Origin of the sequence: Pseudomonas sp. RW3S2 (assembly GCF_014268955.1) — a bacterium.
Lineage (GTDB): Bacteria > Pseudomonadota > Gammaproteobacteria > Pseudomonadales > Pseudomonadaceae > Aquipseudomonas > Aquipseudomonas wayambapalatensis.
Genome location: NZ_JABWRM010000002.1, coordinates 398,413 through 454,562 on the forward strand (window position 1 = coordinate 398,413; position 56,150 = coordinate 454,562).

At 64.0% G+C, this 56,150-nt stretch carries 52 protein-coding genes and 1 pseudogene (2 of these 53 only partly in view); 27 read left to right on the forward strand and 26 right to left on the reverse strand.

The genetic code is table 11. The features are described from left to right. On the forward strand, positions 1-680 hold the 3' portion of the coding sequence (locus HU748_RS04580) for a bile acid:sodium symporter family protein (RefSeq protein WP_186664604.1). It extends 214 nt beyond the left edge of the window; only the last 680 of its 894 coding nucleotides appear in the window; the start codon falls outside the window, past its left edge; it ends in the stop codon at positions 678-680. A 12-nt stretch (positions 681-692) separates the two neighbouring features. On the opposite strand, the gene HU748_RS04585 is transcribed toward HU748_RS04580, so the two are convergent. Continuing rightward, positions 693-1,157, reverse strand: a complete 465-nt coding sequence (locus HU748_RS04585; protein WP_186664603.1) for a sterol desaturase family protein — start codon at positions 1,155-1,157, stop codon at positions 693-695. Between the two features lie 426 nt (positions 1,158-1,583). Between HU748_RS04585 and HU748_RS04590 the strand changes: the two genes are divergently transcribed. Further along, positions 1,584-2,297, forward strand: coding sequence for an MgtC/SapB family protein (locus tag HU748_RS04590; protein WP_186664602.1), 714 nt, complete (start codon positions 1,584-1,586; stop codon positions 2,295-2,297). On the opposite strand, the gene dksA is transcribed toward HU748_RS04590, so the two are convergent. From dksA to HU748_RS04605, 3 genes are read right to left on the reverse strand one after another with little or no spacing between them, the layout of a single operon-like run. Then, complete coding sequence (dksA, locus tag HU748_RS04595) at positions 2,294-2,701, reverse strand: RNA polymerase-binding protein DksA (RefSeq protein ID WP_186664601.1); 408 nt, start codon at positions 2,699-2,701, stop codon at positions 2,294-2,296. The genes HU748_RS04590 and dksA overlap by 4 nt on opposite strands. 26 nt (positions 2,702-2,727) lie before the next feature. Then, a complete protein-coding gene (locus tag HU748_RS04600; RefSeq protein WP_186709151.1) occupies positions 2,728-4,065 on the reverse strand; it encodes a dihydroorotase in 1,338 nt (445 codons plus the stop codon). A gap of 2 nt (positions 4,066-4,067) precedes the next feature. Then, the gene (locus HU748_RS04605; protein WP_186664598.1) at positions 4,068-4,628 is read right to left on the reverse strand and encodes a carbonate dehydratase; all 561 of its coding nucleotides are present in this window, start codon (positions 4,626-4,628) and stop codon (positions 4,068-4,070) included. Positions 4,629-4,812: 184 nt separating this feature from the next. Here HU748_RS04605 and HU748_RS04610 point away from each other — a divergent pair, with 184 nt between their 5' ends. Both HU748_RS04610 and HU748_RS04615 read left to right on the forward strand, forming a co-directional pair. Continuing rightward, positions 4,813-5,313 carry a DUF4142 domain-containing protein gene (locus HU748_RS04610; RefSeq protein WP_186719413.1) on the forward strand — a complete coding sequence of 167 codons (501 nt, stop codon included), beginning with the start codon at positions 4,813-4,815 and terminating at the stop codon, positions 5,311-5,313. A 26-nt stretch (positions 5,314-5,339) separates the two neighbouring features. Beyond that, entirely contained in the window at positions 5,340-5,591 is a 252-nt protein-coding gene (locus tag HU748_RS04615; protein ID WP_186664596.1) for a hypothetical protein, read from the forward strand. A 64-nt stretch (positions 5,592-5,655) separates the two neighbouring features. Here HU748_RS04615 and HU748_RS04620 read toward each other — a convergent pair whose 3' ends face one another. The 6 genes from HU748_RS04620 to HU748_RS04645 all read right to left on the reverse strand — a co-directional run bounded on the left by HU748_RS04620 (position 5,656) and on the right by HU748_RS04645 (position 11,139). Beyond that, positions 5,656-5,826 (reverse strand): DUF6021 family protein, encoded by a 171-nt coding sequence (locus tag HU748_RS04620; RefSeq protein WP_186719414.1) that lies wholly within the window; start codon positions 5,824-5,826, stop codon positions 5,656-5,658. 61 nt (positions 5,827-5,887) lie between these two features. Beyond that, complete coding sequence (locus HU748_RS04625) at positions 5,888-6,763, reverse strand: DNA-binding protein (protein WP_186719416.1); 876 nt, start codon at positions 6,761-6,763, stop codon at positions 5,888-5,890. Between the two features lie 144 nt (positions 6,764-6,907). Beyond that, positions 6,908-7,786, reverse strand: a complete 879-nt coding sequence (locus HU748_RS04630; RefSeq protein ID WP_186709147.1) for a LuxR C-terminal-related transcriptional regulator — start codon at positions 7,784-7,786, stop codon at positions 6,908-6,910. Further along, the gene (locus HU748_RS04635) at positions 7,783-9,195 is read right to left on the reverse strand and encodes an aminotransferase (RefSeq protein WP_186719417.1); all 1,413 of its coding nucleotides are present in this window, start codon (positions 9,193-9,195) and stop codon (positions 7,783-7,785) included. Before HU748_RS04635 ends, HU748_RS04630 begins: the two co-directional genes overlap by 4 nt. Positions 9,196-9,229: 34 nt before the next feature. After that, a complete protein-coding gene (locus HU748_RS04640) occupies positions 9,230-10,336 on the reverse strand; it encodes a polyamine ABC transporter substrate-binding protein (RefSeq protein ID WP_125929863.1) in 1,107 nt (368 codons plus the stop codon). A gap of 119 nt (positions 10,337-10,455) precedes the next feature. Then, positions 10,456-11,139 (reverse strand): metallophosphoesterase, encoded by a 684-nt coding sequence (locus tag HU748_RS04645; RefSeq protein WP_186664590.1) that lies wholly within the window; start codon positions 11,137-11,139, stop codon positions 10,456-10,458. Between the two features lie 75 nt (positions 11,140-11,214). Here HU748_RS04645 and HU748_RS04650 point away from each other — a divergent pair, with 75 nt between their 5' ends. Together HU748_RS04650 and HU748_RS04655 are read left to right on the forward strand one after the other, a co-directional pair. Next, positions 11,215-11,727 (forward strand): DUF3016 domain-containing protein, encoded by a 513-nt coding sequence (locus HU748_RS04650; RefSeq protein ID WP_186719418.1) that lies wholly within the window; start codon positions 11,215-11,217, stop codon positions 11,725-11,727. A gap of 68 nt (positions 11,728-11,795) precedes the next feature. Then, on the forward strand, positions 11,796-12,038 hold the full coding sequence (locus HU748_RS04655; RefSeq protein ID WP_063544858.1) for a hypothetical protein: 243 nt from the start codon (positions 11,796-11,798) through the stop codon (positions 12,036-12,038). Between the two features lie 4 nt (positions 12,039-12,042). On the opposite strand, the gene HU748_RS04660 is transcribed toward HU748_RS04655, so the two are convergent. After that, the gene (locus HU748_RS04660) at positions 12,043-12,540 is read right to left on the reverse strand and encodes a methylated-DNA--[protein]-cysteine S-methyltransferase (protein ID WP_186719420.1); all 498 of its coding nucleotides are present in this window, start codon (positions 12,538-12,540) and stop codon (positions 12,043-12,045) included. A gap of 83 nt (positions 12,541-12,623) precedes the next feature. Next, positions 12,624-13,430: a lipopolysaccharide biosynthesis protein gene (locus tag HU748_RS04665; protein ID WP_186719422.1), complete on the reverse strand. Its 807-nt coding sequence runs from the start codon at positions 13,428-13,430 to the stop codon at positions 12,624-12,626. 315 nt (positions 13,431-13,745) lie between these two features. On the opposite strand from HU748_RS04665, the gene HU748_RS04670 reads away from it, so the two are divergent. From HU748_RS04670 to HU748_RS04685, 4 genes are read left to right on the forward strand one after another with little or no spacing between them, the layout of a single operon-like run. Continuing rightward, positions 13,746-14,969 carry an SfnB family sulfur acquisition oxidoreductase gene (locus HU748_RS04670; RefSeq protein ID WP_186719424.1) on the forward strand — a complete coding sequence of 408 codons (1,224 nt, stop codon included), beginning with the start codon at positions 13,746-13,748 and terminating at the stop codon, positions 14,967-14,969. A 9-nt stretch (positions 14,970-14,978) separates the two neighbouring features. Further along, positions 14,979-16,352, forward strand: coding sequence for an LLM class flavin-dependent oxidoreductase (locus tag HU748_RS04675; protein ID WP_186709125.1), 1,374 nt, complete (start codon positions 14,979-14,981; stop codon positions 16,350-16,352). Next, a complete protein-coding gene (locus HU748_RS04680; RefSeq protein ID WP_186719426.1) occupies positions 16,349-17,014 on the forward strand; it encodes a methionine ABC transporter permease in 666 nt (221 codons plus the stop codon). Before HU748_RS04675 ends, HU748_RS04680 begins: the two co-directional genes overlap by 4 nt. A gap of 26 nt (positions 17,015-17,040) precedes the next feature. Then, the gene (locus HU748_RS04685; protein ID WP_186709119.1) at positions 17,041-17,811 is read left to right on the forward strand and encodes a MetQ/NlpA family ABC transporter substrate-binding protein; all 771 of its coding nucleotides are present in this window, start codon (positions 17,041-17,043) and stop codon (positions 17,809-17,811) included. A gap of 56 nt (positions 17,812-17,867) precedes the next feature. On the opposite strand, the gene HU748_RS04690 is transcribed toward HU748_RS04685, so the two are convergent. Then, the gene (locus HU748_RS04690) at positions 17,868-18,365 is read right to left on the reverse strand and encodes a hypothetical protein (RefSeq protein ID WP_346655289.1); all 498 of its coding nucleotides are present in this window, start codon (positions 18,363-18,365) and stop codon (positions 17,868-17,870) included. 371 nt (positions 18,366-18,736) lie between these two features. On the opposite strand from HU748_RS04690, the gene HU748_RS04695 reads away from it, so the two are divergent. From HU748_RS04695 to HU748_RS04725, 7 genes and pseudogenes are all read left to right on the forward strand, one after another. Then, on the forward strand, positions 18,737-19,570 hold the full coding sequence (locus tag HU748_RS04695) for an oxidoreductase (protein ID WP_186664578.1): 834 nt from the start codon (positions 18,737-18,739) through the stop codon (positions 19,568-19,570). A 52-nt stretch (positions 19,571-19,622) separates the two neighbouring features. Then, positions 19,623-20,531, forward strand: a complete 909-nt coding sequence (locus HU748_RS04700) for an AraC family transcriptional regulator (RefSeq protein ID WP_186719557.1) — start codon at positions 19,623-19,625, stop codon at positions 20,529-20,531. 49 nt (positions 20,532-20,580) lie between these two features. Continuing rightward, positions 20,581-20,919, forward strand: coding sequence for a VOC family protein (locus HU748_RS04705; RefSeq protein WP_186664576.1), 339 nt, complete (start codon positions 20,581-20,583; stop codon positions 20,917-20,919). Positions 20,920-21,155: 236 nt separating this feature from the next. After that, on the forward strand, positions 21,156-21,404 hold the full coding sequence (locus HU748_RS04710) for an ankyrin repeat domain-containing protein (RefSeq protein WP_186719428.1): 249 nt from the start codon (positions 21,156-21,158) through the stop codon (positions 21,402-21,404). Positions 21,405-21,435: 31 nt separating this feature from the next. Further along, positions 21,436-22,428, forward strand: coding sequence for a hypothetical protein (locus HU748_RS04715; RefSeq protein ID WP_186711333.1), 993 nt, complete (start codon positions 21,436-21,438; stop codon positions 22,426-22,428). A gap of 378 nt (positions 22,429-22,806) precedes the next feature. Beyond that, positions 22,807-24,393: an ABC-F family ATPase gene (locus tag HU748_RS04720; protein WP_186664569.1), complete on the forward strand. Its 1,587-nt coding sequence runs from the start codon at positions 22,807-22,809 to the stop codon at positions 24,391-24,393. Positions 24,394-24,656: 263 nt separating this feature from the next. Further along, positions 24,657-25,483 (forward strand): annotated as a pseudogene (locus tag HU748_RS04725) (UDP-N-acetyl glucosamine 2-epimerase); the annotation flags it as partial. Here HU748_RS04725 and HU748_RS04730 read toward each other — a convergent pair. Both HU748_RS04730 and HU748_RS04735 read right to left on the reverse strand, forming a co-directional pair. Beyond that, a complete protein-coding gene (locus HU748_RS04730; protein ID WP_186664567.1) occupies positions 25,481-26,779 on the reverse strand; it encodes an ATP-binding protein in 1,299 nt (432 codons plus the stop codon). The pseudogene HU748_RS04725 and the gene HU748_RS04730 sit on opposite strands and share 3 nt — an antisense overlap. Before the next feature lie 6 nt (positions 26,780-26,785). Continuing rightward, complete coding sequence (locus tag HU748_RS04735; RefSeq protein WP_186719429.1) at positions 26,786-27,487, reverse strand: response regulator transcription factor; 702 nt, start codon at positions 27,485-27,487, stop codon at positions 26,786-26,788. A gap of 260 nt (positions 27,488-27,747) precedes the next feature. Here HU748_RS04735 and HU748_RS04740 point away from each other — a divergent pair, with 260 nt between their 5' ends. The 3 genes from HU748_RS04740 to mobA all read left to right on the forward strand — a co-directional run bounded on the left by HU748_RS04740 (position 27,748) and on the right by mobA (position 32,685). Continuing rightward, a complete protein-coding gene (locus HU748_RS04740; RefSeq protein ID WP_186719430.1) occupies positions 27,748-28,917 on the forward strand; it encodes an efflux RND transporter periplasmic adaptor subunit in 1,170 nt (389 codons plus the stop codon). 11 nt (positions 28,918-28,928) lie between these two features. Beyond that, a complete protein-coding gene (locus tag HU748_RS04745; RefSeq protein WP_186719431.1) occupies positions 28,929-32,051 on the forward strand; it encodes an efflux RND transporter permease subunit in 3,123 nt (1,040 codons plus the stop codon). Between the two features lie 61 nt (positions 32,052-32,112). Next, on the forward strand, positions 32,113-32,685 hold the full coding sequence (gene mobA / locus HU748_RS04750) for a molybdenum cofactor guanylyltransferase MobA (protein WP_186719432.1): 573 nt from the start codon (positions 32,113-32,115) through the stop codon (positions 32,683-32,685). Positions 32,686-32,772: 87 nt separating this feature from the next. Here the strand turns inward: mobA and HU748_RS04755 are convergent, their stop codons facing one another. The 5 genes from HU748_RS04755 to peaA form a co-directional block, all read right to left on the reverse strand. After that, positions 32,773-34,455 carry an AMP-binding protein gene (locus HU748_RS04755; RefSeq protein WP_186719433.1) on the reverse strand — a complete coding sequence of 561 codons (1,683 nt, stop codon included), beginning with the start codon at positions 34,453-34,455 and terminating at the stop codon, positions 32,773-32,775. A gap of 120 nt (positions 34,456-34,575) precedes the next feature. Further along, a complete protein-coding gene (peaD, locus tag HU748_RS04760) occupies positions 34,576-35,703 on the reverse strand; it encodes a quinohemoprotein amine dehydrogenase subunit beta (protein ID WP_186719434.1) in 1,128 nt (375 codons plus the stop codon). Between the two features lie 32 nt (positions 35,704-35,735). Continuing rightward, positions 35,736-36,059 (reverse strand): quinohemoprotein amine dehydrogenase subunit gamma, encoded by a 324-nt coding sequence (gene qhpC, locus HU748_RS04765; RefSeq protein WP_186719436.1) that lies wholly within the window; start codon positions 36,057-36,059, stop codon positions 35,736-35,738. A 1-nt stretch (position 36,060) separates the two neighbouring features. Next, positions 36,061-37,491, reverse strand: coding sequence for a quinohemoprotein amine dehydrogenase maturation protein (peaB, locus tag HU748_RS04770; protein ID WP_186719442.1), 1,431 nt, complete (start codon positions 37,489-37,491; stop codon positions 36,061-36,063). Positions 37,492-37,539: 48 nt separating this feature from the next. After that, positions 37,540-39,105, reverse strand: coding sequence for a quinohemoprotein amine dehydrogenase subunit alpha (gene peaA, locus HU748_RS04775; protein ID WP_186719443.1), 1,566 nt, complete (start codon positions 39,103-39,105; stop codon positions 37,540-37,542). A gap of 482 nt (positions 39,106-39,587) precedes the next feature. Between peaA and HU748_RS04780 the strand changes: the two genes are divergently transcribed. Both HU748_RS04780 and HU748_RS04785 read left to right on the forward strand, forming a co-directional pair. Further along, positions 39,588-41,081 (forward strand): aldehyde dehydrogenase family protein, encoded by a 1,494-nt coding sequence (locus HU748_RS04780; protein ID WP_186719445.1) that lies wholly within the window; start codon positions 39,588-39,590, stop codon positions 41,079-41,081. A gap of 83 nt (positions 41,082-41,164) precedes the next feature. Then, complete coding sequence (locus tag HU748_RS04785; protein ID WP_186710485.1) at positions 41,165-42,478, forward strand: hypothetical protein; 1,314 nt, start codon at positions 41,165-41,167, stop codon at positions 42,476-42,478. A gap of 56 nt (positions 42,479-42,534) precedes the next feature. Here the strand turns inward: HU748_RS04785 and HU748_RS04790 are convergent, their stop codons facing one another. From HU748_RS04790 to HU748_RS04805, 4 genes are read right to left on the reverse strand one after another with little or no spacing between them, the layout of a single operon-like run. Continuing rightward, positions 42,535-43,875, reverse strand: a complete 1,341-nt coding sequence (locus tag HU748_RS04790; protein ID WP_238343279.1) for a tryptophan 7-halogenase — start codon at positions 43,873-43,875, stop codon at positions 42,535-42,537. Beyond that, positions 43,829-44,506: a S8 family serine peptidase gene (locus HU748_RS04795; RefSeq protein ID WP_186664546.1), complete on the reverse strand. Its 678-nt coding sequence runs from the start codon at positions 44,504-44,506 to the stop codon at positions 43,829-43,831. The genes HU748_RS04790 and HU748_RS04795 overlap by 47 nt, the downstream gene beginning before the upstream one ends. After that, complete coding sequence (locus HU748_RS04800; RefSeq protein WP_186719446.1) at positions 44,496-46,229, reverse strand: ABC transporter ATP-binding protein; 1,734 nt, start codon at positions 46,227-46,229, stop codon at positions 44,496-44,498. The genes HU748_RS04795 and HU748_RS04800 overlap by 11 nt, the downstream gene beginning before the upstream one ends. A gap of 3 nt (positions 46,230-46,232) precedes the next feature. Next, a complete protein-coding gene (locus tag HU748_RS04805; protein ID WP_186719447.1) occupies positions 46,233-48,143 on the reverse strand; it encodes a sigma-54-dependent Fis family transcriptional regulator in 1,911 nt (636 codons plus the stop codon). A 297-nt stretch (positions 48,144-48,440) separates the two neighbouring features. Between HU748_RS04805 and HU748_RS04810 the strand changes: the two genes are divergently transcribed. From HU748_RS04810 to alkB, 5 genes are all read left to right on the forward strand, one after another. Beyond that, positions 48,441-49,787 (forward strand): hypothetical protein, encoded by a 1,347-nt coding sequence (locus HU748_RS04810; RefSeq protein ID WP_186719448.1) that lies wholly within the window; start codon positions 48,441-48,443, stop codon positions 49,785-49,787. Between the two features lie 32 nt (positions 49,788-49,819). After that, a complete protein-coding gene (locus HU748_RS04815) occupies positions 49,820-52,054 on the forward strand; it encodes an Ig-like domain-containing protein (RefSeq protein WP_186719449.1) in 2,235 nt (744 codons plus the stop codon). 16 nt (positions 52,055-52,070) lie between these two features. Continuing rightward, on the forward strand, positions 52,071-52,541 hold the full coding sequence (locus HU748_RS04820) for a curlin (RefSeq protein ID WP_186719453.1): 471 nt from the start codon (positions 52,071-52,073) through the stop codon (positions 52,539-52,541). A gap of 16 nt (positions 52,542-52,557) precedes the next feature. Next, the gene (locus HU748_RS04825) at positions 52,558-54,003 is read left to right on the forward strand and encodes a curlin (protein WP_186719454.1); all 1,446 of its coding nucleotides are present in this window, start codon (positions 52,558-52,560) and stop codon (positions 54,001-54,003) included. Between the two features lie 147 nt (positions 54,004-54,150). Continuing rightward, positions 54,151-54,795: a DNA oxidative demethylase AlkB gene (alkB, locus tag HU748_RS04830; RefSeq protein ID WP_186664532.1), complete on the forward strand. Its 645-nt coding sequence runs from the start codon at positions 54,151-54,153 to the stop codon at positions 54,793-54,795. A 44-nt stretch (positions 54,796-54,839) separates the two neighbouring features. On the opposite strand, the gene HU748_RS04835 is transcribed toward alkB, so the two are convergent. Together HU748_RS04835 and HU748_RS04840 are read right to left on the reverse strand one after the other, a co-directional pair. After that, positions 54,840-55,775 (reverse strand): peptidylprolyl isomerase, encoded by a 936-nt coding sequence (locus HU748_RS04835; protein ID WP_186719455.1) that lies wholly within the window; start codon positions 55,773-55,775, stop codon positions 54,840-54,842. Continuing rightward, positions 55,772-56,150, reverse strand: partial view of a YbjN domain-containing protein gene (locus HU748_RS04840; protein WP_186719456.1) — the 3' portion only. The gene runs 92 nt beyond the window's last position; only the last 379 of its 471 coding nucleotides appear in the window; its start codon lies beyond the right edge, outside the window; it ends in the stop codon at positions 55,772-55,774. The genes HU748_RS04835 and HU748_RS04840 overlap by 4 nt, the downstream gene beginning before the upstream one ends.

Below are 56,150 nucleotides of genomic sequence, written 5' to 3' on the forward strand. Positions count from 1 at the left end.
GCCTGATGCTCTTGGCCGCATCGCCGGGCGGGACTACCGCGAACCTGTTCAGCCACCTGGCACATGGCGACGTGGCACTGAACATCACGCTGACGGCGGTCAACTCGCTGATCGCCATCCTCACCATGCCACTGCTGGTCAACCTGTCGCTGATCTACTTCATGGAGTCGGACCAGGCCATCCCGCTGCAATTTGCCAAGGTCATGCAGGTGTTTGCCATCGTCCTGCTGCCCGTGGGCCTGGGCATGCTGATCCGCCGCTACGCACCGGGCTTTGCCGCGCGGATGGAGAAACCGATGAAGCTGGTAGCCGCGTTGTTTCTGGCCTTCACCATCGTTTTGGCACTGGCCAAGGACTGGCAGACAGTGGTGGAGTACGCGCCGGTGGTGGGTGTCGCCGCGCTGTTGTTCAACGTGATCAGCCTGGGGCTGGGGTATTGGGTGCCACGCCTGTTGCGCATCCCGAAACGCCAGGCGATCGCCATCGGCATGGAGATCGGCATTCACAACGGCACCTTGGCCATCGCGCTGGCGTTGAGTCCCAGCCTGCTGAACAACCCCACCATGGCCGTGCCGGCAGCGATCTACAGCCTGATCATGTTCTTCACAGCTGCAGCCTTTGGCTGGTGGGTGAGTCGAGGGCACAAAGAGGCCATTGCCGTGCAGGAAACCACGAATTGAAACCTGCGCGACTCAGTCGCCCCGCCGCGCGCGCAACTGGCGCTTGAGCTCGCGCAGCGGCGGCGCGTAGAAGAAGCCGAACGACACGCTACCTTCGCGCCCTTTCACCGCGTGATGAAGCCGATGCGCCCGGTACAGGCGTTTGAGGTAGCGCTGCATGGGTTTGGGTTTACGCGGCCAGTGCCGATGGAAGAAACCGTCGTGGGCCACCACGTACAGCACGCCATAGCCCGCGACACCTCCACCGACCCACTGCAGGGGCGCGTAGCCGGCCTTGCCCAGGGCCATCAGGCCAGCGGCGATCAGGGCCAGTGCCACCAGGTAGAGGTCATTGGTCTCGAGCACACCCAGGTGCGGCTCATGGTGCGAGCGGTGCAGCCACCAGCCCCAGCCGTGCATGACGTACTTGTGGGCCAGTGTGCCGACACCCTCCATGGCCACCAGGGTGGCGAGCAGCACGGCGATGTTGAACAGCATGGGACAGTCCGGCGTGTATGGTGAAAGGCGCCAAGGTTACCACCGCTGATGAACGCACCGGAAACGGTAGGAGGTTTCGGCAATGAAGCAATTGTCATGAATTCGCCCTTGATTCTGCGCAACTGTAGGCGTAAGGTCCGCGACGCACTTATGCATCCCCTACAGGAGTCCTGCATTGGACAGTAGCCCCAGTCGATTGCGACAGGTCCACACGGCAAGCTAGTCCGGCAGCATTCCTGCCGCTGTCTTGCCGAATACGGTAGGCGGCGGTCCATCTCGCCTGCGAAGGCAGATTTCCCCTCTTCTTTCCCCGCTCAGCCAGCGCTTGCCGGCGAGTGTAGTGGTCCTGCGCGCTCATTCATTTTATTGGCGTCACATTTGCCAGTGGCGCATGTGCGGGCCGTTGCCCGTGGAAAGAGGTTTGCTATGGATTGGAAAGTATTTCTGCTGCGCGTCAGCGTGGCCCTCGTACTCGGCGCCCTGATCGGTGCCGAACGTCAACTGCGCCAGCGCCTGACCGGCCTTCGCACCAATGCGCTGGTCAGCACCGGTGCCTGCCTGTTCGTGCTGATGACCCAGGCGGTACCCGGCATGGAACCCAGCGACGCCTCGCGCATCGCCGCGTATGTCGTGTCCGGCATCGGCTTTCTCGGTGGTGGCGTGATCATGCGCGATGGTTTCAACGTGCGCGGCCTGAACACCGCTGCCACGCTCTGGTGCACCGCGGCCATCGGTGTGCTGTGCAGCCTGGGGCTGTTGCTGGAGGCAACCCTGGGCAGCCTGGTGGTGCTGTGTGCCAACATCCTGCTGCGCGACATCGCCCAGCGCCTGGACCGCCAGGACGTCGTGCCCGCCAGTGAAGTCGAGCAACGCTTCGAGGTGCGCATCGTCTGCCGGGCAGAAGACGAGATCCAGGTGCGCAGCCTGATGCTGCACAGCCTCAGTGACCCGGGCCTGCGCCTGCAGTCGCTGCACAGCGAAGACCTGCACGACCCGCTGCGCCTGGAGGTGCGCGCCGAACTGCTGGGCACGCCACAGGCGCCTGCACAACTGGAGCGCCTGGTGAGCCGGGTGAGCCTGGAGAAAGGCGTCAGTTCAGTGCGCTGGCAGCTTTACGCCCAGCCCGTGGTGGTCGACTAGGCATCATCGCGCAAATGCCGTTCCCTGAGTTCCTGCCGCTCCTTGGCTTCTATGCACAGGGTCGCGGTCGGACGCAGCAGCAGGCGGCGCAGGCCGATCGGCTCGCCGGTTTCCTCACACCAGCCGTAATCCCCCTTGGCCAGGCGCTCCAACGCCTGGTCGATCTTGTCCAGCAGGCGCTTCTCTCGCTCAAGGGTGCGCAACTGCCAGTGCCGCTCCTCCTCGGCACTGCCAAGATCGGCCGGGTCGCTGTGCACTTCCTGCACGCGCAACGCCTGGAAGTCCTGCTCTATGCGCTCCTGCAACTCCACCCGCTGCCCCAGCAACAAGTTACGAAAGTACTGGCGCTGGGGCTCGTTCATGTAGGCCTCGGCCGGCTGGCGGAGCAAGTCTTCTTCAGTCATGAGGGCACACTCGTGCAATAAAGGAGTCATCGATCGAACATCAGCGGCAGGCCCTGGCAGCGTGGCTGCACCTGGCCTTGGTGCCAGGCCAGCTGGCCGGATACCACGGTGGTACGCACCACATGCTGCAGGTGTCGATGCTGAAAAGGTGTCCAGCCGCAGTGGGCCAGGATCGGGTCATCGGCGACCGGGCGCGGTTGCGCCAGGCGCTCGACCAGCGCCAGGTCCGCCCAGTAACCTTCGCGCAGAAAACCGCGCTCGCGTATGGCGAACAGGCGGGCCACTGCGTGGCTGGTCTTGTCGACCAACTGGGTCAGGCTCAGCACACCCTCGCTGACCAGCTCCAGCGCTGCCGGCAAGGCATGCTGCACCAACGGCAGTCCCGAGGGCGCGCGGCCATAGACTCGCCGCTTTTCCTCGAGCGTATGCGGGGCATGATCGGTTCCGATCACGTCGATCACATCGCCGGCCAGCGCCTGGCGCAGTGCGTCACGGTCGGCACGGGTCTTGATGGCCGGATTGCATTTGATCAGATGGCCGAGCTGCGCGTAGTCACTGTCGTCGAACAGCAGGTGGTGCAGGCAGACCTCGGCGGTGATGTGCTTGTCGCGTACCGGGCCAGCGGCGAACAGCGCCAGTTCGCGCGCGGTGGTCAGGTGCAGTACGTGCAGGCGTGTACCGAAACGCCTGGCCATGTCCACGGCCATCGACGAGGAGCGATAGCAGGCTTCGGCATCGCGAATCAGCGGGTGAGCGGCCGCAGGAATGAATTCGCCATGGCGTTCACGCCACAGCGCCTCGTTGGCCAGAATGCTCGGGGTGTGCTCGCAGTGGGCCAGCAGGATGGTCGGGCAGTAGATGAACAGCCGCTCGAGCACCTGCGGGTCGTCCACCAGCATGTTGCCGGTGGACGCGCCCATGAACACCTTGACCCCGGCGACTTCACGCGGGTCGAGCGCGGCGATGGTGTCCAGGTTGTCGCGACTGACACCGAAGTGAAAGCCGTAGTTGGCCTGCGAGCTGGCCGCGGCCCGACGTTTCTTGTCGGCCAACGCCGCAGTGGTGAGGGTTGGCGGGTCGGTGTTGGGCATGTCCATGAAGCTGGTGATGCCGCCTGCCACCGCAGCCCGCGACTCACTGGCAATGCTCCCTTTGTGCCCTGCCCCGGGTTCGCGAAAGTGCACCTGGTCATCGATCATGCCCGGCAGCAACCATTGCCCTTGCGCATCGATCTCGACCTTAGCGCGCACGCCTTCGATGCTCGCGGCGATCTTGTCGATGCGCCCACGGGCGACCAGCAGGTCAGCCTCGAACTCGCGCCCTTCGTTGACCAGCCGTGCGTTGCGTATCAGCAGGTCGGCCATGATCAGAACTCGTTCTGCAGGGCCTTGTAGCCCTGGACCAGGTCGATGTTGGTGCGGGCGACATCCTCGGAGAACTCCGAGGCCGACACGCTGACGGGTGGGTAGCGATCGAGATCGGTGTGCGGGCCGATATGTTCGGTGGGCGGTACGTAGAAGCGCTCTGGCAGGTCGCGACCGTCGACCACCGAGTTGTGACGCACGACGCTGCCATCACCCACGCGGCAATTGAACAGCACGCTGTTGAAGCCGATGAACACCCGATCGCCGACCACGCAGGGGCCATGCACGATGGAGCGGTGGGCGATGGAGGTGTACTCGCCGATGCTCACCGCCGCTCCGGACTTGGAGTGAATGACCACACCATCCTGAATGTTGGAGTTGGCGCCGATGACGATCGGCTCCATGTCCCCGGTGGCGTCCACCTCGTCGGCGCGGATGACCGCGTAGGGGCCGACGAACACATGGTCCTTGATGATGACCTTGCCGCAGATGATCGCGGTCTTGTCGATGTAGGCTGATTCGGCGATCTGTGGGAGGTGGCCGGAGGGGTTTCTGCGGATCACGGTAGGTTTCCTGAGACAAGCTGACTTCAGTAAATGTTACGTTATAACATATTACTTGCAACCCCCCTCCCCTCATTCCTCTCCCGCAGAGCATGACGCCGGTGAGAAATTTCAAACTTTCGCCGCCGACCGGCGCTCAACCGTTTGCGACACCGATGTCGCGACCACGGACAAGGAGAGACACATGAATACTCTGTTCCTCAAGCGAGCCGGTCTGTGCATGGCCATGGGCCTTGTCTCGGTGCAGGTGATGGCCGCTTCCTCCGACGACTTCGTCGATGCGGCGACCGAGGCAGGTATCGCTGAAGTCGTAACCGGCAACCTGGCGCTGGAAAAGAGCAAGGACGCGGAGATCAAGACCTTTGCCCAGCAGATGGTCACCGGTCACACCCAGGCCAACCAGAAACTCGGTGATATCGCCCGCAAGCTGGATATCAGCGTGCCTGACGAGGCTGCGCTCACCGACAAGGTCAAGAAGATGATCCTGGAATGGCGCGACGAGTCGTTCGACAAGTCCTATGTCAACAATCAGGTCGATGCCCACGAGAAAGCCGTGGAGCTGTTCAAGAAGGAAGCCGCATCGTCCGACAAGCCGGAGCTCAAGGCTTTCGCCAGCGAGACCCTGCCCACCCTCGAGAAGCACCTGGAGCACGCCAAACAGCTTCAGGCCAAGCACGGCAAGTGATCCACAGGTAACCAGAGAGGCTTGATATGAGTAATGATGCTCTGCGCGCCGAAGTACTGACTCGGCTACTGCACGCCCACCCTGAAGGCCTGGGCAAGGAAGTGCTGGACAACTACCGCGGCGAAAAGGCGGTGGCCGGAATGCTCAAGACGCTTCAGGAGGCCGGCTTGATCCATGATGGCAGCGTCAATGTCGATGCCGATCACCAGATCAGCGTGCGTTATCCAATCAAGTTGTCCAGTGCCGGCGTAGACGCAGCGCGCCAGCTCGACAACTGAACCATCGGGCCTGCGGGCGCGGCACGTGCTGCCGCGTGCGCACGCCCAGAAGGTCATGACTCGATCACTTACCTTTCTTCTCGTGATCACGGGGTGGCTTTGCCGGACCTTGCGGGTCGACTTGCGGATCCTCCAGCTCGGGGGAGTCCGGATCAAAACCCAGATCCTGCTTGCTGGACGCCTTGCCGGATGAGTGAGGCCCTTGCGCGGGGTGTGGACGTTTCTGTTCGCTCATTGTGCGTTCTCCGTAACGGTGTCTACAGAAGAAAGCGCGGGCCTGGCGAAGTTTGATTTATCTACGCGCCCTTTGCCTGGAAGGTCTCCAGCTGCGCACAGCGTGCCTCGCTCTGTATCAGACGATCCTGCAGACGCTCGATCAGGCGCATCTGTTCGGCGCAGATGTCACGCTGACCCACCAGCGCCTGACGCTCGCCGTCCAACTGCCGACGCACCTCCTCGCTCGCCCCCTGCGCCTGGGCCAGGATCGAGCGCAGCCCTTGAACCTGGGCATCGCGCTGCTCCAATTGTTCGTCGAGTTGTTTGTGCTGGGCGCTGGCCTGTCGGTATTCGGTCAGCAGGCGCTCATTCTCACGGTGCAGGTGTGTCAGTTGTTCCTGGCGGGCGATCGCGTCCTGCTGCAACTGACGCAACTCCCCTTGCGACTGCTGCAACTGCTCGTCCTTGTCGGCCAGCCTGAGCTGCAGTTCGCCCAGGGACTGGTTGAGGCTGGCGCTGCGCAGTTGCTCGGCCTGCAGGGTGGTCAGCGCCGTTTCGAGCCTTTCCGACTCGGCCGCAAGGGCGCTGGCCTGAATCTGTTGTTGCTGGTGAGCAGCAGCGAGCGCCTGTTGTGCGAGTTGCAACTGCGCCTGCAACTGTTCGCGCTGTTTATCGAATTCGGCCTGCGCGTCGCGAATACGCGCCTCCCCTTCCTCGCGCAACTGCTCGGCCAGTTGGCCGACGAAACGCCCCAACGTGTCGCTGAGCGCCGGTGAGTGTTTATCTGCCAGCGGTTGCAGCGCCTCGAGCTCCTTCATGTAGCGATGAATGGTGGTTTTCGAGCCGGTGTTGCCCAGCTCGATGCGTACCGCATCGATACTCGGATGCTCGCCCCGGGCGATCAGCGCCTGCCGTGCCTGCTGTACTGCCGCCTTGTCGATGCCGCCCCGGGCCATGCTTGCTCCTACGATTTCGTACCGTGGTATGTAGGCTGTAATTACATACTAGAACCTTAGATTTTCCCAGTAGATTCTTAGGCTCTGTACGAAATATGCTGGAGAGCCGATTGAGCTCGCGTGAACCAGGAACCCGGGTTGGCCCTAGCCCTGGCGCAGCCAATCGATAAAGCGAGCGAACAGCTCAGACTGAGAGTTGATGCCCAGCTTCAGATAGAGATTCTTGCGATGCATGCGTACGGTTTCAGGCGAAATGCCGAGGTCCTGCGCCGTGGACTTTACCGAATGCCCGCGCAGGATCATGTGCGCGACTTCCCGTTCGCGGTCCGTCAGCACCTGGCAGCCGAAGCTGTCGAACGCAGCCTGCAGACTTGCATGCTCCAGCGTCGCGACACCGGGTTCGAGGTTATGCCGTGCATAACGGCCCAGCAGGTCGCGCACCATCGGTTCGACCGCACGCAACAGGTCGATCTGTTGCGCGCTCAGCCGTGTGCCGCTGCAGCCCTGGAACAGGCTGAGGGAGAGTTTGCGGCCATCGCTGAGGTCGGCGATGTAGTAGCTGTCTTCGCTGCAGCCAGTGCCCAGGTAATAGGCCTTGTAGTAGTCACTGTCGAAGAAGTTGTCCGGCGCGATGTCCTGCAGGTGATAGAAACCTTCAGCCAGCCCGCTCTGCACCGCGAGGCAGAAAGGATCGAGCAGGTAACCGGCGGCGAAATAGCGGTTGAGCACGGCATCGCGATGGGCATCGGGAATGCCTTGCTGGTACAACAGGCGCGGCGCCTGTCCCTGGCTTTCGACGCTGATCATCATCGACTCGACCGCCACCAACTGGCCCAGCGCCCTGGCCAGATACTGCAGGGCCTGCGGTGATTCGCTATGGGCCAACGCACTTTGCAGCGCCGCATGCCACTGCTGCAGCGCGCCGAGGGTAAGGGCAATAGGTGTGTCGGGAGAGGCCTGGGTCATGCCCGGCAGTCTAGCCTGCCGGACACGCCCACGCACAGCCCGCTGCAGGCTGCTCATCGCCCCTGGTACAACCCTTGCGCCGTGAGCTCGCGCGCGGTTTCGAGAATGCACTGGCGCAGGGTTTCGACGATCTCGTCAACCTGGGCGCGGGTGACGATCAGCGGCGGCGACATCACGTTCAAGTGCATGATCGGCCGTACCAGCAGGCCTTTGGCCTGGGCTTTGCTATGGATGCGCTCACCGATGTTGATCGCATCGTCGAACAGTGCCTTGCTCGCCTTGTCGGCGACGAATTCGACACAAGCCATCAGCTTGAGGCAGCGCACATCGCCCACCAGCGGCAGGTCACGCAAGGTTTGCAGGCGCTGCTCCAGGTAGCTGCCGACCTCGTTGACGTGGGCCAGCAGGTTTTCGCGCTCGATGATCTCGATGTTCTTCAGTGCTGCCGTGCAACACACCGGATGGCCGCTGTAGGTGAAACCGTGGGTAAAGCAGCGCCCCTTGCCCGGCTCGGCGATCACCTGCCAGATGCGCTCGGAGAAGATGCACGCACCCAACGGCAGGTAGGCAGAGGTCAGACCCTTGGCTGTGGTGATGATGTCTGGGGTTACGCCGAACAGTTCTTCGCTGGCAAAGAAGGTGCCCAGGCGCCCGAACGAAGTCACTACTTCGTCGGCGACGAACAGGATGTCGTAGGTCTGGCACAGCTGCCACATGCGCGCGAAGTAACCCTTGGGTGGGATGATCACTCCGCCCGAACCCATGATCGGTTCGGCGAAGAAGGCGGCAACGTTGTCGGCGCCCAGGGAGAGAATCTTGTCTTCGAACTCGGCGACCAGAAAATCGAGGAATTCGGCCTCGTCCATGTTGTCCGGGGCGCGGTACGGGTTGGGGTTGGAGATGTGGTGGATCAGGTCGTGGGCGTAGTCGAACTCAGGCACCCGGTCGGCGGCCTTGTTGCCGATCTGCATGGTCAGGGTGGTCGAGCCATGGTAGGCATTGTAGCGGGCGATGATGTGTTTCTTGCCCGGCTTGCCGCGGCAGTTCTGGTAGTACTGGATCAGCCGGTAGGCGGTGTCCACGGCAGTAGACCCACCTGTGGTGAGGAAGACATGGTCCAGGTCGCCCGGTGCCAGTTGCGCAAGCTTGCGGCACAGCTCGATGGCCACGTCGTTGGCCATGTCCGAGAACGGGTTCGAATAGGCAAGCTTGCGCACCTGGTCGGCAATGGCCAAGGCCATTTCCTCGCGCCCCAGGCCAATGTTGGTGCACCACATGCCGCCAACGGCATCGAGGAAGCGGTTGCCTTGGGTATCGCGGATGTGGGCGCCTTCGCCTTCGATGATGTTCAGCGCGCCCTGTTGGCGATGCTCGTCGAACATATGATAACCGTGCATGTAATGGGCCTTGTCGGCTTCCACCAATGGATCGTGGGCGATAGCGAATGCGTTGCTTGAAGTGGCCATGGGCAGCTCCTTGGCGAGGATCGTTCGAAAATGTTCAGAAACCGGTCTTGACCGTGCTCCAGACCCGCGTGATCGCACGCATGTCCTTGGGTGTCTGGGTCTTTTGCGCGAACAGCCGTTCGCGGGTCTGGGCGTCCGGGTAGATCGCCGGGTCCTGGCGGATATCGGCCTGTACCAGAGCGGTGGCCGCGGCATTGCTGTTGGCGTAGTGGATGAAGTTGGTCACCTTGGCCATGGTCTGTGGCTGCAGCAGGAACTCGATGAAGCGATGGGCGTTGCTGACGTGCGGCGCATCCTTGGGGATGTAGAGGTTGTCGAACCAGATCAGCGAGCCTTCCTTGGGAATGAAGAACGCCAGCTTGATAGCCTTCTTCGCCTCCACCGCACGCGCCTGGGCGGTGGCGTAGTCACCCGACCAGGTCAGAGCCAGGCACACGTCGCCGTTGGGCAGGCTAGTCAGGTAGTTGACCGAGTCGAACTTGCGGATATAGGGGCGGATGCCCAGCAGCAGCTGTTCGGCAGCCTTGAGGTCCGCGGGTGCGGCGCTGCGCGGATCCTTGCCCAGGTACTGCAGGGCCAGTGGAATCACTTCGGTGGGGGCGTCCATCAAAGTCACCCCGCAATCGGCGAAGCGCGAAACAATGGCCGGGTCGAACAACATGGCCAGCGAGCCGATCGGTGCGTCGGGCATGCGCGCCTTGATCTTGTCGACGTTGTAGGTAACGCCGGAGCTGCCCCAGGTGTAGGGCGCCGAGTACTTCAGGCCAGGGTCGTAACCTTGCAGGTTGCTGACCACCTGCTCGTCGAGGTTGTGCCAACTGGGCAGTTGCTGTTTGTCCAGGGCCTGGAATACGCCGGCCTGGATCAGCGGCGGTACCAGCGACGCATTGAGCATGACCAGGTCGTAGCCGGAGCGCCCGGTGAGCAGTTTGGTCTGGACCGTTTCATAGCCATCGAAGGTGTCGTACACCACTTTGATACCGGTGGCCTTTTCGAAGTCGGCCAAGGTGGTTTCACCGATGTAGTCAGTCCAGTTGTACAGCCTGAGCGTGTTGCTGCTGTCCCCCTCTGCCGCTGCCTGCACCAGTGCCGTCGAGGACACCAGCAACAGACCGCCAATCACCTTCAGTGCCTTGCGCATAGCAACTCCATCGTGTGACTGCTCCGGATTGAGCCGAGGGGGTCACTATGGGAGGTCTGGCTGGCTGCAGACATACCCCGAATGTGTGGGTGGTCGTTTTTGGGAAGGTCGCAGATGTGTCACTCGTTGATCAGCGTCAGCGTGCCGATATCCAGCAGGCTGAAAAAACCGCTGCTCCAGCCACCGGTATCCAGGTGCCACACGTTGCCCAATACTTTGTGCGTGAGCACCGGGGTGTGCCCGACCAGCAGCGCACGCAGCCCTTGGATGGGTTCGCTATCGGCGCTTTTCAGGCGCCGGCGCGACCATTGGCAGACCTCGCGCACGGCAGGGTCGTCCCGAGTCTGCAGGCAGGCGCGCAGCTCAGCCCAGTCGGCGAACGGACTGTCTGCATGCAGCATGCCGACCAACCCGCAGGCAGTCTGTACTTCGAGCGCGACCGGCAGGCGTTCGAACTGCTCGACGAAGCGCGCCTGCTCAGCCTTGGGCAAGTCGAGAAACCAGCCCCCGCCCGCCGCACGGTACATGTCCAGATCAACACGGCCACCGCGATAGTGGCTGATGGCCAATGCTTCGTGATTGCCCTGCACCGCATGAAACCAGGGATGCGCCAGCCAGTTCAGGGCCTCTTCGCTGGTCGGGCCCCGGTCGACCAGGTCACCGACACTGAACAGCCGATCGACCTCGGGATCGAATGCCGCCTGCTCGAGCGCGGCCTGCAGGCGTTGGAAGTGCCCGTGGATATCGCCGACCGCCAAGTCCCGCCCTTTGTCGTTGGCAGCTAGCTGCCGAAAACGCGCCATTACATCATTCCTCTGCTGTGTCGCCGGCACCAGGCGTAGAATGGCGAGACAACGAGCCCGTCGCGGAGGTGCATCATGCGCTCTACCCTAGCCTGCGCTGCACTGCTGGTGCTGGCATACGACAGCATGGCACAAGGCATCCCGCCCGCGCAGGTCCAGGTCAGCTTCGATCACCCGGAAAAATTCCGCGATGCCAGCCTGAACAGCCCCGGCTATGAGCGCGGCGGCGCCCCAGAAGTGATGAAGGCACTCACCCGGCACCTGGAAAAACTTGGCCAGCGCTACCTTCAGCCCGGCCAGCGATTACACATCGACATCCGCGACATCGATCTGGCCGGCCGTTACGAACCCTGGAACAGTCAGGCCTATAACGTACGTTTCATGCGCGAAATCACCTGGCCGACCATCGACCTCAGCTACACCCTCGTTCAACCCGGCCAGCCCGAGCGCAAGGCCGAGGAACGCGTCAGCGACAAGATGTACCTGAGCCGCCCAGGCCGCGTGGGCAGCAGCGATCGCCTGTATGCCGAGAAGGCCATGCTCGATGACTGGTTCCGCCAGCGCTTCGCTGCACGGCCGGCGTCCTGAGTTTTGCTGGTTAGTTGCGAGCGGCTGAGGGTATCCTCTCCCTTTGTATCACCCAAGGAAGGATCCCCGTGAAGTACCTGCTGCTGGCATTCGCCAGCTATGCCTCCTGCTACTACCTGGTTGGTTTGCTGATCCGCGGCAGGCTGGCAGACATCGCCGAAGGGTTGCGCCATCGCCCGGATGCGCCGACACCCGGCCAGTACCTGCGTGAGGTCGAACGCCATGCCCGACGGGCGCAGCGGCACTACAGCCTGTTCGCAGGCTCGGTGCTCGCGCTGGTGCTGTGCGCGTTGGCGTGGTGGTTGAGCTGAGCGCTCAGAACAGCGACAGGCTCTGCCTGCCCTCAAGCGCCAGCAGGTACTGCTTGGCAGGCAACCCGCCGGCAAAGCCTGTAAGGCCGCCCGAGGCACCGATCACCCGATGGCAGGGTGCGATGATCGAGATCGGGTTGCGGCCATTGGCTGCCCCTACCGCGCGTACCGCCGCGGGGTTGCCGATCTGTCGGGCGATATCGCTGTAGCTGCGGGTCTGGCCGAAAGGAATGGTCAGCAGCGCCGCCCAGACCTGGCGCTGGAATTCAGTGCCATCGAAGTCCAGGGGCAACTCGAAGCGCTGGCGTTGACCGGCAAAATACTCACCCAACTGATGGGCAGTTTCCCGCAGCACTGGCGCCTGGTCATCACGGTGCAGTTCGCCAAGGCGCACCCGGTTGGCACGCTCCTCTTCCCACAGCACGGCGGCCAGGCATTCGCCACGGGCGACCAGTGTCAGGGTGCCAACTGGCGATGGCATGAGAGTGAAGGCGCTGGACATGGCAACTCCTGATACAGGCTGACGACCCCGGCACTCTACCTATCGCCCGATGGCGCTGCATCCGCTTTCTTGACGTGTAATGCTCACGCCACGGCCGTCGCTCGGGCCGCGAGGGCACGGGCCTGCTGCAGGTCGATCCTGGGGATCAACGCCGGGGGGATGCGTGAGCGGGTCGAGAGGTTATGAACGCGGAAACGCTCGCCCATCACCTGGTGCGCCATCAGGCTCAGTGACGGCAGGATACGACTGTCCCAGTGCTGGTCGAGGCCACAGGGCGAGCGCTTGCCACCGGACGTCTCGTAAAAGCGCCCTGCCGACTGGTCCAGATCCACGCCGACCAGTAGCACATCGTCGAAACCCAGGTGGTAAGCCAGTTGCAGGGCTACAAAAGCCACGGTCCGGGCATCGAAGAAACCGTATGAGAGGTTCCTGCTGAAACCGATCGAACGCGCCCGCTTGCTCCACAGCGTGCGGTTGCGGGCATAGCGGCCATCCCCGAGCCCCAGCCATTCACTGAACGTTGGGTCCAGGGCCTTGAGCAGCGGGTAGCGCTCGGTGTCCTCAGGCAGGTCGAACAGGTCGAACTGCTCCGGCCACAGTGCCAATCGGGGGCTGCAGTGCAACGCCATGGCAAAAAGCTCGGGTTGCTGGTTGCAGAAGTCCTTGTCGGTGCAAATGTAGAAGAATGGGCGCACATCCGTGCCCACCAGCATCGAAATCGAGCCATTCATGGCGATGATCGGGACGCTGGCAAAATCTTCGAGCGGGAAATCTTTCGCTGACGCGCCTGACGCCAGGATCACCACAGGGCCTTTCTGGGTATTGCGACACGCCTCAAAGCTGGAGAACGCCCCGCGTGCAGCCTCAGGCTGCGACGGAAGTTGGTTCATGGGTCTGGCCAATGGTGTAGGTCAATTCAGGATACAGTTGTTCACAATTCTTAAATGGTTTTTTACAAAACCCTTACATAGACACGTCGGGATAGCATTTTGCCTTCGAGCGATGCTGCGTCGCGGGGCGGCAGGTACAGCGATATGTCTCCCTGGCAACTGTCTGCTCAGCAACAGCTGGCCAACAGCTGATTGCCCAAGGGGCGACACCTCGTTCGATAAAATCCACCAAACTACTGATTTTATTGAGATAAATTCGCTGGCACGGTTTCTGCTCCAGTGATCTGTGTACACGCACAGTATCCCGAGGAACCCATGTCCACGCCTGCCGTTTCTGCCTCCTACGACATCCGCCAGCCGGATGCCCATGTCATCCGCGACGATGCAGAAGCCATCGCCGTTGCCCATCAGGTCGCCGCGCTGCTGCGTGAAGGCGCCGCCGAGCGTGACCGGCGCCGAGAAGTCCCGGCTGATGTGGTCGATGCCTATTCCAACAGCGGTCTGTGGGGCATCACTGTGCCTCGTGCCTATGGTGGTGCCGAAGTATCCTTCGCCACCCTGGCGCGCGTGATCGCCATCGTCTCGGCTGCCGACCCGTCGCTTGGACAGATTCCGCAAAACCACTACTGCCTGCTCGAAGACATCCGCCTGCAAGGCACCGAAGAGCAGCACCGCTTCTTCTTCGACCTGGTACTCAAAGGCCATCGCTTTGCCAACGCACTGTCTGAAACCGGTGGCAAGACCGTCCAGGACATCCGTACCCGCCTGGTCGCCGAAGCTGACGGCTACCGTATCGACGGCCGCAAGGGCTACTGCACCGGCTCGCTCTATGCCCATTGGATCGGCGTACTGGCCCTGGACGAACGGGACCGGGCACAACTGGCCTTTGTGCCACGTGGCACTCCTGGGTTGGTGGTCGTCGACGACTGGAACAGCATGGGCCAGCGCACCACCTCCAGCGGCACCGTGCTGCTAGACGGATTGCGCGTGCCTGCATTCAACCTGTTCCCCAGCTACCGCTCCTACGAGCACCCTACACTCGCCGGCCCCTTCGCCCAGCTGACCACTGCGGCAATTGACGCCGGCATCGGCCGCGCGGCGCTGGACGACACCATCGCCTTTGTTCGCGAACATGCCCGTCCGTGGATCGATGCCGGTGTCGAAAAAGCCAGTGAGGATCCGCTCACCATCATCCAGATCGGCTCCCTGGAGATCCGCCAGGAAGCCGCCGAGGCCCTGCTCGAGCGTGCCGGCAAGGTGCTGGATACCGCCAAGCCCGCGCCGAACGACGACAACGTCGCCGCCGCTTCGGTGGCGGTGGCCAAGGCCAAGGTGCTGACTACCGAGGTGTCGATTGAGGCCAGCAACCGCCTGTTCGAACTGGGCGGGACCCGCTCCTCGCTGCTGCAGCACAACTTCGACCGGCACTGGCGCAATGCCCGCGTGCATACCCTGCACGACCCCGTGCGCTGGAAATATCACCTGGTCGGTAACTGGGCCCTGAACGGTGTCCGCCCCACCCGCCACGACTGGAACTGAGGCTGCGCCATGACCAAGCAGATCCGTCTCAATGCCTTTGCCATGAACACGGTCGGGCACCTGTCGCCTGGGCTGTGGCGCCATCCGCGCGACCAGGCGACGCGCTACACCGATATCCATTACTGGATCGAACTGGCCCAGACCCTCGAGCGGGGCTGCATCGACGGCCTGTTCCTCGCCGATGTGCTGGGTGTCTATGACGTCTACGCCGGCAATGCCGATGAAGCGCTGCGCAGCGGTGCCCAGGTGCCGCTGAACGACCCGCTGCAATTGGTACCGGCAATGGCCGCAGCCACCCGGCATCTGGGGTTTGGCGTGACCGCCTCGGTGTCGTTCGAACACCCCTTTCCTTTCGCCCGGCGCATGAGCACCCTCGATCACCTGACCCAGGGCCGTGCCGGCTGGAACATCGTCACTTCCTACCTGTCCAGCGGGGCACGCAACCTCGGCCAGCCCGAACAGATGAGCCACGACCAGCGCTACGCCCTGGCCGAGGAATACCTGCAGGTCTGCTACAAGCTGTGGGAAACCAGTTGGGAGGAGGATGCCGTGCGCGCCGACCGTGCCAGCGGTGTCTACACCGACCCGGCCAAGGTCCACGGCATCGACCATGACGGCACCTACTTCAAGGTTCCAGGCTTTCACCTCAGCGCCCCGTCACCACAGCGCACACCGGTGCTCTACCAGGCCGGTGCATCCAGCCGGGGGCGGGCCTTTGCCGCAGCCAACGCCGAATGCGTGTTTGTTGCAGCACCGAGCAAGACCGTGCTGAAGAAGCAGGTTGCCGATCTGCGTGCCGCAGCGGTCGCTGCCGGGCGCAAGGGCTCCGATATCCTGATCCTTGAACAGCTCACGGTGATCGTCGCCGAAACCGACGAGGCCGCGCAGGCCCGTCTGCGCGAGTACCGTGAGTACGCCAGTGCCAGTGGTTCGCTCTCGCTGATGTCGGGTTGGACAGGCATCGACTTTGCCGCCTACAGCCCCGACCAGATCCTGCGCGAGGTGCCCAGCGAAGCCATCCAGTCGGTAGTCGAGGGCTTCACCCGCGCCGACCCGACACGGACCTGGACCGTTGCCGAGATCGCCGAATATTGCTGCCTGGGCGGCGACGGCCCGCTGTTGGTCGGGTCGCCCACGACCGTCGCCGACCAGTTGCAGGCCTGGGTCGAAGACACTGACGTGGACGGCTTCAACCTGTCCAGCGTGGTCGTACCGGAAACCTTCGTTGCCGTGGTCGATCTGTTGGTCCCCGAACTGCAGGCGCGCGGCCTGTTCAAGCGCGAGTATGCCGAAGGCAGCCTGCGCAACAAGCTGTTCGGCCAGGGTGATCGCCTGCGTGCGCCCCATCCGGTGGCTGCGCTGCGCCAGGAGCGTGGGCGATGAATGCGCTGTTGGCCAATCTGGACTGGGGTGAAATCGGCCTCGCTTGCCTCGAGACCCTGAGCATGCTCGGCGCGGCGCTGGGCTTTACCGTAGCGTTGGGGCTGCCGTTGGGTGTGCTGCTGTTTCTCACCGGGCAACGCCAGTTACTGGCCAATGCGCCCGCATATCGGGCCATGTCGGTCGTGGTCAACGTGCTGCGCTCGTTGCCGTTCATCATTCTGCTGATCGTGCTGATCCCCCTGACCACATTGGTTGTCGGCACGTCACTCGGTGTGCGCGGCACCATTCCACCACTGGTGGTGGGCTGTACACCGTTCTTCGCGCGCCTGGTGGAGACTGCCCTGCGCGAAGTCGACCGAGGCGTGGTCGAGGCTACCCAGGCCATGGGCGGCAGCACCTGGCAGATCGTCCGCCATACCTTGTTGCCCGAGGCCCGTACCGGGCTGATCGCCGCAGTCACCGTCACCGCCATCGTGCTGGTCGACTACACGGCGATGGCCGGTGTGATCGGTGGTGGTGGCCTCGGTGACCTGGCCATCCGTTTGGGGTACCAACGCTTCCAGACCGATGTGATGGTCGTCACGGTACTGCTGTTGATCCTGCTGGTTCAGGCCCTGCAGATGAGTGGCGATCGCCTCGTCAGACACTTCACCCGACGTTGATTCCCGACCTTTTTCGGAGCATTCCCATGAAGAAAATCCTCGCCACCCTGGCTGCCGTCATCGCCCTCAACGTTCAGGCCAACGAGCACCTGGTCGTCGGCGCCACACCCGTTCCCCACGCCGAGATCCTCGAGTTCGTCAAACCGGTCCTGGCCAAGGAAGGTGTCGACCTGGACATCAAGGTGTTCAATGACTTCATCCAGCCCAACCTGCAGCTTGCACAGAAGAACCTGGACGCCAACTACTACCAGTACCGGCCCTTCCTCGACGACTTCAACAAGACTCGACACACCGACCTGGTGCCGGTGGTCGGTGTGCACATCGAGCCATTCGGTGCCTATTCGGCCAAGTACAAGAGCCTCGCGGAACTGCCAGACGGTGCCAGCGTGGCCATTCCCAATGATCCGGTGAACACGGGCCGTGCCCTGGTGCTGTTGGCCGAGGCCGGACTGATTGAACTCAAGGCCCCCAGCAACCCACAGTCGACCCAGCGCGACATCGTCGCCAACCCGCACAAGCTGAGGATCCGCGAGCTGGAAGGCGCAATGCTGGCGCGTTCGGTGAACCAGGTGGACCTGGCATTCGTATTCGCCAACTACGCGCTGGAGGCAGGGATCGATACCCGCAGCGCGCTGATTGTCGAAAAAGGCAAGGATCTGTACGTGGAATACCTGGTGGCGCGCCCGGACAACCTGCAGGATCCCGGCATCCAGAAGCTGGCCAAGGCGCTGAACTCCCCTGAAGTGCGTCAATTCATCCTGACCCGCTACAAAGGGCAGATCGCACCTGGCTTCTGACAGCGCAATGTGGGTGCAGGGCATGCCGCCTTCTCTGCACCCCGTCCAACCGCCCCTTATTGAAGGGAAACAAGCTGGGCGCGCTGCGCGGGATCAAGGTCATTGATCGAGACGATCCGAAGCGCGCCCTGCGCCGCCTCCGCCACCGGCTGCCCCAGATCAGCCGAGACCCCGTCCGGCAACTTGTACATCGCACCGGTCAGCGGATCGACGATCAGCATGCCGATAGCACCGCCAAACAAGATGTTCGCCCAGTACCAACCGTCCACACTCGAGTCGAGTTCGACCTGTCGATCTGGGTATCCCTCTTTCATGAAACGCAACGTGTAGGTTTGGCCACGAAAATAACCCTCCCCCGACATCAGCGTCACCACCGCAGGCGTGCTGCCGCGATGAACGACCATCCCTGATTTGTTGATCACCTCGAAATTCGCACCCGCCGGGCTGCTCGTGACACTCACCGGATACTTGGAGTCACTGATGATACTGGCGCAACCCTGCAGCGCCAGGAGCGCCAGAAGCACCCCCATGGTTCTGGTTTTTTGAAAGCACACGGAATCGTTCCTCTAGACGCTGATCGACATTGACCAAGAAGGGATTCTCTAGGTGCGCTTTAGCGATGCATGTCATCTAAATAGCCATTGGCAGTAGGTGCTTTCCCAAAACTGGTTTCCTGCCCGTTGTACGTATTTTTTTGACACCCCCTTCACGACATTTTCACGTCGCGGCTGGCACAGTTGCTCCACATCCGTGAAATACTTCGCCCGCCCTCCCCAGCGGGCTTTTCTTTGCCTGCAGCATCCCTGGCGGTTATCACCACGCTCGCTTCTGATAGAAACGGGCAAGGTTTCAAGAGCCTCCGGCATAGGGACGATCAGCCAATCCACCTAGCATGCTCGCGTACTCCCTACCGAGGATCGCGATCATGAGCGACAGCAAGACTCTCTTCATTACCGGCGTCAGCAGTGGTTTCGGCAGTGCCCTGGCCCAGGCGGCGCTCGCTGCCCGACATCGCGTCATCGGCACCGTACGCAACGACAGCGCGTTGACAGCGTTTCAGGCCCTGAACAGCGAACGCGCCCACGGGGTGATCCTCGATGTCACCGACTTCGCCCGCATAGACGCTGTGGTTGCACAGGTGCAGGCGCTTCACGGCCCCGTCGATGTGCTGGTGAACAACGCCGGCTACGGCCATGAAGGGATTTTCGAGGAATCCCCGCTGGAAGACATGCGCCGGCAGTTCGAGGTCAATGTGTTCGGCGCCGTTGCCGTCACCAAGGCATTCGTCCCCTACTTTCGCCAGCGCCGGGCCGGCCACATCATCAACATCACCTCCATGGGCGGCACCCTCACGATGCCGGGCATTGCCTACTACTGCTCGAGCAAGTTCGCACTGGAGGGCATTTCCGATACCCTGAGCCAGGAACTGCGCCCGTTCGGCATCGCCGTTACTGCGGTGGCGCCGGGTTCGTTCCGTACCGACTGGGCCGGTCGTTCCATGCAGCGTTCGCCACGCAGCATCGCCGACTACGACCAGCGCTTCGACCCCATCCGCAAGGCACGCCAGGACAAGAGCGGCAAGCAGCTGGGCGACCCGCGCAAGGCAGCCCAGGCGATCCTGCAGGTCATCGCCAGCCCCAGTCCGCCCGACCACCTGCTACTGGGCAGTGACGCACTGGGCCTGGTGCGCGACAAGCTGCAGCGCATGAGCCAGGAGATCGATCAATGGCAAGACCTGACCTGCTCGACCGATGGTTGAGCGCCAGGCAGAGGACCGGGCAGTGACACAGACCGATACCCGCTGTGCGCGCATGGTGCAGTTGCTCACGCAGCTCGCGCCGATGGAAGGCTATAACCTCAGCGCGCTGCAAGACGTACGCTTCCTGCGCTCGAACCGGCCGCTGAGCCATGTGCCGGTGCTTTACGAGCCCGGCATCGTTATCCTCTGCCAAGGCTGCAAGCGCGGCTACCTGGGTGACGAGGTGTATGTGTACGACGCTCGGCACTACCTGGTGGTGTCGGTTCCTGTGCCCTTCACCATGGAAACCGATGCCAGCAAAGACGAGCCGATGCTGGCCATCTACATACGCCTGGACCTGCAACTGGCCAGCGAGCTGACCTTGCAGGTGGACGAACTGCTGGGCAGCAGCAGCGAACCGCCGCAGGGCATGTACGCCTCGCCCATGGACGATGCGCTGCAGACCACGACACTGCGCTTTCTTGAAGCCATGACCATCGCGAGCGACGCACAGATCCTCGGCCCGGCGCTGGTGCGTGAAATCTACTACCGCATCCTCTCTGGCGCCCAGGGCGGCTCGCTGCGTGCAGCCTTGAGTCGGCACGGCCATTTCGCCAAGGTGACCCGCGCCCTGCGCACCATTCACAGCCGCTACCGGGAGCATCTGGACGTCGAGTCGCTGGCCCGCGAGGCCAGCATGAGCGTGCCCAGTTTCCATCGACACTTTCGCAGCGTGACCAACACCTCGCCCATGCAGTACCTGAAGTCGGCCCGTCTGCACCAGGCCCGGCTGCTGATGCTGCACGACGCCTTGAGCGCATCGGCAGCCGCCTTCAGCGTCGGCTATGAGAGCCCCTCGCAGTTCAGCCGCGAGTTCAAGCGTTTCTTCGGGCGTACGCCACAAGCCGAGATCGACTGGATGAAGGCGACCTACGCACTGCCCGCCCCCTCTGGCTCACCCCTCTACGTTTCCTCCCATTGAGCAAGGCGCTATCATCGGCCAATCCCTGCCCCGCCATTCGGAGAACACCATGCCGCTGAGCCCCCTGTTGCGTTGCCATGACCTGCAGAAAACGCGGGAGCATTACCGCGATACCTTGGGTTTCGAAGTTGCTGATTCGCAGCAAACGACGCTGACCGTGCACCTCGACGACAACCGGATCGTGTTCACCGAGCAAGACCTGTGGGGCCATTCACCGCAATGCACGGGCACGTTCTATTTCGTGATCGCCGATGTCGATGGGTATTTCGAACGCGTGCGCGATAAAGCCGAGATCGCATGGCCACTTCAGAACATGCCCTACGGCTCGCGAGAGTTCGGCGTGCGTGACTGCAATGGCTACTTCCTGGCGTTCACCCAGGCGCGCTGAGGTCTGGACGGCCTCTTGCCTCTTCTGATCGGGAGGCCTGCCGTCCGTTGTCAATCAACTACACATGAAACAACGCACCTCCAATAATGCGACGCACTTCACAATAGTAAAACCGATAGTTCCGCGACATTAAGCTGCGCCAATTCCGAATAACAAACTCATGATGTAGCGCCATTAACGCTGCTCAAGCCTTCACAGCTTGGTCAGTTCGCGTTCAACTCGCTGGATGACGCTTGATGGGCCTGTGCCCCATCGATGCAACCAATAATGATGGCCAGACCGCACTTCCGTTCGCAGCCCTGTTCGGCCGCCTCGACATCCAGGCCGAACGGGTACAACGCGGCGCCGACCCGCTGCACAGGGACGTCAGGGGCAATACGGCGATGATGATCAGCCAATCCCAGGGTAACGATGCGACGGTTGCAGCTTTGAGGGCAATCGCAGGTCATTGGAGGCTAAAGATTTCTTACCAGGCGGCGATATAGCTGGCGATATACCACCATAAAGGATGATGCCGTGAAGGTTCGCAACGCCGCTGCCGGAGCATGCGCTCTACTGGCGCTGGCCGGATGCTCGGAAAGCCAGCTCGACTACCGAAACGCCGAGGTCAACAACGGCCTGATCTACGCAGGCTCGGAAAACAAGCCCTTCACCGGGCTGGTCACCAACGTTCCGGAAAACTTCATGCGGGCCAACAATGGCTACATGGACACGCTGTTCAACCTCAACCAGACCCTCAAGAGCCTGAGGTCCGACCGCAACATGTACATGGGCCGTAACTTCGTGTGCGATGCCCAGGTCGAAAAAGGCTTCATCTCCGGTGATGTCTCCTGCTACCAGGCCAAGTCGCGGACACTGCGCTACACCGCGCAGTACAAGGACGGCAACATGGACGGCGCCCTGCAGATCTACGCCATCGATGGCCAGACCCGCCTGGCGAAGGCGGCGTTCAGCCAGGACCTGATCGATGGCAAGGTCGAGTTCTGGAGCCCGAATACCGGCAAGCTGGTCTACCTGCGCACGGCCCGCAACGGCAAATCCGACGGGGTGCAGGAGAACTACGATGAGAACAGCGGCCAGACGACCTACAAGGCCAAGGCCAGCAACGGCCAGCTGATCGGGACTGTCGAGCGATTTTCCGCGCAGGGCAAGCGCGTTTCAGAGGTTCCCTACGACAACGGCACACCCCATGGCGTTGCCCATGAATGGGACGCCAACACTGGCAACATGACCAAGCTGATCACCTTCGATCACGGGGTCTGGACCGGTGAATACCAGGAGTGGGCGGCGGACGGATCGCTGACTGCCCATCGGGTCTACGCCCGCAACGTGATGATGGAAGACAAGCTGGCGCCCGCCCAGGACGCAATCGCCGATACCGACGTCGACAAATGCGTTGCCGGACTGGTCGAAGCGTTTCGTGCTGAAAACGGCGAGGAAGCATTGATCCGGCATGACCAGATCGCCGAATGGGAGTCGGACTGCGGCAAGGCGCCCTGGATGGAGTGATCGTCACTGCAGGCGCCCTCTCGCAGGTTCCGGGATGGCGCCCCGCCCTCCTCGCACGGGCAGGCTATTTGTCCGGCGTGCCGCAAAGTGGCTGTGGATCAATCAACCAGGTGATACAATCCGCGCCCTCGAATCAGCGCATGAAGCGCTGAGCCTCCGTGAACGTCGCAGTACGCCCCGCGCAAGCCTGATACCGGGATCGCTCCCACTGGCCCCGGCACCTGGATGTCGCCCGCTACACCACGCGAATGGACTGCCGCTCCTCCTTGGCCTTGGGTGAGCGGGAAAAGCTGCCGCCTCGCGTCAAGCCACTCCGCAAGGGTTCAGGCGTGACGAAAGGCCATTCATACACCTCTGGAACTCCCGCAGGACAAGTACTTGATTTCTACAGCCAATATCACGATGCAGTTCGGCTCCAAGCCGCTCTTCGAGAACGTCTCGGTCAAATTCAACAACGGCAACCGCTATGGCCTGATCGGGGCCAACGGCTGCGGCAAGTCGACCTTCATGAAAATCCTCGGCGGCGACCTGGAGCCGTCCGCCGGCCAGGTGATGCTCGAGCCCAACACCCGCCTGGGCAAGCTGCGTCAGGACCAGTTCGCCTACGAGCAGTTCAGCGTCATCGACACGGTGATCATGGGCCACGGCCAACTGTGGAAGGTCAAGGCCGAGCGCGACCGCATCTACTCGCTGCCGGAAATGACCGAGGAAGACGGCATGGCCGTCGCCGAGCTTGAAACCGAATTCGCCGAGATGGACGGCTACACCGCCGAATCACGCGCCGGCGAGCTGCTGCTGGGCCTGGGCATTCCGCTGGAGCAGCACTTCGGGCCGATGAGCGAAGTAGCGCCGGGTTGGAAGCTGCGTGTGCTGCTGGCGCAGGCACTGTTCTCCGATCCGGACGTGCTGCTGCTGGACGAACCAACCAACCACCTGGACATCAACACCATTCGCTGGCTGGAGAACATTCTCACGGCGCGTAACAGCACCATGGTGATCATTTCCCACGACCGTCACTTCCTCAACAGCGTCTGCACCCACATGGCCGACCTGGACTATGGTGAGCTGCGCCTGTTCCCGGGCAACTATGACGAGTACATGACCGCCGCCACCCAGGCGCGCGAGCAGCTGCTGTCGGACAACGCCAAGAAGAAAGCCCAGATCGCCGAACTGCAGACCTTCGTCAGCCGCTTCTCGGCCAACGCCTCCAAGGCCAAGCAAGCCACCTCGCGTGCCAAGCAGATCGACAAGATCCAGCTGGCCGAGGTCAAGCCCTCGAGCCGGGTCAGCCCGTTCATCCGCTTCGAACAGACCAAGAAGCTGCACCGCCAGGCCGTGGTCGTGGAAAAGATGGCCAAGGCGTTCGACGACAAGGTGCTGTTCAAGAACTTCGACATCACCATCGAAGCTGGCGAGCGCGTAGCGATCATCGGCCCCAACGGCATCGGCAAGACCACCTTGCTGCGCACGCTGGTAGGCGAAATGCAGCCCGATGCTGGCTCGGTCAAGTGGACCGACAGCGCCGAGGTGGGCTACTACGCCCAGGACCACGCCCATGATTTCGAAGACGATGTCACGCTGTTCGACTGGATGGGCCAGTGGACCAGCGGCGAACAGGTGATTCGTGGCACCCTGGGGCGCATGCTGTTCTCCAACGACGAGATCCTCAAGTCGGTGAAGGTCATCTCCGGCGGTGAACAGGGCCGCATGCTGTTCGGCAAGCTGACCCTGCAAAAGCCCAACGTGCTGGTGATGGACGAACCGACCAACCACCTGGACATGGAGTCGATCGAAGCACTGAACCTGGCGCTGGAGAATTACCCGGGCACGCTGCTGTTCGTCAGCCACGACCGTGAGTTCGTCTCGTCGCTGGCCACGCGGATCATCGAGCTGTCGGCCGATGGCGTGGTCGACTTCAGCGGCACCTATGACGACTACCTGCGTAGCCAGGGTGTCGTGGTCTAAGCCAGACCGCCTTCATCGACACTGCGCCGCCTTTTTCGCGGGCAAGCCTGCTATCACCCCGGTGGTAGCAGGCTTGCCCGCGATGCGTTGGGCGTGCCGCAAAGCGCTTGAACCCCCGCAATACATGGCCTTCGCGATAGCCACCGGCCACTACCCGGCGAATTGGACAACCTCGCCATCCCCTGCTTGTATCTACCCTCTACGTTCTACACGCAGACGTGAATCGCACAACTTCGTACAGGGAATAGGACGAGGACGCGACGATGGCTCACACCGTCATGATGGTATTCGGCACCCGCCCCGAAGCAATCAAGATGGCACCCCTGGCACGGGTGCTGCGCGAATGGCCGGAGATCGACCTGCACATCTGCTCCACCGGTCAACACCGGGAAATGCTCGAGCAAGTGCTGACCGCCTTCGGTCTGTCGGTCGATCAGGACCTGAAGGTAATGACCCAGAACCAGACCCTCAATGGTCTGTCACGTGACCTGCTGGGCAGCCTCGACAACGCCTACGAACAGGTCCAGCCTGAGATCGTGCTGGTGTATGGCGATACCACCACCAGTTTCATCGCCGGCCTGGCCGCGTTCCATCGCCGTATCCCCATCGGTCATGTCGAAGCCGGCCTGCGCACCGGCAACCTTCAGCAACCCTGGCCAGATGAAGCCAACCGGCGCCTGACCGGCGTGCTCGCCGACCTGCATAGCGCATGATCCTCATCACCGGCCATCGCCGGGAAAACTTCGGCGCCGGCTTCGAGCGTATCTGCCTGGCACTCGCCGAACTGGCCCTGCGCTATCCGGACGTACAGTTCGTCTACCCGGTACACCTCAACCCGCAGGTGCAGAAATCGGTATACGGCGTGTTGTCCGGGCGGGACAACATTCACCTGGTCGCACCGCAGGACTACCAGCACTTCGTCTGGTTAATGGCCCGCGCACACCTGATCCTCACCGACTCAGGAGGGGTGCAGGAAGAAGCCCCGGCGCTCGGCAAGCCCGTGCTGGTACTGCGCAAGGTGACCGAGCGACCGTCGGTGCTCGAAGGCGGTACGGTCAAGCTGGTCGGCACCCAGACCGAACGTATCCTAGCCTGCCGGCAGGCGGATCCTGAACTGCGCGCCCCCCAGCGAAGACTGCGCAACCGTCAAGGTTCCACCCTGCCCCTCGATGGCCCTGCGGCTGATCGCCAACCCCAGCCCAAAGCCGCCGGTGCTGCGGTCCCGACTGCGATCCAGGCGATAGAATGGCTGGAAGATTCGCTCACGCTCCTCAGGCGGTATGCCAATCCCGTCATCCTCGACCGTCAGCAGGCAAGCCCCGTCCGCTTCCAGCTTCAATCGCAGCAGCAAGCTCTCGTCGCAGTAGCGCATGGCATTGCGCACCAGGTTCTGTACCGCCCGCGCGGTCAGTCGAGGATCGAGCACGAAACGTGGCAGCTTGTCGTCGGCACGCACCTCCCATCTGATCCCGCGACCATCGAGTTCTTCGGCAAAGCTGCCCAGTACACTGTCGACCAGTTCCAGCAACGACACCTCGACGCGCTCGCGCACCTGGTCGGCGTTCTCCAAACGGCTGTACGACAGCAGCTCAAGCACCAGCTCGTCCAGCTCACGCACATGCCCCACCAGCTCCAGCAAGCGCTTGCGGCTGGCCGGCGGCACTTCGTCGAACAGCAGCACCAGGCCGAAATCCAGGCGGGTCAACGGTGTGCGCAGCTCATGCGAGACCGCGTTGAGCAGCTCGCGCTGCTGGTTGACCTGGCGCTCCAGGTCGCCGGCCATGGTGTCGAACACCCCGGCCAGCTCGCCGATGTTCGAGCGCGGCGAGATCTGCGTACGCTCCGCCATCTCCCCGCGCCCCAGGCGCCGCGCGGTTTCCTTGAGCCGTTCCAGGTCGCGCCAGTGTGGCCAGACCCACAGCAGCAAGCAACCCAGCATGGCGGCACCGATCAGTACCGTGACGCCCCACGACAACACGTTGATGTCGAGCGGATCCGGCGGCGAGTGCAGGCGCACCAGCCAGTCCTTGTCCAGCGGCGCCAGCACGGTTTCGTAATAACCCCAGTCGGCGATGCGCACCGCATACAGCCCGTGCTCCAGCCGCGCACGCTCCTGCGGCGCAAGGTCGGCGGCGTCCATGCGCAGCAGTTGCACCTGCAAGGGCGCGAAGGCCGCGGCCAGGTCCTGCTCCACCGATGGCCATTGCTCACGCGGCGCCTGGTGAAACTGACGGACGATCAAAGATTGCACGCCCTTGGCCTGATCAAGGTTGTAGGCCATGAAGCGTTCGTGAAACGCACCGACGATAGCGTCGGGAATCAGCAGCAAGGCTCCGGCATAGGCGACGATGATCACCAGGTACAGGCGCACCAGGATCTTGAGCATGGCGCGTCAGTACTCCCACTCGACCCGGCTGAACAGATACCCCTTGCCCCACACGGTCTTGATCTTGCGGGCTTCGCCGGCGTTGTCGTCAAACTTGCGCCGCAGCTTGGAGATGGCTACGTCCACTGAACGGTCGGTACCGTTGAACTCGATGCCGCGCAATTGCTGGAGGATGCGGTCGCGGCTGAGCACCTCGCCGGCATTGCGGGCCAGCACGACCAGCAGGTTGTATTCGCCACTGGACAGCTCGACCTCGCTGCCGCGCCAATTCACGCTGCGTTCGGCCAGGTTGATGCACAGGCCGCCGACCTGGATCAGCTCGCTGTCCAGGCACGGTTCATTGACACTGCTGCGGCGCAGCAAGGTGCGTACCCGGGCCAGCAGTACGCGGGGCTCGCAGGGCTTGGTCACGTAGTCATCGGCCCCCATTTCCAGGCCCAACACTTGATCGTGACTGTCGTCACGGGCCGTCAGCATCAGGATCGGCAGGCTTTGCGACTCCTGGCGCAGCAAGCGACACACCTGCAGGCCATCCAGGCCGGGCAGCATCAGGTCGAGCACCACCAGGTCGGGGCGCTGGCGACGAAACTCGTCGAGCACATGATCGCCACGGGCGATGACCCGGACATGGAAATCGTTGCGTTGCAGGTAGCTGGCAATCAGTTCGGACAGCGCGCTGTCGTCTTCGACCAGAAGGATGTTTGGCATGTGGGTCGTCATGAACAGATAGGCTTGAGACCTTACCGCCGTCATTGCCGGACAAGCCCGCGCCTACAGAGGCTGCGACTACCTGTGGAAGCGGGCTTGTCCGGCGATGGGGCCAGTGCAGTCAGTTGCTCGCAGGATATAGAATCCTACGCTCCACACGGCACGAGCCTTACACTTTTTCACACACGGCGTACACAGCTTAACAGCCCATGCGCGAGCGCCTGCCTTAGCATAGCGGCGATCCTATCCGGAAGATCCGTATGTCCATTCCCTTCTCCAAGTGCCCTTGGGCGATTCTCGCCTTGCTCACACTGGCCCTGACCGGCTGCAACGACGCCCCCGAACAGGACGCGCAAGCACCCTCCCCCCAGGTGCGGGTCGAAACCGTGCAGTTGCAGGCCCTGGCCATCAGTACCGAACTCAGCGGGCGTATTCTCGCGCCACGCACCGCTGAAGTCCGCGCCCGGGTTGCCGGCGTGGTGCTCAAGCGGGTGTACCGCGAAGGCAGCGACGTCAAACAGGGCGATGTGCTGTTTCTCATCGACCCGGCGCCGTTCAAGGCCGACCATGACAGCGCCCGCGCCGCGCTGGCCAAGGCCGAAGCTACCTTGTACCAGGCGCGCTTGCAGGAGCAGCGCTATCGCGAACTGGTCGACGACAAGGCCGTGAGCCGTCAGGAATATGACAATGCCCGCGCCGCCTTCCTCCAGGCGGACGCTCAGGTGGCCGAGGCCAGGGCCGCGCTCGAACGCGCGCGGCTCAACCTGGGCTATGCCACGGTCACTGCACCGATCTCCGGACGGATTGGCCGTGCGCTGGTCACCGAAGGGGCGCTGGTCGGACAGAGCGAAACCACCGCGTTGGCCGTCATCCAGCAACTGGACCCGATCCACGCCGACGTGACCCAGTCGACCCGCGACCTCAACGCCCTGCGCCGCGCCATGCGCGCAGGCGAGCTGCAGCAGGTCGGCCGGGACCAGGCCCGCGCCACCCTGATCCAGGACGACGGCAGTGCCTATCCGCTGCCGGGCAAGTTGCTGTTCTCCGATATCAGCGTCGATCCAAGCACCAACCAGATCACCCTGCGCAGCGAATTCCCCAACCCCGATCTCGATCTGTTGCCCGGCAGCTACGTGCGTGTGCGCCTCGAGCAGGCCCTGCAGCCCAAGGGCATCAGCGTGCCACAGCGGGCGATCCTGCGTGACAGCGCCGGCGTGCCCAAGGTGCTGGTGGTCGATGCCCAACAGCGCATCGAAGAACGCCAGGTGGTGCTGGGCAATGCCCAGGGCGACCGCTGGATCGTCAGCGAAGGCCTGGCCCCCGGCGAACAGGTGGTGGTCGAAGGGCTGCAGCACGTCAAGGCCGGCGACCAGGTCCGGGTCGATACCGGCAAGGCGGCCACCCCCATCGTCCAGCGCAACGGCCAGTGAGGGCCTGATCCATGCCGCAATTCTTCATCGATCGCCCGATCTTCGCCTGGGTGGTCGCGTTGTTCATCCTGCTCGCCGGCGCCCTGGCCATCCCGCAATTGCCCGTGGCCCAGTACCCCAATGTCGCGCCACCGCAGGTCGAGGTGTACGCCGTCTACCCAGGTGCCTCGGCGCAGACCATGGACGAAAGCGTGGTCAGCGTGATCGAGCAGGAGCTCAATGGTGCAGACAACCTGCTGTACTTCGAATCCCAGAGCAGTCTGGGCAGCGCGACCATCACCGCCACCTTCGAGCCGGGCACCGTCCCTGACCTGGCCCAGGTCGATGTGCAGAACCGCCTCAAGGTAGTCGAGTCACGCCTGCCGCGGCCCGTCACCCAGCAGGGCCTGCAGGTGGAGAAGGTCTCCACCGGCTTCCTGCTGCTGGGCACCCTCACCTCCGAGGACGGCAGCTATGACGAGATCGCCCTGAGCGACCTGCTGGCGCGCAACGTGATGAACGAGATCCGTCGCCTCAAAGGCGTCGGCAAGGCACAGCTGTATGGTTCGGAGCGGGCCATGCGCATCTGGATCGACCCGGCGAAGCTGGTCGGCTTCAAGCTCACGCCCCAGGACGTCGCCGACGCCATCGCCGCGCAGAACGCCCAGGTTGCGCCAGGCAGCATCGGTGACCTGCCCGCCCGTGCGACCCAGGAAATCACCGCCAACGTGGTGGTCAAGGGCCAACTGAGCACCCCAGAGGAGTTCGCGGCCATCGTGCTGCGGGCCAACCCGGATGGCTCGGTGGTCACCGTGGGCGATGTGGCGCGGGTCGAGATCGGTGCCCAGGAATACCAGTACGGCACGCGCCTGAACGGCAAGCCCACCAGCGCCTTCAGCGTCAAGCTGTCGCCGGGGGCCAACGCCATGGAGACCGCGACCCTGGTTCGCCAGAAGATGGATGAGCTGGCGCGCTACTTCCCGGCCGGGGTGAAGTACGACATCCCCTACGACACCTCGCCATTCGTCAAGGTCTCGATCCAACAGGTCATCAGCACGCTGTTCGAAGCCATGCTGCTGGTGTTTGCAGTGATGTTCGTGTTCCTGCAGAACATCCGCTACACACTGATCCCCACGCTGGTGGTTCCGGTGGCGCTGATGGGCACCTTCGCGGTGATGCTGGCGTTGGGTTTCTCGGTCAACGTGCTGACCCTGTTCGGTATGGTGCTGGCCATCGGCATCCTGGTGGACGACGCCATCGTGGTGGTGGAGAACGTCGAGCGGATCATGGCCGAGGAAGGCCTCTCGCCGAAGGCGGCTACGCGCAAGGCCATGGGCCAGATCAGCGGTGCGATTGTCGGCATCACGCTGGTGCTGGTGGCGGTATTCCTGCCAATGGCCTTCATGAAAGGCTCGGTGGGCGTGATCTATCAGCAGTTCTCGTTATCGATGGCAGTGTCGATCCTGTTCTCGGCGTTCCTCGCCCTGAGCCTCACCCCGGCACTGTGCGCCACCCTGCTCAAGCCAGTGGCCAAGGGCGAGCATCACGCACGCAAGGGCTTCTTCGGCTGGTTCAACCGCCGCTTCGAGGGCATGAGCAATGGCTACCAGCGCTGGGTCGCCCACGCCCTGGCACGCAGTGGGCGCTACCTGGTGCTCTACGGGCTGCTGGTGGCGGTGCTGGCCTATGGCTTCAGCCAGTTGCCGAGTGCCTTCCTGCCGACCGAGGACCAGGGCTACACCATCACCGACATCCAGCTCCCGCCGGGCGCCAGCCGCATGCGCACCGAGCAGGTGGCGGCGCAGATCGAGGCGCACAACGCCGCAGAGCCCGGCGTGGGCAACACCACGCTGATTCTCGGCTTCAGCTTCTCAGGCAGTGGGCAGAACGCCGCGCTGGCGTTCACCACGCTGAAGGACTGGTCCGAGCGCGGCGCCGACGACAGTGCGCAATCGATCGCCAACCGCGCCACGATGGCCTTCTCCGAGCTCAAGGATGCCGTGGCCTATGCCGTGCTGCCGCCACCAGTCGACGGATTGGGCGAGTCCACAGGTTTCGAGTTCCGTCTGCAGGATCGCGGCGGCCTGGGTCATGCCGGATTGATGGCAGCCCGTGACGAACTGCTGGCCAACGCACGCACGAGCAAGGTGCTGGCCAACGTGCGCGAGGCATCGTTGGCCGAAAGCCCGCAGGTACAACTGGAAATCGACCGACGCCAGGCCAACGCCCTGGGGGTCTCCTTTGCCGACATCGGCGCCGTGCTCAACACCGCGGTAGGCTCGAACTACGTCAACGACTTCCCCAACCTGGGCCGCATGCAGCGCGTCGTGGTGCAGGCCGAGGGCGACCAGCGCAGCCAGGTCGAGGACCTGTTGAAGATCCACGTGCGCAACAGCAGCGGCAAGATGGTGCCACTGGGGGCGTTCGTCCAGGCCCGCTGGCTCAGCGGCCCGGTGCAACTGACCCGCTACAACGGTTACCCGGCAGTGTCGATTTCCGGGGAACCGGCAAGCGGCTACAGCTCCGGCGAGGCGATGGCGGAAATCCAGCGCCTGGTCGACCGACTGCCAGCCGCCAGCGCACTGGAGTGGACCGGCCTGTCGTTGCAGGAACGTCTCTCGGGTAGCCAGGCGCCCTTGCTGCTGGTCCTGTCGCTGCTGGTGGTGTTCCTGTGCCTGGCAGCGCTCTACGAGAGTTGGTCGATCCCTACTGCGGTGTTGCTGGTGGTGCCGCTGGGTGTGCTTGGTGCCGTGCTCGCGGTAACCCTGCGCGGCATGCCCAACGACGTGTTCTTCAAGGTCGGCCTGATCACCTTGATTGGCTTGTCGGCAAAGAACGCGATCCTGATCATCGAATTCGCCAAGAGCCTGGTGGATCAGGGCGTCGATGCGGCGGATGCGGCGATGCAGGCCGCACGCCTGCGCCTGCGCCCGATCGTCATGACATCGTTGGCGTTCATCCTCGGCGTCGTGCCGCTGGCCATTGCCCGCGGCGCAAGCTCAGCCAGCCAGCAGGCCATCGGCACCGGGGTGATCGGCGGGATGCTCAGCGCGACGCTGGCGGTGGTGTTCGTACCGGTGTTCTTCGTGGTGGTGATGCGGTTGGCCGGCAAGCGCCGCGCCGAAACCGACCTTGCCGCAACCCACGACACCTGACTGGACAAGCCAGGCGTTGAATGAGAGGGTTCCGGGCATCGACTGCCCGGGACCCTTTTTCATGCCTGCCGCCCTGCCCCCCTGCTCAATCCTCATCCTCGCCGGTGGCCGTGGCCAGCGCATGGGCGGTCGCGACAAGGGCCTGGTGCCATGGCGCGGCGAACCGCTGATCGCGCACATCCATCGGGTGGTGCGGGGGCTGAGCGACGACCTGGTGATTTCCTGCAACCGCAATCAAGCGGCGTATGCGGCATACGCCGACCAGTGTGTGGGCGATGCCGAGGTGGATTATCCCGGGCCACTGGCCGGCGTCATTGCCGGGCTGAAGGTGGCCAGCCATGAGTGGGTGGTGGTGTTGGCCTGCGACGCACCGTTGATCGACCGGGCCTTGATCGATGCATTGCGCGGGTTGGCTGCCCGCCATGACAGCGCTGCAATGGTGCGCCAGGGGGGGTATTGGCAACCGATGTTCTGTGTACTGCCCCGGCAAGTGTTGCCCGTGCTGGAGCGGGCGTGGCAGCACGGTGAGCGGAGTTTGCAGAAAGCGCTGTTGCTGAAGCCGATTCAGGGGTTGGAGTGTGCCATCGACGATGGGCGATTGAGCAATTTCAACAGCCCGGAATGGTTGCAGTGACGGCACAGGCCACATCGCGGGGCAAGCCCGCTGCCACAGGCACAGCGTGAGCACTTGTCCCGCGATAGGACCATCGGCCGCCCCCAGTCAACCGGCTGATACCCCACCCAGTTCCTCGACACTGATCTCGCGCATCCGAAACTTCTGCACCTTGCCCGTCACCGTCATCGGAAACTCATCGACGAAGCGAAAATGCCGAGGCACCTTGAAGTGCGCGATGCGCGACTTCGCCCATTCGCGCAACTCCTCGGCACTGGCGCTGTGCCCTGGATGCAGTCGCACCCAGGCGACGAGCTCCTCGCCGTACTTGCTGCACGGAATGCCGATCACCTGCACATCGGCCACCGCCGGGTGGGTGAAGAAGAACTCCTCCAGCTCACGTGGATAGATGTTCTCGCCACCGCGAATGATCATGTCCTTGCTGCGCCCGACGATACGCACGTAACCCTGCTCATCCATGACCGCCAGGTCGCCGGTACGCATCCAGCCTTCGGCGTCGATGCTCTCGGCCGTGGCCGTCGGGTTGTTCCAGTAGCCGAGCATGACGCTGTAGCCCCGGGTGCACAGCTCACCGATCTCGCCGCGCGGCAGGGTATTGCCATCGGCGTCGATGACCTTGCTCTCCAGGCGGGGTTGGGTGCGGCCCACGCTGGTCACACGGACCTCCAGATCATCCTGCGGGCCGGTCTGCAATGACACCGGGCTGGTTTCGGTCATGCCATAGGCGATCTGTATCTCGACCATGTGCATTTCGTCGATCACCCTTCGCATCACCTCGATCGGGCAGGTGGCACCGGCCATGATCCCGGTGCGCAGGCTGGAAAGGTCGAATTCGTTGCGGCGCGGGTGGTCCAGCTCGGCAATGAACATGGTCGGCACGCCATACAGCGCGGTGGCGCGCTCCTCGGCCACGGCTTGCAGGGTGAGCAAGGGATCGAAGGCATCGTTGGGGTAGATCAGCGTGCTGCCGTGGGTCATGCAGCCGAGGTTGGCCATGACCATGCCGAAGCAATGGTAGAGCGGCACCGGCACCACCAGGCGGTCATGCTCGGTCAGGCGCAGGCTCTCGCCGACCATGTAGCCGTTGTTGAGGATATTGTGGTGGCTGAGCGTCGCGCCCTTGGGGAAGCCGGTGGTGCCGGAGGTGTACTGGATATTGATCGCCTCGCTCGGGCGCAGGCTCGCCTGGCGGCGGCCAAGGGCCTCGGCACTGACTTCAGCGGCGCGAGCCTGCAGGTCACACCAGGCAAGAAAGCCTGGTGCAGGCTTTACCGCCAGGCTGATCACCCCGCGCAGCTCCGGCAGGCGCTCGCAGCGCACTGCCCCGGGCTTGCTGGCAGGCAATCCGGGCACCAGGTCGCGGAGCATGGCGTGATAGTCGCTGGTCTTGAACGCATCGGCGCAGATCACCCAGCGGCAGCCGGACTGGCTCAGGGCATAGTCGAGCTCACTGCTGCGATAGGCCGGGTTGATATTGACCAGGATCGCACCGATCTTGGCACTGGCGAACTGGGTGATGCACCACTCGGCGCAGTTGGGGGCCCAGATGCCCAGGCGATCGCCCGCTTGCACGCCGAGCGCCATCAGCGCGCGGGCGTGCTGGTCGACGGCATCGGCCAACTGGCGCCAGGTGTAGCGCCGTTGCTGGTGACGCACCACAAGAGCCTCGCGGTCGGGGAAGCGGGCGACGGTGGCATCGAAGGCGTCGCCGATGCAGTGGTCGAGCAAGGGCTTGCTGCAGTCGCCCTGGGAGTAGCTTGGCTGGGGCATGGCGTTCTCTTGTTGTTCTTGTGTTGTCTGGACTGGCCTCTTCGCGGGCAAGCCCGCTCCTACTGAGGTCGCATGGGGCCTTGTGGGAGCGGGCCTGCCCGCGAAAAAGCCACCACCGAACTATCGGACAAACACCTGCGGCGTGGTGGTGGACATGTCACCCCCTGGCAGCTTGATGTTCTTCACCTTCTCCAGCGTATTCGGATCGAACACCGCCAGGTCGTTGAAGGTCCCGCCCAGGTAGAGCTTGTCGCCAGCCTTGTCGAAGGTCACGCAGTAGTAGGTATGGTCCAGGTTCGCCGCCTTGACCAGCTTGCGCTGCTTGATGTCGTAGTGGGCCAGGCGGTTGAGCACACCGTAGATCTGGTTCGGATCCTTGGGCGAGCGCAGCCCGGTGAAGTACAGCTCGGTCAGGTCGGCAAACTCCTGGGTGTGGGTCTTGCCGGTCTTGAGGTCCACGCTCAGGTAGCCGTACAGCAGCTCGGCGGTTGCCGGGTCCTGTTTCTCATCCTTGAACTTGGCGATGGTGTACAGCATCGAGAACTCGTGGCGCGGGCTCTGGTGCGGCCAGAAGTACAGCACGTCCGGCGCGCTGTAGCCCTTGCGGTTCCAGTTGCGCAGGGGCAGCGCCACTTCGTACTTGCCGGTCTTGACGTCCATCTTGTAGATATCCGGCCCGGCGACGAACAGGCTGCCATCGTCGGCGGCACGCATCAGGTAGACCTGGCGCGGCATGGGGAAGGTGCGCACCGGCTTGGCCCCTACCCCGTCAGCCGTGCTGAACACCTCAAGGCGTGGCGGTTTGACCACGTAGTGGTCGTTCAATCGCTGGGTTGGATTGACCGTGGCATAGACCTCCTTGCCGTCGGGGCTGATGGCGAAGGAATACATCGACTTGCCCACCTCGCCCGGCACGCTCGAAAGGTTGGCGTGGAAGGTGGTCGTGCAGGTGTCCAGATCGATGCCATAGATATCGGCATAGTGATTGTTGAGGATGTAGGCCGTGCGGTTGTCCGGCGCCATCATCGCCGTGCCCGGGCCGAAGGCGTCCGGCAGGCGACAGCTCTTGAACAACGTGTCGCTGGCCACATCCACCACGTGCAGGTTGTTCGGGTAGTTGGTGGCGATCAGGTACTCATGGCCAGGCTTGAGTGCCGGCCCGGCGGCGCCGTCGGTGGCGTGCACGGCCAGTGTCGCGGCGCAGGTGGCGACGCTCAGCGCCAGTTGCGCGCAGAATCCAGGTTTCATGCGGTTTCCCCTTGTCGTTCTTGTCGGGCCGGTCACTTGTCTTTCGAGAATACGGTGCCGAGGTTGCGCCAATCGTCCTGCGAGTTGCTCGCCTGGGCGTTCCAGTCCTGGTAGGTGCTCATCATGTCGGGCACCTGGGCCGGCCACCAGCAAGGGTCGGAGCAGCCGTACAGGTCAGCCTCCATGGGCTGGCACAGCGAGCTGACGCCACCAAAGGCGTCCACTTCCCAGCCTGGGTCGGTGGTGGCGGTACAACCGGCCACCGCGCTCATGGCCATGACTTCTTCGACGCGGTCTTCGGCGGCAGCCTGTTCAAGAATGCGCGCCTTGTTGTTCAGGGGCTTCAAGTGCTTCATGTCAGTGCGCCTTGCGAGGAGTGATGTAGCGATCGATGAAGGCCGGGTTGGCGGCCATGATGCGGCTGTAGACCTCGATGCCGAAGTCAACCCAGTCGCGCATCAGTTCGCAGTAGTGGTAGGTCGGGTGCTGCGGGTCGCCGTAGCGCGCGTAGCTCTCGTGATAGCAGCCACCGGAGCACAGGTTGCGGATGCGACAGCTGTCGCAACCGGTGCCGCTGCGGTCCAGGCGCTGGGACAGGAAATCATTGAGTTCGACCTGCTTGACCGCCGTGTGCACGTTGCCGAAGGTCGGCAGGCTGGAGCCGGTGAAACGGTGGCACAGGTTGAGCTCGCCCTCGTGATCGACCGCCAGCATCTTCAGGCCCGCACCGCATGGCAGCGCCTTCTTGTGCCCCTCGTGGATGTCGGTGATCAGTTGGTGCAGGTTGGAGAAACCGATGTTGCGGTGCTGCAACGCCGCCTCCAGGTACTGGCGACCCAGCGCCTTCATGTTGGCGAACACCTGCACCAGTTCTTCGCCGGTCAGGTTGAAGTCGGCCATGTCGCCCGATGTCACCGGGGCGAAGCCCACTTCGGCAAAGCCCAGCTCGTTGAACAAGTGGTTCCAGATGGTCTGGACATCGGTGATGCCACGGGTAAGAGTCACCCTGGCGCCGACCGGGCGGCTGTCATAGCGCGACAGCAGCATGTCGGCCTTGCGCCGCACCACATCGTAGGTGCCCTGCCCGCCCACGGTGATGCGGTTGCGGTCGTGCACGGTCTTGGGCCCGTCGATGCTCACCGACAGCCCGAAGCGATGGGCATTGAGCCAGTCGACGATCTCTTCGGTGAGCAGCGTGGCATTGGTGGTCATGATGAACTCCACCTGCTTGCCGGCTTCGGCGAAACGCCGCTCGCAGTAGGCGACCATGTGCTCGATCAAGGGCCGGTTGGACAGCGGCTCGCCGCCGAAGAACACCACGCTGTAGCGAGTTTCGTCGGGGGACTCCTTGAGCAGCATCTCCACCGAAGCCTCAGCGGTGGCGGCGCTCATCTTGCGCCCTGCCGAAGGCTTGTCGAGGTCTTCCTTGTAGCAATAGGTGCAACTCAGGTTGCAGCCGGTATTGACGTTGAGCACCACCGTATTGAGCGCGGTGCGCTCGACCTTCTTGAGGGCGATTTCAGGGGTCAGCGGCGAACCGTCGCTGACCAGCTCCAGTGCGATCAACTCGCGCAGGGTATCCTGGATATCGTCGCCCGCAAACTGCTGGCCAAGGCGCTGCATCAGCTCTTCGGCCGAGCAGCCTTGCTGGCGCAGGGTGTCGATGATGCCGCCGGTCACCGCGTCGGCGGTGAACAGCGAACTGCTGGGGATATGGAACAGCATGCGGTCGGCATCGACCTGCACTTCATGCAGGTTGCGTTCGACCAGATTCAGTAGTGCGCCCATGGTGATCTCCCGATAATCTATCCGTTGGAAAAACCGTGCCTGCTGCCCTTATGGCAGCGGCGGGTTGTTCCAGCGCTGGACGGTGACGATCATGTGGCCTTCACCCGTCTGCCCGCCGTCAGCCAGCGTGGCAATGACTTTCAGGTTGCCGGCGTTGTTGGTCATCATCTTGCGCGCCGGGTTCGGGCCGGCACCGCCGGGGACGAATATGCCATCGGCCTGCATCTGCCCGGCGAACTTGACGTCTTCGTCCTCGACGGCGCGCTCGTTGAACGGCTCGACCTTCCAGGTGGCCGGCAGATAACCGATGCGCAACGGTTGGCCATTGGCGTCCTTGCCCCACGCCTCGGCCTCGAAGCGCCCCTGGACCTTGGGTACCGAAGCGCCGTTCTCGCCGATACGGGCAATGGAGAACGCCGGCACCACCTTGACCTCATCGACCTTGTCGTAGACCGCAAGACTCAAGCCCTTGAGCGTGCCCACCGTCACCTGGCGCTCGCCAGGTGCTGCATCGGCTGCGGCGCGGGCCTTGACCCGAAGCAGGGTGGGGGTCTGTTCCAGAATCTCGGTCACCTGCACACCGGCACCCAGCTCAGGCTTGCCGGACAGGCCGCTGCCCACCAAGGTGATCTCGCGCTCGTCCCCGGCCTTGATGAAGGCCGGTTGCACCGCCAGCAGGCGCGCCTTGCCCTCCTTCGCTGCGGTGAAATCGAGGCCGCGCTCGTCGTGCTCGGCCTCGAACATGCGCCCTTTCATCTCGCCATCGAGGGCGGCGAAGACCTGGCGCATCGTGCTGTCGCCGACCTTCACGTTACCGCGCCACTCATAGCCGTTGTAGAGGATCGCCGAGCCGCTGCCGTTGAACGGCGTGCCGTCAGCGTACTGCCCCTTGACCTCGACCTTGAAGCTGTCGCCCTGGTCGGCACTGACCGTCATCACGCCCCGGACATCGCCTTTGGCGAGCATATGACCACTGAACGCCCACTGCCCCGGCAATGCGTCGGCCTTGGGCTTGGCTTTTTGCCACGCGCTCCAGGCGGGGCTTTCCAGCGGGAAGCGCTTGGCCAGGTCCGGCACCACTTGCTTGAGGGCGATTTCCAGCCAGTCGCGGTCGCGTGCCTGGGCCTGGTATTCGAGGGACGGCCACTGGCCGAGGTGGAAGTTGACCAGGTGTTCCCATTCCTGCGCTGGGCGCCGCTGCAATGCGACGCGAGCACCGGAGTGACAGCGGCCGCAGGTTTCGGCCAATTGCGTATCGAAGTGTTCGACGGTATTGAGCCGGCGTTCCATGGCGTAGCGCACGCCATCAGTCTCGCTCGGCGCCAGGCCCTGCTTGTCGGCCAGGTACTTGACCAGGGTGCGGCGCTCGTCGTCGCTGATCTGCAGGCCATGCATCACCTGCATGCGGGCGATGCTCATCAGCCAGCCTTCAGGGGTCTTACGCTGGTGGCTGATGCGGCTGTAGGCATCGTTGCCCTCTGGGATGTGGCACCCCATGCACTTGTTCTGCAAAATCGCCGGGCCCGGTTCGGCCGCCATGGCCTGGGCGCTCAGCAGGGCGGCGGCGACCAGCGCCAATGTGCCCGCCTGCTGCCGGAGTCGAGTCGTCTTCAAGATCAGACCTCCACGGTGTTGTTCTTATCGTTATCGCACGCTTGGATACCGCCGGTGCATGTGACAGTGGCAATACAGGAAGTGTGCCAGGTGTTTGAAAGTGGCGGTTTTTCAGTGACTTGAGCTGCTTTGAGCGCTTTATCCCAGTGAGTTGCGGCGGGTCGGAACGTCCCAATTCGCGACAGGTTGTTTCAGGTTGAGACAGCGGTATCGGTGGTGGCCTTTTCGCGGGCAAGCCCGCTCCTACGGGTTGGTGCAGGATTCAATATCTGTAGGAGCGGGCTTGCCCGCGAAAAGGCCAGCGCGGTCTACCTGTTTCACCACCGTCTCACACCGTCTCAATGTGCAACAGCACAGCCCCGCAATCCACCCTGTACACCAACACAAAAATCAACCTGATCAATGACTTAAATCCGCCAGGCCACCTTGGCACGGCCATTGCGCCGCCCTTGCCACACTCCAATGACAAGAGGCACCGCCCCATGCTTTCCGACCTGCCCATCCTGCCCGCCACCCAGGCGTTCCTCGCGCGCAAGCTGAAGATGCGCATCGGCGCCGACTGGCAGGACGCCGCCAGTGGCCGCACCTTGAGTTTCCGCAATCCGGCCACCGGCGAGATTCTCGGCGAGGTCCCTTCGGCCGACACCGAGGACGTCGACCGTGCCGTGCGCGCAGCCCGCCAGGCCTTCGACGACTCACCCTGGAGCCGGATGCGCCCACGCGAGCGGCAGAACCTGCTGTGGCGCCTGGCCGACCTGATGGCGCGCGATGCCCGCGAACTGGCCGAGCTCGAATGCCTGAACAATGGCAAGAGCGCCAACGTCGCCCAGGTCATGGACGTGCAACTGGCCATCGACTTCCTGCGCTACATGGCTGGCTGGGCCACCAAGATCGAGGGCAGCACCGTCGAGGCTTCGATGCCGCTGATGCCCGACGAACAGTTCCACGGTTTCATTCGCCGCGAAGCGGTCGGCGTGGTCGGAGCCATCGTCGCCTGGAACTTCCCCCTGCTGCTGGCCTGCTGGAAACTCGGCCCGGCGCTGGCCACCGGCTGCACCATGGTACTCAAGCCTGCCGACGAAACCCCACTGACGGCGCTCAAGCTCGCCGAGCTGGTCGATGAAGCCGGTTTCCCGGCTGGCGTGTTCAACGTGGTCACAGGCACCGGGCTCAACGCTGGCGCCGCCCTCAGCCGCCATCCGGGCGTGGACAAGCTCACCTTCACCGGCTCGACCGAAGTCGGCAAGCTGATCGGCAAGGCCGCGATGGACAACATGACCCGCGTCACCCTCGAGCTGGGCGGCAAGTCGCCGACCATCGTCATGCCCGACGCCAACCTGCAGGAAGCCGCCGCCGGTGCGGCCACGGCGATCTTCTTCAACCAGGGCCAGGTGTGCTGTGCAGGATCGCGCTTGTATGTGCACCGCAAGCATTTCGACAATGTGGTGGCCGACATCGCCGGCATCGCCAACGGCATGAAACTCGGCAGCGGCCTGGACCCGGCGGTGCAGATGGGGCCGCTGATCTCCGCCAAGCAGCAGGACCGGGTCAGCAGCTACATCGCCTTGGGCCGCGAGCTCGGCGCGACCATCGCCTGCGGCGGTGAGAGCTACGGGCCGGGCTACTTCGTCAAACCGACGGTGCTCGTCGATGTCGACCAGCGCCATCGCCTGGTCCAGGAAGAGATCTTCGGCCCGGTGTTGGTGGCGATGCCCTTCGACGATATCGACGAGGTCGTGCGCATGGCCAATGACAACCCTTACGGGCTGGGCGCGAGCATCTGGTCGAACGACCTGAGCGCCGTGCATCGAATGATTCCGCGCATCAAGTCCGGTTCGGTCTGGGTCAACTGCCACAGTGCGCTGGATCCTGCGCTGCCTTTCGGTGGCTACAAGCAATCGGGCGTCGGCCGGGAGATGGGCGCTGCGGCGATCGACTATTACACCGAGCTCAAGTCGGTACTGATCAAGCTCTGAACCTGAGCTGCGCCGGCCTCTTCGCAGCGTTGCCGGCAAAGAGGCCGACTTCCTGAAAATAACAAGAAAACATGGAGCACACCATGAGGCATCCGCTCGTCTGCACGCTGGCCCTTCTGCTGGCCGCCCCCCTTACCCAGGCCCACGAGCTCTACAACCAGGATGGCACTGTCCTCAACGCCAACCTCGAGGCCTTGTTCGGCATCTTTCACAGTGACGAAAGCTTCAACCAGGCCGGCAACCGCAAGCCTGGCAGCAGCAACTGGCGCGAGGGCTACGTCAAATATGGCCTGAGCGCGAGCCAGACGTTGGCCGACAGCGGCTCACTGTACGGCGCCTTCAGCCTGCTCAGCTCCGCCACCTGGGGTGACGGCGATGCCGCGGGCCTGACCCTGGGGGACGAACGCCGCACGGCCATTGAGGATGCTTATCTTGGCTGGCGCTCGGGGACGCTGTTCCCGCTGCTGGGTGAAGACGGCATCGATATTTCCGGCGGCCGCCAGGTGGTCACCTTGGGGGATGGTTTCCTGATCCAGGGCGACCCCGTCAACCTCGGCAAGGTCGACCTGGGTGCCAATTTCAACCGCGGCGGCGCCTACTACCTGGCGGCGCGCAAGGCCTTCGACCGCACCGCCGTGCTGCGCCTGGGCGGCAGCCAGGGCTGGCGTGGCGACCTGATGTGGCTCAAGTCCGACAACCACTACCAGGCCGACAGCGCCATGGCTGTCGCCAATCTGGAGCACGTCGGCGACGCAGGCACCCTTGGCCTGAGCTGGATTCATGGCCTGGATGTGGACCGTCGCTATGCCCAGATCATGGGCCTGGAGCACCGCGATGGCATGGACACCGTCAGTCTGCGCGGACGCGGCAACCTCGGTGTCCAGGACCTGGAGGTGGCCGGCGAGTACGTCACCCAGGACCAACGAGGCACACGTGAGAACGCCTGGTATCTGGAAGGCAGCTGGACCTTTTCGCAACTGCCATGGACACCCACCGCCACCTACCGCTACAGCCGCTTCTCCAAGGATTTCGACCCCTTGTTCTACGGGCTCAGCCGGGGTTACGGCACCTGGTTCCAGGGTGAGGTCGCCGCCAATTATGCCGGCCCTTTCAACACCAACACCCAGGTCCACCATGTGGGCTTGAAGGCCAAGCCTCGCGACAACCTGACCCTTGGCGCGCTGTACTTCGACTTCGACACGCTGGACACCGACCAGGGAAATGTCGGCGGACGAGAGCTGGACCTGTATGTGGAGTGGATGGTCAACGATCACCTGCTGATCAGCCCGGTGCTGGGCTTCTACAAACCCGAGCGCAGTGCCGACAGTGGCGGCATGCAGCTGGGTAGCCGGGATACCGGGACCTACCTGCAACTGGTGATCGGGACTTTCTTCTGAGCCTTCGCCAAGCGTCGTGCAGGCGCTTGGCTACTCGCAAAAGCAATACGCGGCCCTCAGCGATAACCCTGCTCCAGCAACCAGCGTCGCACCATCGCTTGAGCTTGCTCAGGCTGGTCCGCCAGCACCTCGACCAGGCCAGAACCCGCCTGCAGGGCCCGTACCACCGGTGCCAGTTCAATGCCCTGCAGGTGCCATACACCCAGCGGCTGGTCAGCCGTTACCACTACCTCGGCCTCGTCCACCCAGCCTTCGCGCAACACCGGCCTGCGTTCGACTCGAACCGTCTGCCAATGCGCGGCCTGGTGCATGGCCTGGTCATCAGGCCACCGCTGACGTGGCCCCCAGAACCCCGCGCCGGCATGCTGCTGTTCCAGCCGGTAGAAATCCCGTCCCGTACGGGCAAAACGCAGGAACAACTGCTCCACCCGTTGCTGGTGGAAGCGCTGCGCCAAGGCCGCCCGCTCCGGCCGCCTCAGCAAGGTGTTGATCACCACCGGCGCCTGCAAGGCCGACGACAGTGACTGGAAGATCCCGTTGCCCGACAACGGATCGACGGCCATCGCCGCATCCCCCACCCGCAGCCAGTCCGCGCCGGCACACTCGCCGGCAAGAATCGCAGTGCTGCTGCGGGCATGCACCTGAGCGGGCTCTAGCGCGCGTGCATCGAACAACTGCGCGACCCCTGGCGACTGCCGCCGCCGGGTCGCGCAATACTCACCCAGTGCCGCCTTGCCCGGCAGCGAGGCCACGCTGGCATCAAGGGTGATTTGCCAGTAGCAGCGCCCGTCTGCCAGACGCGCCATCCATGCCCAGCCATCGTCAAGGCTTTCCACTGCAGAGGCCGGCGTGCCGCCTGCCGTCGATTGCCAGAGGTTGAGCAGGCTGACGGTTTCCGGGCCGCGCAGGCGGCTGGCAGGCAGCGGGGCCTGGCGACCACGGGCTTCGACCAGGAAATCGCCTTGCAGCACCTGGCCGTCGTCGAGCCGCGCCCGGTATCGTCCCTCCTGCGTCAGCTCGCGGACACGCCCCTGAACGAGATTCACCCCGGCGCGCAGCAGATCCTCGCGCAGCGCCCGATCGAAACATGCCCGATCAAGCAGGAACTCCTGATTCATCTGCAGCCGCTCGCCGTTCCATTGCACCTGACGCGCGGCAGCGATCGTCGCCACTGCGAGTGCCAAGCCAAGCCCTGCATGGTGCAGGCCGTCCAACACGCGCTGCGACACTCCTTCGACGGCATCGAAACGACGCCAGTCCGACACCAGCGTGACCGTATAGCCCATGCGCCGCAGGCCTATGGCGGTTGCCGCCCCGGCAGGGCCTGCACCGAGCACGAGGATGTGCGGATCACGGCTCATCGACACCTCGACGCTCAGGCCCGACGAAGGCCGCATGCGCCTGGAGCCAGGCACGTAGCTGTGCAGGTTGCAGCTCGGGATGCTCGCGCAGCACTGCGCACATTCGCCCGGTCAAGGCGGCACAAGCCAGGCTGGCCCCCGCCTGGGCATTTCCTCCCACCGGCGCGCCGAAGTCGGCCTGCGCCGTGCCCAACCATGACCACTGGCCTGCGCTGCACCGGGCGTCGCCGGTGATGCGCAGCACGTTCGGATAGCTGGCCGGATACACCGGCGCCCCCCGGGCCGCGCTGGACGCACACAACACGACGCCGGCAGCCTGGGCGGCGGCGCAGGCCTGGCGCAGGACTGGGCGGTCCTGCTGCAGCCCCAGGCTCATATTGACCAGGGTCGCCCCCTGCTCCACCAGCCACAGCAAGGCGGCAGCCACCTGCAGGGCGCTGGTGCGCGGTTGGTCGCTGAACACTTGGGCCAGCAGCACCGGTGTATCACCGGCCCCCTCGCGCAGGCACTCCAGGACCGCACGACCATGGCCCAGGGCGTCAGGTTGCGCCTCGCCCTCCTGGAGCAGTCCGTCTTGCAGCCAGAAACGCCGCGCGGCCAGCACCGTCGGCATTTGCGCCGACGTGCAGCCGCTGTCGATCACCCCCAAGCGCAGCTCAGCGACCATGGTCGGCGTGCACCCGTTCCAGAACCCGCAACTGGCCGCCCTGCAGTTGCAGATGCAGGTCTGCATCGGCCAGGGTCGACGGCCTGTGGCTGATGAGAATGCGCGTGCGCCCGGCAAACAACTGATCGATGGCGGCAATCACTTCGCGCTCGGTCGCCTCGTCCACAGCCGAAGTGGCTTCGTCCAGTACCAGGATCGCTGGATCCTGCAGCAAGGCACGGGCGATGGCGATACGTTGTTTCTGCCCGCCGGACAACTGCTGGCCGCGCTCGCCGAGCGCGCCATCGAGCCCCATCGGCAGGCTTTGCACCAAGCCCTCCAGACGGGTCAGGCGCACCACCTGTTCCAGCGCGGAGCGGCTGGCATCAGGTGTGCTGTAGGCGAGATTCTGGGCCAGGGTGCCGCGAAACAGCACGATGTCCTGGCTGACCACGGCGATGCGGCGGCGCAGGGCGGCCAGGTCGAGCTCGCGCAGGTCGACACCGTCGAGCAGGATGCGCCCATGATCCGGGTCGTAAAAACGCTGCAGCAGGTCGATCAGGGTCGACTTGCCCACTCCGGAGGCGCCGCTGATGGCCACCTTCAGCCCACCGCCGACGGTGATATCGACCTGATCGAGCACCGCCCCTTGGCGGCCCTCGTGGGCAAAGCCTACGCCTTCCAGGCGCAGCTCACCGGGCCCCTCGGGCATCGGCCTGGGCACCTGCGGCTCGCTGACCGCCACCGGTTCGCGCTTGAGCTCCATGACCCGGCCCAGGCTCACCGCCATCCGCTGCACCGCGACATACAGGCCAAGCAAGCTCTGCACCGGCCCAACGGCCATGCCCAGGTAGGTGGAGAAGGCGATCAGCGCACCCAACTGCCACGTGCCCTGGATCACCCACCAGCCACCCACCAGAAAGGCACAGGCGCGGCACCACGAAGTCAGGGTGCCGGGCACGGCCTGGGTGAAGAATTCGGTGATCTGCACCTTGAGCAGTTGCTTCATGTAGCCCTGCCCCAACTGATCCAGGCGCCCCGCTTCACGGCCCTGCTGGCCGGCGGCCTGGATGAACTTCATCGCAGGCAGCGTCTCGACCAGGAACGACGACACGTCCGCCGAGCGCTCACGCAGGCTGCGCACTTCGCGCTCGACCTTGCGCCGCATCCAACGCAGCCACAGCACTTCGATCGGTACGAGCAAGGCCAGCAACAATGACAGTTGCCACGACAACATCAGCATCAGGGCCACCGCGCCCAGCAGGCCGATCACGCTGGAGACGGCCGCGAACAGCGAATCCACGGCAAAGCGCTGGATTTCGGCGACATCGCCGTCCAGACGCGAAAGGATATCGCCCGTGCGGCGGCGCCCGTAGAACGTCGGCGACAATTGCTGCAAGTGTCGGTAGAGGTCATCGCGCAAGGCGAACAGGATGCGCCCTGACAAACGCGTATGCAGGTAGCGATTGACCCCCGACAGCACGGTCCCCAGCACCCCGGCACCGATCATGAACGCTGCCATGTGCCAGAGCGTCTGGTAATCGCGGGCCAGCAAGCCATCGTCGATCAAGGTCTTGATCAGCCAGGGCTGGGCCAGGGCCAGCAGCGAAGCGAGCAACGACAACCCCAGCAGCACGGCGATGGCCCGGCGCTGGGGCCGCACGAAACCATACAGCCAGGCCAGGGCCTGGCGCATGAGCACGGGGTCGCCAGACTCGATCAGGCGCGAGAACACTCCGCCCATGGTCTAACCGCGCAACTGCTTGAGTTTGCGGTACAGCGTCGCGCGGCTGATGCCCAGCGCTTCGGCGGCGGCCGATACATTGCCCTGGTGACGCGCCAGGGCGCCACGGATCAACTCCAGTTCATTCTCGCGCAGGCTACCGGCCACAGGGGCGCCACTGGACAACTCGTCGAGCAGGCAATCGGTCAGGTGATCGAGCCCGAGTATCTGCTCACCCTCCTCGCGCATGGCCAGCGCGGTGCGCAATACCATTTCCAGTTGGCGGATATTGCCCGGCCAGTCGAAGCCTTCGAGCAGGCAGGCCAGTGCCGGATCGAGGGTGACGCCTCGGGCACCGAGCTTGTCCAGCACCCCTTCGATCAGGGCCCCGAGGTCATCGCGCTCGCGCAAGGCCGGCAGGCGCAGGGATACGCCGTTGACCCGGTAGTACAGGTCTTCGCGAAAGTGCTGCTCGGCCACCAGCCGCTTGAGATCGCGGTGCGTGGCACAGATGATCGCCACGTCGATGTCCTGTTCCTCGCCAGCCCCAAGCGGCGCCACGCGACGCTCCTGCAGCACGCGCAGCAGCCGCGCCTGCAGGGCCAGTGGCATGTCACCGATTTCGTCGAGGAACAAGGTACCGCCATGGGCCTGCATCAGCCGACCGACCATGCCGCCGCGGCGCGAGCCGGTAAACGCGCCGTCGCGGTAGCCGAACAGCTCGGACTCGATCAGCCCTTCGGGAATCGCCGCGCAGTTGACGGCCACGAACGCTTTGTCCGCACGCGGGCTGGCCTGGTGCAGAGCGCGCGCCACCACTTCCTTGCCCGTCCCGGTTTCCCCCAGCAGCAGCACCGGCAGGCCGTTGACCAGGCCCTGGCGTGCCATGCGCAACCCCCGCGCCAGACGGCTATCGCCCGCACCCAGTGCATCGAGCGCCGGCGACTTGAGCGCAGCAACAGGCTTTGTCGCGACGGTCGCCCCCAGGTTGCCATGCCGAGGCAATTGCAGCACCCGAACGAAGAACTCCCCTTTGGCAGTCTGCACACTGCTCATCCCGCCTTGCCACAGGCGGCTGAGAAAGGCCGGCGAACGCTCGCCGAGCAAGTCGCTGCAACGGCGGCCGATCAAGCCAGGGCGTGGCAGCCCGAGCAATTGGCAGGCATTTTCGTTCGCCGCCATCACCTCACCATCAAGGCTCAGGGCCAGTAACCCGTGCCAGGCACTGCCCAGGTACTGGGGGCGGCTGTGGAACGCCAGAACCCACTGCTCGGGGTGGTACAGGCCGAACAGCCGACTCTCGATGTTGCCGGCGGCAAGCATCAGGGTCGAGAGGCTGTCCTGGGGCTGGCTCATCACCCCTTCGCGGGTAATGTCGAGTACACCGATCACCTCGCCGCGAGGGTCGCGCAGAGGGACCGAAGTGCAGGAGAACGGGCTGAGGCGATCGAGGTAGTGTTCGCCACAGTTGATCAGGGTGGGCCGCCCTTCGACCACGGCGGTGCCGATGGCATTGGTGCCGCGCAGCGCCTCGCTCCAGCAACTGCCGGGGTGCAGGTCGCGCAGGCCATTGCGGTTGAGCACATGGGTCTGCCCTTCGATGGCCAGCACATTGGCCTGGGCGTCGCCGAGGATGATGATTGCGCCCTTGCCCTGACGCTCGACCAGGTAGTCGAGCTCGGGCGTGACGGCATCAATCAGTGTGCGGTTGAGTTCGAGCAGCGTCTGCAGGTTCTGACCGTGCTCGATGCCAAGGCCGACCTGCTCGCCTTGCAGGCAGTCCAGGCCATGGCCGTGGCTGCGCCGCCATGAGGCATCGATCTCTTCGCGCAGCATGCCCGAAGGCAACTTGCCCTCGTTGGCCAGGTGCAGGCGGACCTGGCGGGATTGCTGCATCGGGTCGTGGGCGTCTGTTATGGGTGATTGTCGCGCCATCGTTTACTCCAGCTGTACCCCGGAACTCTGCGCAGTGTGCGTCAGCGTGCCGTATACGTAAAGCGGGGTTCGGCTGTGGATGGCAGCGACCCAGGCCACAGGGGTTGCCCAGGCCTCCCCAATTCCCCAAAGCTGGGGTTATCTGCCCATCGAATACTCCGGCATTCACTTTTGCGCTCACCCGCCAAAGCCACGCCCCACAAGCCCTGCAGCACACTTCAAGCAAGCTGGCACAACTGTTGCCGATCCCTGTGCAGACGCCCCAAACCATGGGCCCGTTTGCAGGAGGATCTGCTCATGCACCGACCGACGCCCCACCCACTGGCCATGGCGATCTTCGCCGGCCTGATCCAGCTACCGGCCCAGGCTGCGCTGTACGCGGTCGATACCGGCCCCTACAACCTCGCCAACGGCAACTTCGCCGCCTGGTATCAGGACAGCCATGGTCGAGTCCTCGACCTGTGCCTGTCCAAGGCCGTCAGCTCACGGGTTGCCGGCGCGCCGGGAGCGCCTTCGTACATGTGCACGTTGCTGCCGACTCCGGGCGTCTTCGATGACACCCAGCCCATCCAGTTCCCCAGCAACTTCCCTGACGAAGCCTTCTGGTTCACCGCCGATGCGGCCATCGTCGACGCTGCGCGCGGCATCGACCTGAGCTACGGTACGGCCATCGAGGCAGCCTTCAGCGCCGAGGAGCCGGTCGAAGGCGATCAGGTCAGCTTCGCCCGGGTACGCATTCGCGTCGATGTGCCGGTTGCAGGCACTTACGTGGTCACCCACCCCTACGGCGTCGAAGTCTTCGACGTACCGGCCGCTGGCCGCCGCGCGATCAACATGACCCGCGACATCGGCATCGGTTCTCCAGCCGACTTCAGCGGCGCGCTCAAAGGCGATGTCGGGCCGTTCCTGCGCAGCGTCAACGGACCCTACACCGAGACCAATCCCGGTAGCGGAGCGAGCGAACGCTACATCGGCGACCCGAACCTGGAAGAGCCTGTCACCGGCAGCCCGTTCAACACCAACTTCGTGCGTATCGAAGGCCCCAACGGCATCGACCTGCGCACCGAGTTGTTCGCCGTGTCCGGCAGGCTGTCGACGATCAACCGCCCGACTCCACTGATCCCGCTGCGCAGCACCTATTCACGGCACACCGAGAACGGCGACCTGCGCGCCCAGCAGGATGTCTTCGTCATGGCCCCGCCAGCACCGGCCACCGTCACCCTGAGCAGCCAGACACCCACACTGGCACTGGGCGAAGCCAACGGCACCGGCGCCTGGTACGCCCAGTCGGCGCTCAACCCGAGCCTGCCGCTGACCCTGCAGGTGACCGCCGACAACAGCCTGGCAATCGCCACCAGCACACCGACCACGGCGCCCATGAGCCTGACCGACCTGGTCACCATCAGCCGCGCCGAGTACAGCCTCGCCAGCGGTCAACTGACGCTGGTCGCCAGCAGCAGCGACGAAACCACCCCGCCGGCCCTTACCGCGCACACCGGCAACGGCGCGCTGATCGGTAGCCTGTCGGGCAACGGTGCGGTGAAGACGCTGACCACCGGGCTCTCGCCAATCCCGCCGGCCAAGGTGCAAGTCACCAGCGCCCAGGGCGGCAGCGACAGCGAAGACGTGGTGCTGGTGCCATGAACAGACAGAAGCCCCGCCTTCAAGGAGGCAGCATGAACACTTGGCCACGCCGGGCGCTGTGCGCCGCCGGGTTCACCCTCACGCTCAGCAGTGCGGCCTGGGCCGCGCTCTCCGAGGTCGACCCCGGGCCCTACACCTTTGCCACCGGGGGTTACCCCATGTGGTACAAGGATTCGGACAACCTCTCGCTGGAGCTGTGCCAGTCGCGCGCCACCAGCAGCCGTGCACCGGGCGCGCCGGGCGCACCTGCCTACATGTGCACCCTGCTGCCCGAACCCGGCGTCTACGACGACGCCCTGCCCCTGGTGTTTCCGGACAACTGGCCACCGGAGATGTTCTGGTTCCTCGCCGAAACCGACATTCCGCAGGTGGGCAACAGCGGCTACGAGCTGGAAGTCTATGTCGCCGGCCTTGAAGCCGCCTTCGCGGCCGAGAACCCGGTGAACGGCGACCAGCAGAGCTTCGCCCGCATCCGCATCCGCGCGTCGGTGCCGCGCACCGGCACCTACACCATCACCCACCCCTATGGGGTCGAGACGGTCAACGTGACCACCGCGGGCCGGCGCGCGATCAACATCACCCGCGACATCGGCATCGGCGCACCGGGCAACTTCAGCGGCGCACTCACTGGCAACCTCGGCCCATTCCTGCGTGGCGTCGGTGGCCCCTACAGCGAGGTCAATCCGGACACCGGTGCCACCGAGACCTTCATCGGCGACCCCAATCGCGTCGAAGCGGTGACCGGCAGCCCGTTCAACACCAACTTCGTGCGTATCCAGGGCCCGGCCGGCACGATCCAGACCAACACCTTCACCGTCTCCGGCAAGGTGCTCGATCAACGCCAGCAGACCCCGGTGGAACTGCAGCGCGCCACCTACCAGCGCAATGGCGCCGGGACCCGCGTCGAAGTGTTCGCCAAGGCGCCAAACAGCGCCAGCCTTTGCCTGCGCAATGGCCTGGCACTGGTCGGCACGCCGCCTTCGCCCTGCCAGTTCAGCCTGACGCCGGACAACAACGGGTTGTTCTTCAGCCAGCAACTGAGCCAGGCCGCGCCACCGCCTGTGGTGGTGGTCACCGCCAGCAGTACCGCTGGCACCACCCGGCCGACCGCGCTGTCGAGCAAGCTCACCGATGTGGTCAAGGTGCGCACGGCACGCTACGACTGGGCCAACATGCGCCTGCTGATCGAAGCCAGCTCCAGTGACGAGGTGCAGGTCCCCGACCTGGTCGCCCAAGGCTTCGGCCGCCTGTCCAAGAGCGGCACCTTGCAGAGCCTTACGGTCAGCGACCTGACCCAGCCCCCTGCCAGCATCACCGTCAAGTCCGCCCATGGCGGCAGTGACGTCGAGCCGGTGACCGTGGTCGGGGCAGCGCCGGTCGCCGCCGAGAACCAGCCTCCCGTGGCCCAGGCCGACAACGGCAGCACCAGCGTCGGCGTACCGCTGAGCCTGAACCTGCTGGCCAACGACAGCGACCCGGACGGCAACCTGCCACTGACCATCACCGACCTGAGCCAGCCAGGCACCGGCCTTGGCTCGGTGGTGCTCAACGGCACCACCGCCGTGACCTACACCCCACCACCAGGCGCCAGCAACGCCTTCGTCGCCACCTTCAGCTACCGCGCCCAGGACGCCAAGGGGCTGAAATCGACAGCAGCCACGGTCACGGTCAACGTCGCCCCGAACCAGCCACCGACCGCCGTCGCCGACAGCGCCGCCACCTTGGGTGTGCCGCTGACCCTCGACGTGCTGGCCAACGACACCGATCCGGAAGGCAACCTGCCGCTGGCCATCGCCAGTGTCACCCAGCCCATTCCGGCCGGACGCGGCACCGTCAGCAGCAACGGCAGCGTCATTACCTACACGCCGCCAACCACCGTCAGCGCACCGTTCACCACGACCTTCACCTACGTCGCGCGTGACGCCATCGGCGCACTGTCGAGCCCTGCCACGGTCACGCTGCAGGTTTCGCCCCGCCCCGCCCAGGAGACCTTCGCCGTCACCGCGGCGACCGTCACGGCGCGTTCCAACAATCGCTTCAACTGGGACATCAGCGGCACCTCTTCGGTGACCACCGGCAACACCATCACGGTACAGGTGACCACCCCGGACGGCCTGGTGACACTGGGCAGCACCACGGTGCCGGTGACCGGACGCTGGCGCCTGGCCGTGAGCAACAGCACCACGGTGATCCCGACGGCCAACCCGACGGCGACCATCCGCAGCAGCCAAGGCACCGTGCGCACCGTGCCAGTCACCGTGCAGTAGCGCGAAGGAGAACGCCATGCACCTGCTCCCCCTGCTGCTCGGCCTGACCCTGGTCACCCCGCTCACCTGGGCCGACGACCTGATGGATAACGCCGACCTGGTCGCTGGCAACGACCTCGGCGAGCCCGTGATCGTTCGCGTACTGCCGGCAGGCGCCGGCCAGGTGGCCTCGATCGAGCAGCAGGGTACGGGCAACCGCGCCCTGCTCGGCCAGGACGGCCAGGCCCTGCTGGGTCGTATCGTCCAGGCCGGCGGCGCACAGGAGGCGTTCATCCTGCAGGAAGGCAGTGACCTGATGGCCACGATCAGCCAGCAGGGCCAAGGCAACAGCGCCTCGATCCGCCAGAGCGGTAGCCACAACAGTGCGCAGATCGAGCAGATCGGCAACGACAACAGTGCCCTGATCCAGCAGAACGGCTCGGGGCTCAACAGTGCCGTGACCCAGGCCGGCAACGGCCAGCACGTACAGATCACCCAATACCGATAGACCTGGAGGCACCACCATGTACAAGCTCGCACCCTTGAGCGCTGCCATTACCCTGGCCCTGGTCGGCCAGGTCATGGCCGACGACAGCACCTCGACCCAGACCCAGCAAGGCGCGCAGAACATCGCCGAAGTCCTGCAGACCTTCGCGCCCTTCGCCTCGGTGACGCAGAACCAGGCCGGGCACGACCACAACCACCTGGCGATCCAGGACACCAGCACCAGCCATGTCCAGCAAAGCGCCACCGGCTCGTTCAACGCAGGCTACGCCGAGCAGTTGTTCGAGAACGGCAGCCAGATCACCCAGCAGTCCGGCGGCAGCCTCAACGACAGTTTCGCCAGCCAGTCGGTCGGCGAGAACAACCAGGCGCTACAGACCCAACAGGGGACGGGCAACCGCTCGATCATCTGGCAGGACACCCAGCTCGGCAGTCAGGCCACCACGATGCAGTGGGGCGAACGCAACGAAGCCACCGTCGAGCAACTGTTCGGCGGCACCAACAACCAGAGCCTGATCATGCAGGGCGGCAGCGACAACCAGGCCGCCGCCGAACACATGACCCATGAGAACGGCAACATTGCCATCTACCAGGAGGGCAAGCAGAACTGGGCGTACGGCGACCAACGCGACGGCCAGGGCGGCACCATCGGCATCAGCCAGACCGGCACCGGCCACTCGGTGGAAGTCTGGCAAGACAACCAGGCCCACAGCCAGGCCAGCGTGCTGCAGAACGGCCAGCTCAACGAAGGCTACATCGACCAGAGCTTCGGCCAGGATAACCTCGCCATGTTGAGCCAGAGCGGTCGGGGCAACGCCAGCTGGTCCGATCAGTTCGAAACCACCCAGTCGGTAACCAGTATCAGCCAGGCCGGCAATGCCAACCTGCACTTCACCTACCAGACCGGCGACAACCACAACCTGAGCATCCAGACCAATGGCGTCGGCAACAAGGTCATGGCCAGCAACTGGAAGGGCGAGAAGTCCGGCGGGCAGTTCGGTAGCAGCCAGCGCGCCGAGATCAACCAGCAAGGGGTGATGAACACCGTCAACTTCACGCAGGAAGGTGCCAACCAGCTGGCGCGCCTGAACCAGAACGGCAACCGCAACCAGATGCAGACCCACCAGGCCGACAGCAACAACGAGCTGTATTTCGAACAGAACGGCAGCGACAACCTGCTGATCGCCGACCAACGCGGCACCGCCAACTATGCCGAGGGCCTGGCCGCGGGCAATGGCGGCAGCATCACCCTCGAGCAATCGGGCAGCGGCAACCAGAGCTACACCTACCAGCTGTATGGCAGCGGCAACCAGGCGAGCATCAAGCAGACCGACGGCGTCAACGTCGCGTATGTGACCCAGGGTGGCAACGGCAACCAGGCGTTCGTCGACCAGAGCGGGGCCAACATGAACGCCACCATCAACCAGATCGGCAACGCCAACAGTGCGACCGTGACTCAGCAATAACCGCTCCCCCCTTGGACCGTGGCGCCCCGCTCCCGGGCGCCGCGGTTCCTTTTTCGATCCCGGGATGTCGTAGCCCACCGATCATTCGGCATGGGCTGGCCAAGCCAACAGCGATACAATCCAGGCTTACCCACGCCAGTGCTCCCCATGATCCAGTCCGACCTCGACCTTTTCGGTTCTCAACCGCAATCTCTGGCCAGCCAGGTCATGCTGTTGCCAGGCTTTGCCCTGCCCGAGGTCGAAGCCCTGCTCGATGCCCTGCGCCCGGTGTTGCGCGCGGCGCCGTTCCGACACATGCAGACCCCCGGAGGGCTGCACATGGCCGTCGCGCTGAGCAATTGCGGCAGCCTGGGCTGGGTCAGCGACGCGCGTGGCTACCGCTACAGCCCGCTGGATCCGCTGAGCGGCAAGCCCTGGCCGGCGCTGCCCGAGGTGCTGTTGACGCTGGCTGCGCGAGCCGCTTCCCAAGCTGGCTTCGAAGGGTTCGTGCCGGATGCCTGCCTGGTCAACCACTACCTGCCCGGTACACGCCTGAGCTTGCACCAGGATCGCAACGAGCAGGATTTCAGCCAGCCGATCGTGTCGATTTCGCTGGGGCTGCCCGCGGTCTTTCTGCTCGGCGGCATGCAGCGCAGCGACCGACCGCGGCATGTGCCGCTCAGTCATGGCGATGTCATGGTATGGGGTGGCGAGGATCGCTTGCGCTTTCATGGCGTGCTGCCGATCAAACCGGGCAAGCATGAGCGAATGGGGGAACGGCGGATCAACCTGACCCTGCGCAAGGCGGGTTGAGCGAGCGTACCGAATGCAGGTTCGGCACACTCACTCCAGCAGCATCAGCGACTGGCCTCCAGCACCTGATTCAATGCCGCCCCGTCGATACTCAAGGTCGCCGAATCGAACATGCCGTTGACGTAATTGCGCACCAGTTGCTCCTGACGTTGTGCCCTGAGCAGTTGGGTCAGTTGCGGTGTCACCTCCTCCAGGGTTGCCGCCCGCGCCGGTTGCTGTTCGACCAACTTGATGATGTGCAGGCCTGCGGCACTGCGCACCGGTTCACTTACACCATCGACCTTGAGCCGAGTCACCACCTCGCGCACTTCAGGTAGCAACTGGTCGAGCGCCTGCAGCCCGGTGTCGCCGCCCTGGGCAGCAGTGCCGGTGTCCTGGGAGTGCTCGCGGGCGAGCGTGGCGAAATCGCCATCGCGTGCCTGCTTGGCCAGGGCCTGGGCCTGCTTGACCACTGCCTCATCGTCCTTGGGCTTTTCGACCCGCAGGAAAATCTGGCTCAAGCGATAGCGTACCGGCAGGCGCAGTTCGTCCTTGTTGGCTTGGTAAGCCTGCTCGAGCTCGGCCTGGCTCGGGTAGTCGTCAGGCACTCGCGTGACCGACGCGAGGTAGTCGCGCAAGACGATCTGCTCGCTCAGGGCGCGAGTCTGCGCCTCGACGTCCGGACGCTGTGGCCAGCCCTTGGCTTCGGCTTGGCGATACAACGCCTTTTCTGCCAGACGTGCGCGGATCCACGCCTCCAGTGCCGGTCTATCGCCACGCAGGTGCTCGCGAGTCGGCTCCGGCAACTGCGCAAGCAAGGTCTTCAGTTCGTCGCTGCCGACCTTCTGCTCGCCCAGGCTGGCCAACACAGGCCCTTTGACCTCGGTCGCAGCCGGGTGCGCTGCGGCCACCGGCTCCTCCCCCGGACGCAGTACCAGGGCGACAGCCACCGCAATGACGGCCAGCGCCCCCGCGCCGGCCCAGAAGGTGCGGGAGGTCACGAAGCAGTCGCCGCGCTGGTCGCCTGTTCGGTCTGGTCGGCGACATTGCGGCTATAGTCGCGCAGGTAGACGATGAACTCCTGCAGCAGGCGATCCCACAGCACCAGGCTGCCCAGCAGATGCTTCTCGCTGACGCCATCGGCAACCACCACGTCTTTTTCCATCACCAGGAACTCGCCCTGCACCGACAGCCGGGCGAAACGACGGCTGGCATTCCAGCGCTCGGCCAGCCCGGCCGGCAGCTCGCCCTGGATGCGCAGCGCGCAACTGAAGGTAAAGTCGAGGAACTCGCCCTCCTGGTCATTGGCTCGATTACCGAACCGTACTGCGTAACCCACGCCCTGGCTGGCGCTGAGCAGCTGCACAACGGCATTC

What these genes read in the sequence shown, in the direction of transcription:
- HU748_RS04735 (WP_186719429.1), bottom strand. Translation starts at nt 27,487, where the DNA reads ATGCCAAACATCCTTCTGGTCGAAGACGACAGCGCGCTGTCCGAACTG.
- dksA (WP_186664601.1), bottom strand. Translation starts at nt 2,701, where the DNA reads ATGACTGAAGAAGACTTGCTCCGCCAGCCGGCCGAGGCCTACATGAAC.
- HU748_RS04705 (WP_186664576.1), top strand. Translation starts at nt 20,581, where the DNA reads ATGCCGCTGAGCCCCCTGTTGCGTTGCCATGACCTGCAGAAAACGCGG.
- HU748_RS04820 (WP_186719453.1), top strand. Translation starts at nt 52,071, where the DNA reads ATGCACCTGCTCCCCCTGCTGCTCGGCCTGACCCTGGTCACCCCGCTC.
- HU748_RS04630 (WP_186709147.1), bottom strand. Translation starts at nt 7,786, where the DNA reads ATGAGCAGCCTGCAGCGGGCTGTGCGTGGGCGTGTCCGGCAGGCTAGA.
- HU748_RS04680 (WP_186719426.1), top strand. Translation starts at nt 16,349, where the DNA reads ATGAATGCGCTGTTGGCCAATCTGGACTGGGGTGAAATCGGCCTCGCT.
- HU748_RS04740 (WP_186719430.1), top strand. Translation starts at nt 27,748, where the DNA reads ATGTCCATTCCCTTCTCCAAGTGCCCTTGGGCGATTCTCGCCTTGCTC.
- HU748_RS04810 (WP_186719448.1), top strand. Translation starts at nt 48,441, where the DNA reads ATGCACCGACCGACGCCCCACCCACTGGCCATGGCGATCTTCGCCGGC.
- HU748_RS04640 (WP_125929863.1), bottom strand. Translation starts at nt 10,336, where the DNA reads ATGCGCAAGGCACTGAAGGTGATTGGCGGTCTGTTGCTGGTGTCCTCG.
- HU748_RS04665 (WP_186719422.1), bottom strand. Translation starts at nt 13,430, where the DNA reads ATGAACCAACTTCCGTCGCAGCCTGAGGCTGCACGCGGGGCGTTCTCC.
- HU748_RS04615 (WP_186664596.1), top strand. Translation starts at nt 5,340, where the DNA reads ATGAGTAATGATGCTCTGCGCGCCGAAGTACTGACTCGGCTACTGCAC.
- HU748_RS04785 (WP_186710485.1), top strand. Translation starts at nt 41,165, where the DNA reads ATGAGGCATCCGCTCGTCTGCACGCTGGCCCTTCTGCTGGCCGCCCCC.
- HU748_RS04685 (WP_186709119.1), top strand. Translation starts at nt 17,041, where the DNA reads ATGAAGAAAATCCTCGCCACCCTGGCTGCCGTCATCGCCCTCAACGTT.
- HU748_RS04815 (WP_186719449.1), top strand. Translation starts at nt 49,820, where the DNA reads ATGAACACTTGGCCACGCCGGGCGCTGTGCGCCGCCGGGTTCACCCTC.
- HU748_RS04610 (WP_186719413.1), top strand. Translation starts at nt 4,813, where the DNA reads ATGAATACTCTGTTCCTCAAGCGAGCCGGTCTGTGCATGGCCATGGGC.
- HU748_RS04660 (WP_186719420.1), bottom strand. Translation starts at nt 12,540, where the DNA reads ATGTCCAGCGCCTTCACTCTCATGCCATCGCCAGTTGGCACCCTGACA.
- HU748_RS04670 (WP_186719424.1), top strand. Translation starts at nt 13,746, where the DNA reads ATGTCCACGCCTGCCGTTTCTGCCTCCTACGACATCCGCCAGCCGGAT.
- HU748_RS04675 (WP_186709125.1), top strand. Translation starts at nt 14,979, where the DNA reads ATGACCAAGCAGATCCGTCTCAATGCCTTTGCCATGAACACGGTCGGG.
- HU748_RS04585 (WP_186664603.1), bottom strand. Translation starts at nt 1,157, where the DNA reads ATGCTGTTCAACATCGCCGTGCTGCTCGCCACCCTGGTGGCCATGGAG.
- peaD (WP_186719434.1), bottom strand. Translation starts at nt 35,703, where the DNA reads ATGAAACCTGGATTCTGCGCGCAACTGGCGCTGAGCGTCGCCACCTGC.
- HU748_RS04600 (WP_186709151.1), bottom strand. Translation starts at nt 4,065, where the DNA reads ATGGCCGACCTGCTGATACGCAACGCACGGCTGGTCAACGAAGGGCGC.
- HU748_RS04590 (WP_186664602.1), top strand. Translation starts at nt 1,584, where the DNA reads ATGGATTGGAAAGTATTTCTGCTGCGCGTCAGCGTGGCCCTCGTACTC.
- qhpC (WP_186719436.1), bottom strand. Translation starts at nt 36,059, where the DNA reads ATGAAGCACTTGAAGCCCCTGAACAACAAGGCGCGCATTCTTGAACAG.
- HU748_RS04825 (WP_186719454.1), top strand. Translation starts at nt 52,558, where the DNA reads ATGTACAAGCTCGCACCCTTGAGCGCTGCCATTACCCTGGCCCTGGTC.
- HU748_RS04790 (WP_238343279.1), bottom strand. Translation starts at nt 43,875, where the DNA reads ATGCGGCCTTCGTCGGGCCTGAGCGTCGAGGTGTCGATGAGCCGTGAT.
- HU748_RS04620 (WP_186719414.1), bottom strand. Translation starts at nt 5,826, where the DNA reads ATGAGCGAACAGAAACGTCCACACCCCGCGCAAGGGCCTCACTCATCC.
- HU748_RS04805 (WP_186719447.1), bottom strand. Translation starts at nt 48,143, where the DNA reads ATGGCGCGACAATCACCCATAACAGACGCCCACGACCCGATGCAGCAA.
- HU748_RS04730 (WP_186664567.1), bottom strand. Translation starts at nt 26,779, where the DNA reads ATGCTCAAGATCCTGGTGCGCCTGTACCTGGTGATCATCGTCGCCTAT.
- mobA (WP_186719432.1), top strand. Translation starts at nt 32,113, where the DNA reads ATGCCTGCCGCCCTGCCCCCCTGCTCAATCCTCATCCTCGCCGGTGGC.
- HU748_RS04755 (WP_186719433.1), bottom strand. Translation starts at nt 34,455, where the DNA reads ATGCCCCAGCCAAGCTACTCCCAGGGCGACTGCAGCAAGCCCTTGCTC.
- HU748_RS04645 (WP_186664590.1), bottom strand. Translation starts at nt 11,139, where the DNA reads ATGGCGCGTTTTCGGCAGCTAGCTGCCAACGACAAAGGGCGGGACTTG.
- HU748_RS04635 (WP_186719417.1), bottom strand. Translation starts at nt 9,195, where the DNA reads ATGGCCACTTCAAGCAACGCATTCGCTATCGCCCACGATCCATTGGTG.
- HU748_RS04625 (WP_186719416.1), bottom strand. Translation starts at nt 6,763, where the DNA reads ATGGCCCGGGGCGGCATCGACAAGGCGGCAGTACAGCAGGCACGGCAG.
- HU748_RS04710 (WP_186719428.1), top strand. Translation starts at nt 21,156, where the DNA reads ATGGGCCTGTGCCCCATCGATGCAACCAATAATGATGGCCAGACCGCA.
- HU748_RS04745 (WP_186719431.1), top strand. Translation starts at nt 28,929, where the DNA reads ATGCCGCAATTCTTCATCGATCGCCCGATCTTCGCCTGGGTGGTCGCG.
- HU748_RS04695 (WP_186664578.1), top strand. Translation starts at nt 18,737, where the DNA reads ATGAGCGACAGCAAGACTCTCTTCATTACCGGCGTCAGCAGTGGTTTC.
- HU748_RS04700 (WP_186719557.1), top strand. Translation starts at nt 19,623, where the DNA reads ATGGTGCAGTTGCTCACGCAGCTCGCGCCGATGGAAGGCTATAACCTC.
- HU748_RS04800 (WP_186719446.1), bottom strand. Translation starts at nt 46,229, where the DNA reads ATGGGCGGAGTGTTCTCGCGCCTGATCGAGTCTGGCGACCCCGTGCTC.
- HU748_RS04780 (WP_186719445.1), top strand. Translation starts at nt 39,588, where the DNA reads ATGCTTTCCGACCTGCCCATCCTGCCCGCCACCCAGGCGTTCCTCGCG.
- alkB (WP_186664532.1), top strand. Translation starts at nt 54,151, where the DNA reads ATGATCCAGTCCGACCTCGACCTTTTCGGTTCTCAACCGCAATCTCTG.
- peaB (WP_186719442.1), bottom strand. Translation starts at nt 37,491, where the DNA reads ATGGGCGCACTACTGAATCTGGTCGAACGCAACCTGCATGAAGTGCAG.
- HU748_RS04795 (WP_186664546.1), bottom strand. Translation starts at nt 44,506, where the DNA reads ATGGTCGCTGAGCTGCGCTTGGGGGTGATCGACAGCGGCTGCACGTCG.
- HU748_RS04650 (WP_186719418.1), top strand. Translation starts at nt 11,215, where the DNA reads ATGCGCTCTACCCTAGCCTGCGCTGCACTGCTGGTGCTGGCATACGAC.